Below are 57,671 nucleotides of genomic sequence, written 5' to 3' on the forward strand. Positions count from 1 at the left end.
ATGTTTGGAGAAAGGATACCTAACTCTTACACAATATAAATTTTTTTGAAATTATGGAAAATTTAGTGTATAAATAACTAAATTAAACACATAATAATTGTGTAAAGAATTCCAGTATTAGTATTTCTCAAAAATAAAAAAATATTACTGGAATTTGAAATTTCCAGTAATATAAATTATAAAAAATCTTATTTACACAAATCTATAGACATTCTCGAATTCTTCCCATACATCATTATTTAACTTAATAAAATACTTAGTACCATCTCTTCTTCTAACATATCCTTCTTCATCCATATAAATATAATGACTTTCATCCCAGTCTACTTTTCTTACCTTATATCCTTCCTTTAATTTAGTTATAGCATCTCCAAATGTCATTTTAGGTTTTTCTACCGGTAATGTTCCTTCATATTTTTCATCATAGTTTTCCTTAAAACATTCAATAGAACAAAATACTAGACCTCTATCAACTAAATGACAATAATTATATTCTAATTCAAATCCACACATACAACATTTCATAAATGCCTACCTCCTATAAATTAAATTAATCTCATAATATTATCATTTGTATACGCAAGAGATACAAAATACTATCAAAGTCTAGATTAAAAAGGTTGTTTAATAGGGTAAAAATACCATCACTAATATATATTTTATTATATGTTTTAGGACAAATGTTTGTGTACAAACTGAATTGATATATATTTATCAATGATTTCCATGTTTTTATAATGGTACATCTTATAAATTAAAATTTGATATAAAAATATATATTTTATTTATAAGGTATGATAAAATATATAATATCATTTTATATTAAAAAGAATTTTTATATTTAAAAACTAAGGAGAATAATATGAGACGAGTAGACTTAATGAGCAAAACTACGACTTTAGTTACTATGCTAAGTATTGTATACGCTCTTATAGACATGAAGATAATATTTTTGGCGCCTATATTAACAATATCTATACCTTATAGATTTATGAAATATAAAGAAGAAGGAAAGCATACTGAAAATAGAAAAATATTAAATAACTTATTTTTATTCAACTTAATTGTGTTTATAGGAGTAACAGCTATAACTAATAGGATGAGCACAGACATATTTGAGATTATAGTAAATATAATAATCACATTTATTTATTTTAAAGTATTATCTATGATAGATAAGAAAAGGGAAACATTATATAATAATCCTCAAATGGTATATGATAAAATAAATGAAAAGATAAATGCATTAGAGATGATGTATGAACAAACTGAAGAAGGTATGAGAAATGCTGAAACAGAAAAGGCTAGAAATTCAATGGAAGCAAAGTTAAATGCCATAAGATATAAAATAGATGAATTAAAAAGACAATCAGAGCTTATTAAAGCTCAAATAGAATCTAAAAATAACAATAAAAATATGAACTAATAAAAATTTTAGAATCTTTATCTATAAAATGAGGAGTATCTTATAAGATACTCCTCATTTTATAGGTAAAGAATTTAAACTTAAATTGTTTTTAGGTGCAAATATTGAAGTTATATTATCAGAAATGTATTGATATCTTATAAATGGTTGATTAGATATATTTTTATCCATTATAGGTTTGCTCCAATTCATTCCATAATCACATGATTTACAAATGTACAAATCAAAGTATTCAACCCACTGTATATATATAGTAGAATTTTCTTTTATTATACTTGGAAATAAGCACATAACATCTTTACTTATAATAGACTCTTGATTTATTTTCAAAAAATTATTTTCTAAACTGATATTGACATATTTGCAATAATATTTGTTATCGTGGTTTTCTGAAAATACTATATGATAGTTACTGTTTTCATCTTGTAAAACAGATAAATATATTTTATTCTTATTTGATTTAGTAATTTGAATAGGCTTAGACCAAGAACGAGAATTTAAATTAAAGGTAGATACAAATAATTCTTCAAATTTATCGACTAGCTTAAAGTAAAATATAATAGGTCTGTTATTTGAGTAGGCTACAACGAAGTTACTAAGAATATTATAGTCTATAAAATCTATTGTATTTTTTACATAAATATTATCATCTTCATATATATGAATTAGATTTGCTAAAAGAGGTATACTTTTGTTTATTGAGTAATATATAGTATGTTTTATATTAGATATGTGTTTTGTATATGGAAACTTTACTATAAAGTTTTTATAATCATATTTTATCATAGTATGTTTATCGATATTATCTTCTTCTATATTTAAGTTTAATATTTTTCCTTTTTTATCATTGATGATTCCATAGATATTGTCTTTTTCATTTGTATCTAGCCATATATCTACAAAGGAATAGTCCCCAGTAAATAAAATTTTAGGTAGTAAAATATCATTTTTATTATTTATTTTAGTTAATACTATATCTTTATCTATGTCAAAGTAATATAAGTCGTTGTTATTTTTTTTTATTACTATATTTGTTTTATCTATAAAAGACATAACTATCCTCCTAAAAATCTTTATACTAATATTTATATTAAAATATGCAAATTTATACATATATTAGTAAAAATTATTAAATAGAGAATCTAAATTAGTAACATGTATCTTATAAAATCATATATTTTATTAAGAAGAGAATATAATCTTTTCAAAATAAATACAGGAGAGGATAGAAGGCATGAGTGAAATAAAAGACAATAAAGATATAGAAGAAGTTAAAGAGTCTGAGGCGAGATACAATAAACCTTGTAAACCAGACAATTTATGCTGCACATGCAAAGATGGCCCAACGGTTGTAAAAAATGAAAGCCAATGTAAAGAACAATGTTGCAAACCAAAAACTGTTAGATGTCCAGATATAAGAGAAGCAAAATGCATACCTGCATTAATAGATAGAATATATGACTATGTACATTTAGATAATGAACAAACAAGATGTGCTAAAGATAAAACATTTGAAATAATATGGGCAGGTACTAATGATAGAGCTAATTTAATAGGAAAAGATATATGTATAAAAACTATAACTTTGAAATATGATTGCCTAGGAATAGATGCGGCAGAGATACCAACTGAAATAGGTCTTAATCAGACTATAACACTAGTAAGTGATCTATGTTCAGCATGTAGAACTTCTGGATGTGAAAATATATATACTGAATATAGTGGAAGTATAACTTGTGGTGAAGGAACTGGTTGTTGTGAAAATGGTAGGGCTAGAAAAATATGTCAAGCAGATATAACTCCAGATTCTTGTAATTTGTATATTATAGTAGATGGTACTGCAGGATGTATACCTTTTAGAGCTCAATATCTTGTAGATGGCTTAACTGATAGTGTGATGGGATTAGGATTTAAAGATGTTGATTTCTTTGGTCAAGTATGTTTACCAGATGATAGAAGGAAAGTAAATTTAAGATCAATGTTTGATGTTTGTGTATCAGTACCATGTGTAGCACCTAAATCTACTATAGAATTAAACGAAAGTGCAGGCGAATATGAATTTACAGCTAATATATTTGCATCACTTTTAGTAACTGAAAAATTATACGTAGTAGTTAAAGATGAAGTTGCAGTTTATACAACACCTAACACATTAGTAGCTACTAATGGAGGGTTTACATCAAACTGTGAAGCATAATGATAATATGTAGGTATAAGGCTCATTAAAAAATGAGCCTTATATTTATGTAATAAAATAGCATTAATAAACATATATATAATGAGGATAATTTTAGCTATAAAAGTTAGTTGTAAAGGAGTGTGTATAAATGCAGAGAAATTACAATAATAGATCAATAGAAAAGATACTTAATACTATTAAAGAATTAGTAGATATATCTTCAAATAAGGAGAAAATTTCTGTTGATTTAGAAATTACAACTACAGATGGATACACTAATAAAATACAAATAAATAAAGAGAATAATAGCAACTTAGCAATTAAAAAGAACATAATAATGAATGATAACGTAGCAATATCAATGGATAATATAACTAAAGTTAAGATATTAAATAACAATGACAATCCTAATTTTAAGAAATTATTAATAAAAGAGATACAAGATAGTACTATAGATGAAGAAAATAACTATAGATATGATCCTAATACTGGATATTCTAGAGCTTTTTCAAATAAACTAAAAGACAAAAATATTGAGGATTACATAAGACGAAATTATAAAGATATAAAAAACATAAATTATTATGCAATAAAAAATGACAACCAAATAAATAGTATAGAAAATATAAAAAGTGAAGAGGTTCTAAAATATAATACAGATTTAGATGTAAATACTAAAAAATCATTAGAAAATATAGAGTTAGGTAAAAATAAAAAAAGCGTAGTAGAAAATATAACAAGTGAAAAAAAGAATGTAGTAAAAGATGTAAAAATAGAAAAGAAAAAAGTATTAACTTCTAATTGCGAAGAGGTTGAAGTTTCAAGACCTATAAAAACTAATAAAATAGGTGTATTGTCTAATATTAATACAAAAAATTGTAATGTAGTTACAAATCAATCAAAAACAAAGGTTGTAAAGGAATTAAATCCAAATAAATCAACATCAGTTATAGATGTAAAGCCTACTTATGTAGATAATGTAATAAAAAATATAGATATAAATCAACAAATAATAAAGCCAAAGACTGTAGAATTAATGATTATAGGACCTATGAATAATTATTTAAATAATGAAGAAATAAAAGATAAGCCTTTAAGAATGGATCCAACAGGGGATGGTTTTATAGGAGTTGTATTAGATGATGGAACATTTGAACCGCTTAAAGTAAGTTTAGAAACATTTACTATAATTCCTAATGAAGCTAAAAATATATTAGCTAATATTGAAAGTGAAAATATAGAAAATAAGGTAATTAATAATATTAATATAGAAAAAGATGAATTTGTAAACTCAATAAATGTTGCCTATGATAATAGTGTATCAAAATATAAAGAGGAATATATAAAACCACTAAATGATATTTTAAAAACAACAAAAACAATTGTAAATAATATAATTAATGAAGAAGATACTATTTCGGTAGTTACAAAGCAAGGAAGCGAATATATAAACAATATAAAAGATATTAAACATGATATTGTGTCAAATATATCAGGGATAGAAACTACTGAAGTTATTGAATCTATAGATATCTTAAAAGATTATGGAGAAGTTGTAGATGATGTTAAATTAAATAAAGATTGTGTAAATGCCGTAAATGACATATATGTTACAGAACAGAAATTTGCAAGTTGCATTAATGAAAAGATAAAAGGAAATTTAGAGTTTGTAAGAAACGGAATTATGTTGATTAACGATGATGGAGAATTAACTATCTATTCTACAAATAAAATAAGTTCTATAAATAAGTAATTAAAAATATTATAATAAGGGCATCATAAATATTTGATGTCTTTTTTTGTTATAAATAAATAGTTATATGTACATAATTTTAATAAAAATAGGAGGTGTATATTATGGCGCATATAACGGCTAAAAATGCTTATAAAAGCCTAGAAGAAAGAATAAATAAATTTCCACAAGGAGCTCCTCCTTCGAAAACTTTGTATCAAATTTTAAGTATATTATTTACAGAAGAAGAAGCAAGGTTAGTAGCTAAGCTTCCTATAAAAGCTTTTAGGTTAAAAAATGCAGCAAATATTTGGAATGTAAGTCAAAGTGAAGCATATAAAATATTAGATAATTTAGCTAAAAAAGCTTTGATACTTGATTTAGAAGATAATAAGGGGAAAAAATACATATTACCTCCTCCAATGGCTGGTTTTTTTGAGTTTTCAATGATGAGAACTAGACAGGACATAGATCAAAAACTTTTAGCAGAGCTTTATTATCAATATATAAATGAAGAAGAAGATTTTATAAAAGAACTATTCTATTCAACAGATACTAAGCTAGGAAGAGTATATGTTCAAGAAGAAGTATTAACTAATGAAAATGAAGTTACAATACTAGACTATGAAAGAGCAACGCATATAATAGAAGAATCAAAACATATCGGTATAAGTATGTGTTACTGTAGACATAGAATGAGTCACGTAGGAAAATCATGTGATGCTCCTATGGATATATGTATGACTTTTAACAATACAGCAAACTCTTTAATAAATAATAATTTTGCAAGAAGAGTAGATGCATCGGAGTGTAAAGAACTTCTTCACCAGGCTTATGAACACAACTTAGTTCAATGTGGAGAAAATGTAAGAAGTGGAGTAACATTTATATGTAATTGTTGCGGATGTTGTTGTGAAGCATTAGTAGCAGCAAAACGATTTGGAAATATGAATCCAGTTCAGACAACTAGTTTTATACCACAGATAAATTATGACTCTTGTATAAACTGTGGTAAGTGTATAAAGGTTTGTCCAATAGATGCTATAAGTAAATCAGTTGAAAATAACAAAGAAGTTGTAAAAATCGATGATGATAGATGTTTAGGGTGTGGAGTGTGCGTTAGAAATTGCCATAAAAAAAGCATTACACTTAGAAAACGTAAGGAAAAAATAATAACACCAGCAAATTCTGTTCATAGAGCAGTATTAATGGCTATTGAAAAAGGTCAGCTACAAAATCTTATATTTGATAATGAAGCTTTAACTAGCCATAGAGCTATGGGTGCAGTTTTATCTAGTATATTAAGTTTAGAACCAGCTAAAAGAGCCTTAGCTAATGAACAATTAAAGTCAACATATTTAGATAGACTACTTAGTATAAAAAAACCTGAACGAAAAAAGTCAAATTAATTGAAATGATATGATATTATAATAATATGAAAATATGTTAAGGTGGGAGAATATTTATGGATAAGTATGTAGCTTGGGTAAATGAAACTAAAATAAAAAATACAATAAAATCATTAGAAAATAATAATATGAAGGGTTATATTGCAAATAATAAAGATGAACTTATTAAAATAATAGATGAACTTACAAATGAAGGGGATACTGTTAGTTGTGGAGGATCTATGACATTATTTGAAGCAGGTGTTATAGATTATTTAAGAAGTAAAAGATTTAATTTTCTAGATAGATATGAAGAAAATCTAACTAAGGATGATTTAAAAGAGTTATACAGAAAGACTTTTAGTGCAGATGTATTTTTTACTAGTACTAATGCTATAACAGAAGATGGAGAATTATATAATGTAGATGGAAATGGAAATAGGGTAGCAGCCATGCTTTATGGACCAGACAAAGTTATAGTAGTAGTTGGAGTTAATAAAATAGTAAAAAATATCAATGAAGCTGTAGAGCGTAATAAAAGTATGTGTGCTCCTGCTAATGCTAAAAGACTAGATACTAATACACCATGTAAAATAAAAGGATATTGTATGGATTGTAGTAGTACAGATAGAATATGCTGTGAGTATACAGTTATAAAAAGACAAAGAACTGCAAATAGAATTCATGTAATATTTTTAAATGAAAATCTTGGTTATTAATAAAATAAAGGATATACTAAAATAAAGGTATATCCTTTTATACATCTAATATATATCATAAAGGTTAAGTTTTAAGGAGGTTTCATGAGAAAAGCAAAACTTATATACAACCCAAATTCAGGTGAAAAATCCATAGTAAATAGTTTAGATTTTATAATAAGTATATATCAAAAAAATAACATTACACTTATACCATATAGAATAGACAAAAATGAGTGTATAGATAAAGCCTTTTTAGATATAGATGATACATATGAGCATTTAATAATAGCAGGTGGAGATGGAACAATAGATATAATAATAAATGCTATGAAAAATTTAAATATAAACCTACCAGTTGGAATACTTCCTGTTGGTACAGCTAATGATTTTGCGCACTCTCTTGGATTAGAATTTGATATAAAAAAAGCAGTAGATAATATTATAAATTCTAATCCAAGAAATTTTGATATAGGAAAAATAAATGATAAGTATTTTATAAATGTAGCAAGTGCAGGTATGTTTACGGATGTATCTCAAAAAATAAATCCTGATTTTAAAAATTATATGGGAAAAGTAGCATATTATATAGCTGGGATAGAGGAAACGCTTCATCTTAGAGCGTTTAATATAAAAGTAAAATCTGATGAAGTAGAGTATAAAGGAAATATGTATCTTATGTTAGTTTTTAATGGAAAAACTGCAGGTAATTTAAATTTAGCATATAAAGCAAAACTAGATGATGGATATTTAGATGTAATTATTTTTAAAGATATGCCAATTCCAAAATCTATACCAGTATTTATAAATGTATTAAAGGGAGAACATTTAGATAATTTAAATGAGGATGATATATTATACTTTAAAACTAAGGAAATATATATTGAATGTGAGGATGGATTAACTACAGATATTGATGGTGAAAAGGGTCCAGATTTTCCATTAGATATAAAATGTATAGAAGGTGGATTAGAAATATTAGGTGTGGATTATAGTTAAATTAAATAAAAGAAAAAACCTACTAAAATATTAATTAGTAGGTTTTTATATATTAAATATTATTTTCCAGGTTTGAAAGAGCTCTTTAATGGTACAACTCTATTAAATACTAATTTATCATCTGTAGTATATTTTGTATCAACAGAGAAGAATCCATTTCTTACAAATTGGAACTTATCTAATGGTTTTGCATCTTTTATTTGAGTAGGCTCAGCAAATCCTTGTAATATTTCCATAGAGTTTGGATTTATTTGCTCTAAGAAGTGCTTTCCTTCATTTTCTGGAGCATCATCAAGTATTAATGGCTCATATAATCTAAATTCACAAGGAATAGCAGTATTTGCTTCTACCCAGTGTATAGTAGATTTTACTTTACGTCCTGTAAATCCTGAACCACTCTTAGTTTCTGGGTCGTAAGTACAATGTACTTCAACTACATTTCCGTCTTCATCTTTTATAACATCAGTACACTTAACAAAGTAAGCTCCCTTTAAACGAACTTCATTTCCTGGGAATAATCTGAAGTATTTCTTAATAGGTTCTTCCATAAAGTCTTCTTGTTCGATATATAATTCTCTACCAAATGGTACTAATCTAGTTCCTTTAGTTTCATCTTTTGCATTATTTTCAAGTTCAATCATTTCTGTTTGACCTTCTGGGTAGTTAGTTATAACTAACTTAAGTGGATTTAAAATACCCATAGCAAGAGGAGCTTTAGTTTGTAAGTCTTCTCTTACGAAGAAATCAAGCATTTGACTATCAACTTTTGAATCAGCTTTAGATACACCAATTTCTGAACAGAACTTACGTATAGCATCAGCAGTATATCCTCTACGTCTAAATCCTGATATAGTAGGCATACGAGGGTCATCCCATCCATCAGTAACTCCTTCATCAACAAGTTGCTTTAATTTTCTCTTACTCATAACAGTGTTTGTAAGGTTAAGTCTAGCAAACTCTATTTGTCTTGGAGTAGCTTCCATTTCACACTCTCTAACAACCCAATCATATAAAGGTCTTTGGTCTTCGAATTCTAAAGTACATATAGAGTGAGTTATTTTTTCTATAGCATCTTCTAGTGGATGAGCAAATGCATACATTGGGTATATACACCACTTATCTCCAGTATTGTGATGAGTAGAATGAGCGATTCTATATATTACAGGGTCTCTAAAGTTTATGTTAGGAGAAGACATATCTATTTTAGCTCTAAGTACTTTTTCTCCATCTTTAAATTCTCCGTTTTTCATTTTTTCAAATAGTTCTAAGTTTTCTTCAACCGATCTATTTCTGTAAGGACTTTCTTTACCTGGTTCAGTTAAAGTACCACGATATTCTCTCATTTCTTCAGAAGTTAAGTCACATACATAAGCTTTACCTTTTTTTATTAAAAGAACAGCTCTATTGTACATTTCTTCAAAGTAGTCAGATGCAAAGTATAGGTTGTCCCAATCAAATCCTAACCATTTAACATCTTCTTTTATAGAATTTACGTATTCTACATCTTCTTTTAATGGGTTTGTATCATCAAATCTTAAATTAACTTTTCCGTTAAATTCTTTCGCAAGTCCAAAATTTAAGCATATACTTTTGGCATGTCCGATATGTAAGTAACCATTTGGTTCAGGTGGAAAACGAGTTATAATGCTATCATGTTTTCCTGTTTCTAAATCATTTATAACAATGTTTTTTATAAAGTTAGATGAATTAGTTTCATTTGACATTATATAATACCTCTCAATTTATTAAATTTCTATATAGTACATAAAGGGTACTATAATACATATTATTAATTTTAATCTAAGATTAATAAAAAATAAAGACATAATTACTCTATATTAATAAGAAAATAGTTAACAAACACTATATTTAAGATTATTGTACAAATTTTAAAAAAATATGACTGTAAAATGAAAAAGGAAATAATATTTTAGGAAATAAATACCATTTACAACAAACGGTAACATTATTATAATAGAAAGTCAGTATAAATATATAATGGTTTAGAAAATATTAAAATAAAAAATAATATCATAATTATAGACTTACAAATAGAAATTAATAATCTATTTAATTTATGAATAAATACAACATAAATAAATAGGTTGTAATTTTATATATAATATGATATAATGAATTAGTTGTACTAAAAATCAAAGAGGGGGGAAGACTATGAAGAAGATATATATAGTTACTACATTTACAGGTACGCTTTTATCTTGCTTAATTAGAAATATAAGTAAAACCCCATACGCACATGTATCTATAGCTTTAAATGAATATTTAAGGCCTATGTATTCTTTTGGAAGATTAAATCCTAAAACACCAATATTTGCAGGATTTGTAGAAGAAAATATAAATGAAGGGTTATACGCTATAAGAACTAATACTATGTGTAGAGTGTACTCATTAATGGTAACAGAAAGACAGTATGAAAAGTTAAAAGAGAATATAGATAATGTTAGTATTAATAGAAAACAATATGTATATGATGTAAAAGCTCTTGTATACTTATCTGTAAATAAACCTAGAAAAAAAGACTATAAATATGTATGTTCTCACTTTGTGGCAGATATGCTAAAAAGAAGTGAGATAAATATATTAGATAAAGAGCCTCATCAAGTTAGGCCAAATGATTTTTATGATTTAAATGAGTTAGAGTTAGAATATGAAGGATTACTATCTAATTATTATGAAAAGGATAAAGTTCATAATATTGGAGACGTTGTAAAAATATAAAATAAACACCTCTTAAATACTTAAGGGGTGTTTATTTTTTTACAAAATATGTATATAATAGTAATAATAACTAATTGTGGGTGAAAGGAGTACAAAATGAAAAGATTCATACAGAGCTATGCAGTAGCAGCTATTATAGTAGCTATATATGCTTTTATTAAATTGCCAGTATTAAGACTAGATTTCTTATCTTTTATTTCAGTTTTAATAATATTCTTTGGGATAGCTGGGATATTAGATATGATGCTAGATAGAGGCGAGCATACATCTAAATTAGCAAAATATAACTTTGGAATAGCTATTGTATTAATAATTTTTAATATAGTAGCACCATTTATAACTTCATCACCAATATTACATGCAAAAGCATACAGAAACTTAATAGGTGAAGTTAAAGAAAGTAAATTTACAAAAGATGTAAGTCCTGTAAGTGTATCAGATATTCGTTTAGTTGACGAAGATATGGCTATGAGACTTGGAGATAAAAAAATTGGTGAAGATCCAGCCCTTGGAAGTGTTGCTAAACTTGGACAGTTTCATATACAAAATGTAAATGGAGAATTATACTGGGTTGCACCACTTGTACATAGAGATATAATAAAATGGATAACATCACTTGATGGTACTGATGGATATGTAATGGTATCGGCAAGTAATCCTCAAGATGTTAGATTAGTTCAAGAGATAGATAAAAAGCCGGTAAAAATAGTTTATCAACCAGAAGCATACTTCTTACAAGACCTTCATAGACATATGTATTTAAAAGGAATTGTAAATGCAGGTATGACAGATTTTACATTTGAAATAGATGATGATGGTAATCCATATTGGGTAACTACTTTATATGAACATAAAGTAGGATATAGTGGAGCAAATGCTATAGGAGTAGCTACTGTTAATGCATCAACTGGAGAAACTAAAAGATATTCTATAAAAGATGCTCCAAAATGGATTGATAGAATACAACCTGAATCATTTGTTGTAGATCAGATAAATGACTGGGGATTATATGTTAAAGGATTCTTAAACTCAGTTATATCGGAAGAAGGAGTACTTGTTGCAACAGAAGGTACATCTTTAGTATATGGAACTGATGGAAAAGCATATTGGTATACTGGAATAACTTCAGCAGGTGGAGATGAATCAACTATTGGATTTATGTTAGTTGATACACGTACTAAAGAAGCTAAGCTTTATAAACAGCCTGGAGCTACAGAAACAGCAGCAATGACTTCAGCTGAAGGTAAAGTACAAGAGAAAAACTATCAAGCTACTTTCCCTGTAATGTATAACATACTTGGAAAACCAACATATGTAATGTCATTAAAGGATAAAGCAGGTCTTGTTAAAATGGTTTCATTTGTATCAGTTGAAGATTATAGTGTATTAGGTCTTGGTGAAAACAAAGAAGAAGCTTTAAGAAACTATAGAGAAGCATTAGCATCAAAAGGTAATTCTATAAAGCTTGAAAATGATGAAACACAGCAAACTATAGAAGGTACTATAACAAGAATAAATCAAGATGTTCAAAGTGGTAATACATTCTATTATTTAACAATAGATACTGATACTTCAAGAATATTTAATGCAATGTCTAAAGTATCATCAGAGCTTCCTTTAACTCAAGTTGGAGATAAAGTTAAGTTATCTTATCAAAAAGAAGCAAAGGGATTAGTTGATATAAATGAATTTGATAATTTAAATATTTTAAATGTTGAAGTAGATACAACTAAACAATAATTAATTAAAAATCGCATTTTATATGCGATTTTTTTGTGTTTAAAGTTATTTATAGTATTAAAAAGTGTTTATAAATTTTAAGTGTAAGTAATATCAATATACTTATATTAACACAAAAAAGATTTTGAAATACTTAGCCAACGCAGTAGCTTAAGTGAAGCTAATTTTTTTATCAAAACTGTAAATTTTAAAGGACTAGTTTAATATATTGATACTATAACCAATAAATAATAACTTCGAGGAGATTTTGACATGATGGTAGGAGTAGAAAAAGAGATATTAATACTAGTTAGCAAGATTAGATGTATAACAGAATCACAAGTTGGAAAGTTTTTTGGGACAAGAAAAAGATATGCTAGAAAACCATTTAAAAAGACATTGAGAAAGATGTGTAATGAGTATACTTTAAGAAAATATCCTTGCAATCTAAATTACTCCGGGTATAGGGAGAATACTTATATATACTATTTAAATGGAAGTAAAATGTATAAAGGCAAAGAGCTACTTAAAGTAGTACTTGGTTCAGAGTTAGCCATAAAGCTTGAAACTGGAGGATATAAAGTAAGACGTTTTTATAGAAATGTTAAAGTAGATAACTTAACATATGATTTATTTGTAGAGTATGTGGACAATTATAATGATATAAAACAAATCTTAGTTGATATAAACTTAGATGAAAATTTCAATATATTTAAGTATGATAAGATTGAAGAAAAAATAGAAAAATCAACTATACCATTCTTTGAAGTTCCTAAAATATTAGTAGTAACTAAAAATAACAAAGATATAAAAGTCCCAGATAAATTAGATTTAGATATAGACTTTGTTGATATAAACTTAAGTAAACTTTTTAAGGTAATATAAGTTTCACTTTTAAATAGATAGGTAAAATTTCTAAAATAATAAAATCTATAATTATTCTTATAATAATAATTATAGATTTTATTATTTTAAAGATTAATTTAAGAACTAACTTAAAATGAGATTTGCTTTATAGATTTTATAACATAAATATTAAAAAAATGTAAATTATAATATTAATATTTAAATAAAATCTATGTGAGGTGAGTATATGGGAGAGATGAACACAGCTGCAATAAGTGCTAATGAACTAGTGCTTATAATGTCGTCTATCGGTGTACTTGGAGTAATAGGAGGATGGATTGGAGAAAAATTAAATATACCAGATGTTGTAATATATTTAATTTTAGGAGTATTATTTGGTCCTGTATTTTTAAATCTGGTAAATATAGATTCATTTCCTGTAGTAAATGAAATAATATTAACTTTTGGATCTGCTTTTATATTATATGAAGGTGGTAGAGAGATAAAGTTTAAGGTATTAAATGAAGTTAAAGTAAGTGTAGGATTACTTGCTTCTTTAGGCGTGTTTATTACTGCAGCAATAGTTGGCTTAACTACTTATTATGTATTTAAGTTACCACCAGGTCCAAGTTTATTATTAGGTGCAACTATAGCATCTACTGACCCAGCAGCCCTTATACCAGTATTTAAAAAAATACCTATTAAAAATAGATTAAAGCAAACTGTAATTAGTGAATCTGCATTTAATGATGCATTTGGAGCAATATTATTTACATCTATACTTACAAGTATAACTTTAAGTAAAAGTAGTGGATTATTATCAATATCATTAGAATTAATATTTATGATACTTATTGGTGTTTTAGTTGGTACAATAGTAGCTTTGATAGGTGTATCTTTATCATCAGATAAAAGGTATGGGATATTTCATGACTATGCTCCTATAATATCTATAGTTATAGTTGTATTTGCATATGAAATATCAGAAAGACTAGGTGGAAGTGGATATATGTCTGTATTCGTTTCTGGCCTTGTAGCAGGGAATAAGAAAAAATTTGGTCTATGGGTACCTGATGAAAATTATGTAGCAGGACTTCATTTTAGAGAAAATATTGCAACTTTAGCAAGAATGTCTATATTTATAATATTAGGAACTCATTTAGACTTAAATAGCTTATTAAAATATGGATTAAAATCAGTAATAATAGTCCTGGTACTTATGTTTGTAGCTAGACCAATAGTAGTGTTAGTTTGTACATTATTTGATAGAAAAGCATCTTGGTCTAAAAATGAAAAATTATTTATGATGTGGGTAAGAGAGACTGGTGTAATACCTGCAGCACTTTCTGGTATTATAGTATCTACAAAAGTACCTGGATATGAAGTTATTTCATCAGTTGTGTTTATGACCATAATAATAACTCTTTTAGTACAAGCTAGTACTACTAAGATAGTTGCACAAAAGTTGGATGTATTAGAAGATGAAAATATAGGTTAGAGTATTTGTTTAAAATTTAATTTTATTATAAAGAATATAGACTTATTACTATTTTAAAATATTACTTAAAATTAAAAATGAGTATCTGTAAAATTACTTCTACAGATACTCATTTTTAGATTTAAGATAAAAAATAATGATTATATTATTTTTTTACGCTTAAGGATATTATAATATTTAAAAAAATGTGGATAACTTCTGAATGTAAGTAATATCAATCAACTGGTTTTGAGCGTAAAAAAGATTTTGAGCAACGGACGAAGTCGTTGGCGACATGAGCGAAGCGAATTTTTTATTATCACTAACAGTAATTTAAAATATACTAAGTTGACATTTTTACTTAAATAATTACATTAATATATAGTTAAATAATATTAATTTTACAGGGAATATTAAATATACTATAATAATTAAGGAGTTTATCTAAAAAACTACATTTTTCTCCATTAAACTAAAAAATATGATAAAATTTATATATGGAGGTATTTTATGAAATATAAGAATATATTAATAATTATGATTATAACAATACTTTTTACAGGATGTTCAGCATTTAAAAAAGATGAATTGCTTAATGAAGGTAAGTTAGCTTTAGAAAAACATGAATATACAAAAGCACAAGAACTTTTATCTCAGGCTTTAACTGCAGATAGCACAAATGAAAATGCAAGAAGTATGTATATACAAGCTGTAAAAATGAAAGATGCAGCTGAATATGAAGAAAAGAAAAATTATGATAAGGCTATAGCATGTTTAGAGGCTATAGAAAATTTAAAAGGTGGTTCATCAGATATAAAAAATGAAGCATCTAAAAAGAAAAAAGAGCTTATAAAGTTAAATGAAGAATATAAAAAAGCACAAGAAGAAAGAAAAGAAAATGCAAAAGATGCATCAAGTCAAGGTCAGTATAAATTAGAACAAGATGCAATAAAGGAAAACCAAAAACAAGAAGCAATAAAAGAGGAAGAAGAACAAGCAACTCAAGAGGAAGAAAATAATCAACAAAATAATCAATCAGGAAATACTCAAGATGGTACTAGTCAAGAAAATACTGGGGATGTAATTCAAACTCCAAGTAATCAACAAAGTCAACCTGGACAAGTTCATCAACCACAACAACAGCCACAAGTGTAAAATTTAATTAGTTTAATATATAAAAATAGTGCATCTATTAAAAGATGCACTATTTTTTATATCGTATTAATTTTCAATGTATTTTTCAAGGAAACTATTAACTGTTGACCAGTAAAGCTTAGGATTAACTAAATCTGAGTTAGCATGTTCTCCACCCTCTATAGTTAGCTTTTCTTTTTCTGAATTAGTTGCATTATACAGTTCATCCATCATATAATATGGAACAAAATCATCCTTATCTCCATGAAGATATAATATTGGAGTTGTTGATTTTTTTACTTGATTTATAGCTGAAGCATCATTTAAGCAATATCCAGCTCTTATATGTGTAACAACATCTGAAAAATTCATAATAGGAAAGGCTGGTAAATTAAATAATTGCTTAAGTTGATAGCTAAATTCATCATAAACTGATGTATATCCACAATCAGCAACAATAGCCTTTACATTAGATGGTAGCTTTTCTCCAGATACCATTAAAACAGTAGCAGATCCCATAGACGTTCCATGAAGAGCTATTTCAGAGTTTGGATTATTTTTAACTATATAATTAATCCAACCAATTATATCAAGTCTATCATGCCATCCCATACCAATATAGTTTCCTTCACTAGTTCCGTGACTTCTTAAATCTGGAACTAATACATTATATCCCATATTGTATAAATGCTTAGCTTTAGAACTTAATAATTTTCCTTCACTTGTATATCCATGTACTACAATAGCCCATTTATCAGTTTTATTTTCATTTTTTACTTCGTATGCATGTAATTTTAAATTGTCAGATGAAGTTATATATGTATCTATATAATTAGAATCTTTTATAAGCCAGTTAACATCAGCTTCTACCTCTAGAGAAGTATCATCATCATCGTCGCCAAAAATCATATCCTTTGAAGTGAAAGGATTTAGTGCTAGGTTATAAAAATAGTTACCTACTAATCCACCTACACCTAAAATTACTACTAATAGTAATATAGAAATCGTTAGTATTATTTTTTTCTTTTTGTTCATGGTCAATCTCCTATTTGATGTATATTATATTACTATAATAATAGCTAAACAAAAATATTGCAAGTCAATTAATTCGACTATCGAAGTACTATAAAAAATATCTATCAATATTGATAGATATTTTTACGTACAAGTAAATTATGATATAAAATTTTTTGTTGATAACTTATAAATATAAGTAATATCAATAACTTTAGAAACGTAAAAAATGATATTTTGAGCAACGGATGTGACCGAAGCGGTAGCGAGTGTAATATCGTTGGCGACATGAAGTGTTTCGCCGACACGTAGCTCAAGCGTAGCGAATTTTTTATTTAGAATATAAGAAGTTATCTTTGTATTCTTATATGAATTTTATTTTGAACATATTTATCTATTGAAAACTTTATAATAGCGGCTATAGGAACAGATAAAAATACTCCAATTATTCCAAATAATGAGCCTCCTATTAATACTGCAGATATTATCCAAAGAGGGCTAAGCCCAACTTGATCACCCATAATCTTAGGTCCAATTAAGTTTCCATCTAATTGTTGGAGTATAAGTAGAAATAAAGCTACCCATAATGATTTTATTGGGCTGTAAACTAAGGTCATAACAATAGGGAATACTGCACCTATAAATGGTCCGAAATATGGTATTATATTTGTTAAAAATATTATAAATGATAAAAATAATGCATTATTAATTTTTAGTATAAATTGAAATCCAATAAAAGCTAAACAACCTACGATTAAAGAGTCAATAAGTTTTCCAATAATATAATGATAGAAAATATTATGAGATACTTTAAAAAATTCAATTATGTTGTTAGCTTTATTTATAGGAAAACAAGCATATAATATTTTTTTACATCCAAGTCCTATTTTTTCTTTATCGTATAGCATGTATATAGATAAAATAATTCCCATTATTATATCAAATAACAATGATGTTATACTAAATATATATATAAATAAATCTGAAGATACTTTAGAAAATAAATCTAATAGCCTTGTTAATATACTATTTAAATTGTTTTGAAGATGAGGTATAACACTTTCTAATACCTGAGACTGAGATAGATGTTTATTTAAAAATATATTTAACATATTTATAAGGTTTGGGATTTCATTTATTAATGTATTTAAAGTATCTATTATAGCTGGTATTAATAGCTTAAATCCGACACTTAATACAAAAGTTATCAATATATATGAAATAAATATGTTAATAAGTCTATGAGATTTAAATTTTCTTTCTAAAAACATTATCATAGGATTTAAAAGCAATGTTAAAAGTATTCCAATTAAAAATGGACTAAAAAAAGACATTAATCCATTAATACTATCTAATATTTGTCTTGGAGAGTCGATAGCTTTGTACAGTATTATAGAAATAAATGCTATAAGTATGTAGTATTTTATATTGTCCTTTGAAATCATAATAAACTCCTCCTTAGATAATGTTAAAAATTTCTACTAAATATATTTTATGCAAATATAAAAAATTAAGTATCACTATAAAATAATTTACTTAAGAGACTTTTATAATAAGAATATTAACAATATATCTTTTTTTTAGTACATTTAATAGATAAACTATTTTTAGAAGAGTTAATTTGAGTAAATAGTAAATTAAATATTTTAATTTTTACTTATATAGATTATATTATAATAATGAAATAAAAATTGATTTGCTAGAAGTGTTAAATAAACATTTTAGTGTTGATATAATATATAGTCATTAAAGATGATTATATTAAAACTATAAGAGAAAGGTGAAATTATGAGAATAAATAAATATATAGCATCTTGTGGTGTGGCATCAAGAAGAAAAGCAGAAGAAATAATACTAGATAGTAGAGTTACTGTAAATGGAAAGTTAGTTACAGAGCTTGCTTTTAATATAGATGAGGAAAAAGATATAGTTGAAATTGATGGAGAACAAATAGGTGTAGAAAAAAATAATGTTTATATTGTTTTAAACAAACCAGAAGGTTATATAACAACTGTTAAAGATCAATTTGACAGACCAAGTGTACTTGATTTAGTAAAAGATATAGATGAAAGAGTATACCCTATAGGAAGACTAGATTATGAAACTAGTGGTTTATTAATACTTACTAATGATGGTGATTTAACTTATAAATTAACTCATCCAAAACATGAAGTTGATAAAACTTACATGGCTATAGTTAAAGGTGTACCAAATGCACAAGAAATTAAAAACTTTGAAGAAGGTTTATATATAGAAGACTACAAAACAGCTCCTGCTAAAATAAAAGTAGTTAAAATAAATGAAGAAAAGAACTACTCAATATGTCAAATAAAAATACATGAAGGTAGAAATAGACAAGTAAGAAAAATGTGTAGAGCTATAAATCACCCAGTACTTAGACTTAGAAGAGCAGCTATGGGGAAAATAGTATTAAAAGATTTAGAAGTAGGTAAGTACAGACATTTAACTAAAGAAGAAGTGGCTTATTTAAAAAGTATAAAGTAGAGGTAAAGTATGAAATTAGGAAAGTGTTTAACTAAGATTACAGATATAAATAAATTATATTTAGAAAAAGTTATAAATAAAGGTGATATAGTAGTTGATGCTACTATGGGAAATGGATACGATACAAAGTATTTAGCAGAGAAGGTTGGAGAAGAAGGATTTGTATATAGCTTTGATATACAAGAAACTGCTCTTAAATCTACTAAAAAAAGATTAGATAAAGAAAACTTAAGCGATAGAGTTAAGTTAATACTTGATGGTCATGAAAATATGGACAAGTATGTTGAAGGAGAAGTAAGTTGTGTTTTATTTAATTTAGGATATCTTCCAAGAGCTGACCATAATATAATAACTAAACCTGAAACTACTATTAAGGCCATTAAACATTCTTTAAATTTATTAAAACCTCATGGAGTTATAAGTATAGCAATATATACAGGGCATGAAGGTGGAATGGAAGAGAAAAATAGTGTTTATGAATTTGTAAAAAATCTTGATCAAAATGAATTTAACGTATTAGAATCTGGATTTATAAATCAAATAAATAATCCACCACAACTTGTTTTAATAGAGAAGAAAAAAGAATATATAAAATAAATTAGTAAATGTATTGGAAGTTATTGATATTTTTAATATATAATTATACAATGTTTGTATAGTACTTTATACTAGGTAAACATAACACAAAATAAAAAGATATTAAAAGGCATTTTAAAATATATATTTATGAGATATAAATCTCATTAAGGTATTTTGAAATGCCTTTTTATAATACTTTGGAATTGGTTATATAAAAGGAATATTTATTTATAATAAAACATAATAATAGTTACGATATATAAAATGTTTATTAAATTAAAATGTTAAGGAGATGAGAAAGTGATAACTGTTGTAAAGAATGGGAGAGTTATAGATCCGTATAATAACATAGACTCAAAACTAAATATAGTTATAAAGGATGGAAAAATACTAGAACTAACACCCTATGAAATTAGTGGAGAAAAAAATATAGATGCAACAGGATTAATCGTATGCCCAGGATTTATAGATATACACATGCATGAAGATATGTATCATAATGAAGAAGATTATCTAGATGAATGGATTGCAAAATCAATGCTTAACATGGGAGTTACAACTTGTATAGGGGGAAATTGCGGAATAAACTTAACAGAACCTCTAACATATTTAGATGCAGTGGACAGATTAAAGTTACCAGTAAATATTGGACTTATGGCAGGTCACACTAATATTAGAGAATGTGTTGTAGAAAATAGTGATAAATATAATCCTATTCAAACTGATGATATAAAAAAAATAATGTACACAGCAAGAGAGTACTTAGAAGGTGGGTGCTTTGGAATATCCTATGGGATAAGATATGTACCTGGAATTACAGAACTTGAACTTATAGAAGTATCAAAGGCATGTAAGCCTGAAAATAAAATTATAAATGCACATGTTAGAGATGATGCAAAGAATATAATATGGGCAACTAAAGAATTTATAAAGGTAGGTATGAAGCTTGATATACCAATTCAAAATTCACACATAGGTAGCATGGGTGGATATGGACAAATGAAAGAATTATTAAGACTTCTTGATTCAGTTAAGTCTAGTGGTTTAGATATAACTAGTGATTGTTATCCATATTATGCTTTTAGTACACGTATAGGTGAAACCACTTATGATGATGGATTTTTAGAAAGATATAATATAGATTATGACTCAATAGAAATAAGTGAGGGAAAATATAAGGGGCAAAGATGCACAAAGAATATATTTGATGAACTTAGAAAAAATTCTCCAGATACTATAACAGTTGGTCATGTTATGAATGAAAAAGATATAGATATGGCTATACTTCACCCTAATGTTATGATAGCAAGTGATGGATTTTTACACAATGAACAAGGTCATCCAAGGGCAGCAGGAACTTTCCCAAGACTTATAGATAAGTATGTTAAAACTGGGAAGTTAAGTTTATATGATGCAATAAATAAAATGACTACAATGCAAGCTAAAAAGCTTGGTCTTAGTAATAAAGGAAATTTATCTAAGGGAAGCGACGCTGATATTACTATTTTTTCTTATGATGAGATAAAAGACAATGCAACTTTTGATAATCCAATTAAAAAGCCTGATGGAATTAAATATGTTTTAATTAAAGGTAGCGTTGCTCTAAAAGATGGAGAAATAGTAAATGGAAAACTTGGAACTTCTGTAAGAAGATAAATTTATTAAAAATAGAACTTTCATATTTAGAAAGTTCTATTTTTTTGTAAGAAAATCGTAAGAATTTAGTTAATAATTATGTAAGAAATTTATCTTATTATAAATATATAGTAAAAGTTGATAAGCAATATAAACTATAAATTATAAAAGGATGTGATTTTCGTGTATAATACAGTGAGAAGTAATTTATAAAAGGGGTAGATACAATGTATAACATATTAGTAGTCGATGATGATAAGGAAATAGTTGAATCAATTGAAATATATTTAAAAAATGAAGGGTTCAATATATTTAAAGCTTACAATGGTATAGAAGCTTTAGAAATTTTAGTAGAAAAGGAAATCCATTTAATATTAATGGATATAATGATGCCTAAATTAGATGGAATAAAGGCAACCATAAAAATAAGAGAAGAAAAAAACATACCAATAATATTAGTATCAGCAAAAAGTGAAGATACAGATAAAATAATAGGGTTAAATATAGGTGCAGACGATTATATAACAAAACCATTTAATTTATTAGAACTTATAGCAAGGGTAAAATCAAACTTAAGAAGATATGTTACTTTAGGCAATTATGATAATAATTTTAATAAAGATATATTAAAAAGTGGTGGACTTGAGCTTAATATATCAACAAAGGAAGTAAAAGTTGATGGAGAAATTGTAAAAATAACTCCAATAGAATTTAAAATATTAAAGCTATTATTATCTAACAAAGGCAGAGTATTTTCTATAGATGAGATATACGAAAAAGTATGGAATGAAGAAAGTTTTAATGTTGAAAATACTGTAGCAGTACATATTAGAAGGATAAGGGAAAAAATAGAGATTAATCCGAAAGAACCAAGGTATTTGAAGGTAGTGTGGGGAGTTGGATATAAAATTGAAAAATTATAATGGGAAAATATTAAAAAATAAAAGCCTTATATTTAATTGTATTTTTATTCTAGCTATGTTTATGATTACTCAAGTTTTAGGAGTAATGATATGTCTTAAATTAATAAATACAACTAATATCAATAGTTTCAGAAACGTAAAAAATGACATTTTGAGCAACGGATGTGACCGAAGCGGTAGCGAGTGTCATATCGTTGGCGACATGAAGTAGTTCGCCGACACGTCGCTCAAGCGTAGCGAATTTTTTATTGTGTAAGGTTTTACTGTTTAATTAAAAAGGAGAGCGTATGAAGGAAAATAAAAAGTTAAAATTTAGTTTTTTAATCGTGGCAATGATATCTTTGTCATTATTATTAGCAATGATACCAACTACTTTTAATTTTATTACTACTAATAGTAGAGGTGTTATGACAAGTTATATGCATGAGGATAAAAAGCTTATAGAAGATGATTTTTACAAAAGTAAAGCTTTTGATGAAGCCTTAATTAGACCGTTATTATATTGGACAAGTACATCTGTAATAGATGAAAATGATAATAGAAATTATGAAAAAGACTATTTAGAAAATAAAAAGGAATCTGCAAAAAAACAATTATCATATGTAAAAAATATAAAGTATATAGCTATAAATAAAGATACTAATGAAGTTTACTCTAATACAGATTATAAAAGTATAGAAGATTTTAAGAAAAATATAAAAGGGAAATGTGATGTATATGTATCATCTAATGACTATAACACAAGTTATACAAAAGAAATTAAAAATAAAACATATGAAAAAGCAAATGTAAATAAAGAACTAGGAGATGTTTTAGTTTATAATTTAAAAGATTTTGATGTATGCATATCAATTAATAAAAACTTTGAAAATTATAGTGGTTATTATGATAAGGTTTCAGAGATAAAAATTGATTTTGATAGTGAGGTATTTTATTTTAAAATTATAATAGTATCTTCTATAATATCTTTAATATTATTTATAGTTTCAATATCTATATACAAAAAAATGAAATGTGAAGTTTTAGATAGAAATAGTTTTTACTTAAAGTTTTACAAAACAATACCTTTAGAGATTTATATTATAGTAGGTATACTTTTACTATATAGTCTAATTGGAATTATAAAAACAGGTTATTCTGTTTATTATTACTACAATGTATTAGATCATCTAGTATATACTTTTATATGTATATTTGGATTATTTACAATATATTACATTTTAAGAAAAGAATTAAAAAGCTTTGATAAACCTATAGAAATATTAAAAACTAGTTTAATAGTTAGAGTATTAATATTAGGAAAGAAAATCTTTAAAGATACTAATAAAGTAACAAAATCAGTTCCATTAGCTAAAAGAATTATAATTTTAGCAATGCTAAGTGTAGGAGTTGGTACAATAGGTTGGTTTATAGGATTTTTATTCGGAAGTACTTTATTATTATTTTTATTTGGACCAATACTTAGTTTAACTATTGTTGTACTATATGTTTATTACTTAATTAAAAAGCTAGCATACTTAAGTTATATAATGGAAGGGACTGAGCGTATAAAAGGTGGCGACATACATTATAAACTAGATATTATAGATGATGATAACTTTAGCAATTTAGCAGAAAATATAAACAATATAGGAGAAGGTCTTGATAAGGCAATATATAATCAGTTAAAAAGTGAAAGATTAAAATCAGAACTTATAACTAATGTAAGCCATGACTTAAAGACACCTTTAACTTCTATAATTAATTATATAGAGTTAATAAAAAAAGAAGAAGATATAAAACCTGAACATATTAAAGATTATGTAAATGTGCTAGATTCAAAGTCTAAAAGATTAAAGGTATTAATAGAAGATTTATTTGAAGCTAGTAAGGCAAGTAGTGGTAATTTAGAGCTTAATATGGAAAAAATAGATATAACTCAACTTTTAAGACAAGCTATAGGTGAGATGGAAGAAAAGTTATCAAAAGCTAATTTAGATTTAAAGTTAAGAGTACCAGAAGAAAAGACTTATATAATGGCAGATGGAAAAAAATTATATAGAGTTCTTGAAAACTTATTAAGCAATATATCAAAATATTCACTTAACAATACTAGAGTATATATTGATATAATTGAAGAGGATGATAAGGTAAAACTGACGATGAAAAATATATCATCTTATGAATTAAATTTTGACCCTGAAGAAATTATGGAAAGATTTAAAAGAGCCGATGAGTCTAGAAATACTGAAGGTAGTGGGTTAGGTCTTGCTATTGCAAGAGACTTAGTAAATGCTCAAGGTGGTAGATTTGAGATAGATATAGATGGAGATTTATTTAAGTCAGTTGTAGAATTTAATTTAATAGATTAAATATGTAAAAGCTATGAAATTAGAATAAACTTGATTTCATAGCTTTTTATATTTTTATAATTTAGAAAATAAGGAAGATAAAATGTAGATGAAAAGCAGATATAAGTATTATGAGCTATAGAATAAAAGGATAATAGTGGTTTGGAAAATAAAGTAAATTTATCAAAAGAATATATTTATAAATATAGAATATTAAAGAATCTATAAATATATAGTTAGAAAATGTTTTCAAAAAATAAAAAATATTTCACAGAATATATTAAAATTTATGTAAAAGATGATATAATATTAATAGTAAGAATAAAATTTTTGTAATATACAGAAAATTTAAAAATTAATTATAGATTTATTTAATCGAAGGAGAAATCATGAAAGATTCGAAGCAAGAAATAAAAGATAGCAAATATTTAATATCACATATACAATCACAATATACAAGATTTAGTAAAGGACAAAAACTTATAGCTCAATATATATTAAAAAATTACGATAAAGTTGCATTTATGACAGCTTGTAAGTTAGGAGAAGCAGTAGGAGTTAGTGAATCTACTGTTGTAAGATTTGCAAATGCATTAGGATATTCTGGATATCCTAAACTTCAAGATGCTCTTCAAGAAGTTATAAAAAATAAATTAACAACAGTTCAAAGAGTTGATATGGTAAAAGAATTTAATGATGATTCTGCAATACTTAAAAAAATAGTAAAAAGTGATATGGATAACATAAAAGACACTTTAGAGGAAATTGATGAAAAAGCTTTTGAAGAAGCAGCAAATAGAATATTAAAAGCAAAGCGAATTTATATAGTAGGAATGAGAAGTTCATTTACAATAGCTCAGTACTTAGGATTTTATCTAGGTATAATATTAGATAGTGTTCATGTTATAAGAACAGATATGGGAGATGCTTTTGAACAAGTTGTAAAGATAAATGAGGATGATGTTTTAATAGCTATAAGTTTCCCTAGATACTCTAAGAAATCATACCAAATAGTAAGTTATGCTAAAGAAAAAGGAGCTCATATAGTATCTTTAACAGATAGTCCCTTTGCACCAGTTGCATCTTTTACAGATAATTTATTATTAGTTAAGAGTAATATGGTATCATTTGTTGACTCTTTAGTTCCAGCTTTAAGTATAGCAAATGCACTTATAGTATCAGTTGGGATGAAAGAAAAAGAAGATATAAAACAACACTTTGATGATTTAGAAGCTATTTGGGAAAAATATTCTGTTTATGATAAATAGTTAGTATAAATTGAATAATAAACTTTAAAAGGAGTATACACAAATAATATTTTGTGATACTCCTTTTATATATAATTAACTGTATAAATTAATTTAATGATATTATATTTATATAAGGGAAATTTAAAGAGGTGAAATATGAATAAGACAATAGGAATACTTGCACATGTAGACTGTGGGAAAACCACATTTTGTGAACAACTTCTTTATCATACAAATGCAATAAGAAAAAGAGGTAGAGTTGATAATAAAGATACATTTTTAGATAATCATGATATAGAAAAACAAAGAGGGATAACAATATTTTCAGAACAAGCAACATTTAAATATAATGAATCTAATTATTATTTAATAGACACACCAGGACATATAGATTTCTCTCCAGATATGGAAAGATCTATTAGCATAATGGATTATGCTGTAATTATAATAAGTGCAATAGAAAAAGTTCAATCACATACTAAGACAGTTTTTAGATTACTTAGAAAGTATAATGTTCCTACTATATTTTTTGTAAATAAAATAGATAGAGAAGGAGCTAACTTAGATGAAGTTATAAGTGATATAAAAAATAGTTTAACTAGTGATGTTATAAATATAAGTAATAATTTAAATTTAGATTTAGAAAATATTTTAAATGAAGATATTATAGAATTTATAGCTGAAAGAGATGATTATTTATTTGAACGATATTTAGAAGAAGATTATGATAAAGATTTATGGATAGATAGTATAAAAAAAATGGTAAAAGAATCTAAGATTTATCCATTAATGTATGGTTCAGCACTACAAGATATTGGAATAAATGAATTTATTAAAAGATTAGATTACTTAACTCATACAAATTATAACAAAGAAGATGACTTTATAGGTAAAGTATATAAGGTTAAATATGATGATAATAAAAATAGAGTTACATATATAAAAGCTTTACAAGGGAGCATTAAGGTTAAAGATGAAGTAAATTATAGCCAGGGAAATAATGTAAATGAAAAGATAAATGAAATAAGGATATATAACTCTAACAAATATACATCTGTAAATGAAGTTTACGCAGGAGAAGTTTTTGCTGTATGTGGATTAAGTGAAGCAAAAATTGGTGATTTTGTATTAAGTCCTAATATACCAAAAGTTAATTTAGATAAATTAAAAGTAAAAAATAATCTAGAAATGGTTCCAACACTAAAATCTAAGGTTATATTTGATAATAGTTTAAATATAAGAGAGGTATTAGGAGACTTTAATATATTAAATAATGAAGAACCAGCATTAAATGTAGTTTGGGATGAAACATTAAAGGAAATACATATTCATGCTATGGGAAAAATACAACTTGAAATATTAAAGGCTATAGTGAAAAATAGATTTAATATTGATGTTGAATTTGGTCCATGTGAAATACTTTATAAAGAAACAATAGAAAGTGAAACAATTGGATATGGTCATTTTGAACCATTAGGTCATTATGCTGAAGTACATTTAAGGATTACTCCAAGTGATAGAAATAGTGGGATAAGTTTTGATAGTACTGCCCATGTTGATGATTTAATTTTAGGTCATCAAAATTTAGTTAAGACTCATATATTTGAAAAGAATCATAAGGGAATATTAGGAGGGTATCCTTTAACTGATGTAAATATAACATTACTTACAGGTAGAGCTCATAATAAACATACTAGTGGTGGAGACTTTAGAGAAGCTACTTTTAGAGCTTTAAGACAAGGTCTTGAAAATACTAAAAACATATTACTTGAGCCTTATTATAAATTTAGTATAGAAATAGATATTGATTATGTTGGAAGAGTTATGTCTGATATTTCTAAAATGAGTGGTGAATTTGAACCTCCTATTATTAATGAGAATTTAGCTATAGTAAATGGAAGAGGTCCAGTAGCTACATTTATGGATTATTCTCTTGAAATTGTATCTTTTAGTAAGGGAACAGGTTCTATTAGTTACATATTTGATGGATATGATATATGTCATAATACTGAATATGTATTAGAAAAAAGAAATTATGATAAAGATAGTGATATAGAGTATACTTCTAATTCTATATTTTGTTCTAAGGGACAAGCATATGTTGTAAAAGGAAATGAAGCAAAAAATCATATGCATTGTCTAGATAAATAGTATTATAAAACATTAATTTTAGGAGATAAATATGAACAAAAGAAAATATATAATGTTTACTATGATTATTATAGGTGCATTATCTATATTTGAATGGGGAATTAGTTTTTCATCTATATTTTTAATAGTATCTATGACACTTGTATATATAGTTTTTACTATGAAAGATTTATGTAGTAAAAATAAATATTTAAAGATGATTTATAATATATACAAAGTTATAATAATTATATTTGTATCTTCATTTGTATTATTAGAAGGGTTGATACTTTTCAATATAAATGAAACAAAAGATGTAGATAAAGTAGATAATATAGATACAATGATAGTTCTTGGGGCTAAGGTAAATGGCACTGAAGTTTCTAATACATTAAAATTAAGACTTGATAAGGCTACAGAGTATTACAACAAACATAAATCTGTAAATATAATAGTATCTGGAGGTCAAGGTAATGATGAAAATATTACTGAGGCTTTAGCAATGAAAAATTATTTGGTATCTAATGGAGTTAATATAAATAATATTATAGAAGAAAATAAAGCTACTACTACATTAGAAAATATTATATATAGTAAAAAAATACTAGATGATATGAATAATAAAGGAAAGGTACTTATAGTGACTAGTGATTATCACTTATTTAGAGGAAGACTTATTGCTAGTATTTTAGGTATAGAAAATGAAGGTCTTTGTTCTATTAGTTCAATATCGGGGAGACTATATTATATGATACGAGAATATCCAACTAGTATTATAGATTTAGTTAAAAGTATAGAATATGCTTATTTATAAAAACATATAATATTAAATTTTTTCATATTATTTATAGATATTATTTTAATTTATAGGAGTAATAATATGAAAAGAGATGAAAAATATTTTAAGGGGTGTATACTAGGTGGAGCTATAGGCGATGCTTTAGGTCGCCCTATTGAGTTAAAAAAGCTTAAAGAGATTAAAGCTACATATGGAAGTAAAGGAATAAATAATTTAACTCTAAATGATAAAGGAATTGCAGAAATAACTGATGATACCCAAATGACTTTATTTACTGCAGAAGGAATATTAAGAGCAAATTGTAAAAATGGAAGATGCTATATACCAGCTGTAGTATACAATGCATATTTAAGATGGTACTCTACACAAAGAAATATAGATACAAGGGGATATGATGAGTGCACATATAATAGCTATCTATTAAAATATGATGAGTTATATGAAGATAGAGGTGCAGGAAATACTTGTTTAACTTCATTAAGCAAAGAGGAAATTGGAAGTATAAAAAATCCTATAAATAACAGTAAAGGATGCGGTGGAGTTATGAGAGTAGCACCAATAGGCCTTGTTTATAACAAGAAAGAAGCATTTAGATTAGGTTGTGATTGTGCAGCATTAACCCATGGACATCCAAGTGGATATATTAGTGGGGGAATGTTATCTTGTATAATATCATGTATTATTGAAGGAATGGAAATTGATGAAGCTATAAATTGTGCTATAACATTTTCAAAAGATATGGATGGATATTGTGAGTGTGTAGAGACAATAGAAAAAGCAGTTAAACTTTCTAAAGATGACTTAGTAGATACAGATGCTATAAGAATGATTGGTGAAGGATGGACTTCAGATGAGGTATTAGCTATAGCTATTTATAGTAGTTTAAAATATAAGGATGACTTTAAAAAAGCATTAATTTGTTCAGTTAACCATGATGGGGATAGTGATAGTACTGGAGCTATTTGCGGTAATATTTTAGGTGCATACTTGGGTATTGATAATATACCTAAATAATGGATTGATGTAATTGAGCTTAAAGATTTATTAGAGAATATTTCAATTGATTTATTAACTGGATATGAAGAAAGTGAAGAGTGGTTTGAGAAGTATCTTGAAAACTAAGTAGAAATATGGCGAATTACAATAATTTACAATAGGTTATGGATATGATAATATAAATATATGTTGTTGTGTGTTTATTAGCTCTAATGGTAAATAGAGTTAACTCTTCCTAAAGTATAGATTTATAACTTTAGGATGGTCATCAATCTCCAAAAAAAGTGTGTTTAATTGTGCGATAAGAAGAAGGTATAGAAATATGCCTTCTTTTTATTTTATAATATATAATCACAGGATAATTAAAAAAGCATATTTTAGTATAAGTGAAATAAAAAATATTTTAAGAGGTGATATAATGAGTTGTTGTTCATATACGATAGGAACTATTGTAGATATAAGTGATATTATGAATCAGCCCTATAAATTTATAACAATAGGTAAAGTACCAGGTGATATATATACTTATACTAGGTTAGTACACAGCGAAGAAACTATAATATTAGATCATGAATACAATGAAATAGGTATTGAGGATTTAAAGGTAGGGGATACTATTGTTGCATTTCATTCTAATGCAATGACAATGAGTATACCGCCTCAAACGTCAGTATTTATTATAGAGGTAAAATAAAACTGTAGGTAAGTTTGTATTTATACAAACCTACTTACAGTTTATTATTTCTCTTTTTCATCTATAAAACTTTTTAAATTTACTATGTATTATACTAAATCGCTAGCAACTTCAAATGCAAAATTTTTAGATTCCTCAATTAAATTTCCATCTTCAAGTCTTAATATTCTATCACAAATAGCTAAGGCACCCGGTCTGTGAGTTATAATAATACAAGTTGGTTTGTGTTCTAAATTTTTAATAGATTTTAAAACATTAATCTCAGTTTTTGCATCAAGAGCAGAAGTTGCCTCATCTAGTATAAGAATAGGGCGAGTTCTTAAGAAAGACCTAGCAATTGATATTCTTTGAGCCTGACCTTCAGATAAACCAAAGCCTTTTTCACCTAAAACTGTATCAAACTTATCATCAAGTTCACTTATAAAATCAAAGGCATAAGCATTAATACAAGCTTTTTTAATTTCTTCATAAGTAGCATCAATATTTCCATAAGTTATATTTTCTTTTACAGTACCTGAAAATAAAGTATTGCCTTGAGGAATGTAAGATATAAGGTTTCTATGGTCTTTAGTAATTTTCTCAGAAATATTATCTGTACTAATAGATAAGCTACCTTCATTTGGACTTAAAAGAGAAAGTAATAACTTAATCATAGTAGTTTTACCTTGACCAGAAGGTCCAACTAAAGCAATAGTTTCACCAGGATTTATAGTACATGATACATTTTTTAAAACAGGACTATCTTCTTTGTATCCAAAAGTAACATTATTAAACTCTATTGAAGGGTAGCTATAACTATCTATATCTAATAAACCACTTCCTTCCTCTAAGGCCATTTCCTCTAACTCCATAAGACGTTCACATGCTGCAAGAGTAGTGATAATAGGAGAATAACACCCTGCAAGACTTGATAAAGGAGATCTTACTTTATTAAATAATTGAAGAAGGGCTGTCATAGTACCAAAAGTAATAGCACCACTAACAAGATTTAATGCACCCCATGCAAATACAATAAAATAAAGTCCTGAAGAACCTATAGAAAAGGCTATACCAACTAAAGAGCTAAATAAAGTTTGTTTAAACAAAAGTTTAAATTTTTCAGATTGTAACTTAGTTAAATTAGATATAGTTCTTTTTTCAGCACAGAATGTCTTAACTATCATAAGGTTTTGTATAGATTCTTGAACAAAGGAATTATACTTTATGCTTTGATCTTGAATGTCTTTGTAAAACTTTTTGATTCTTGTTCCTAAAAGCTTATTCATAATAAGAAGCATTGGAAAAACTAAAACAGTGAAAACTGCAATAAATGGATTAATACTAAGTAATGTAAAAAATGAAATAATCAAAGTTATACTAGAATATATCATTGATGGAACAGTGCCACATATAAAACCATTTATAGTAGAAGTATCACTAGTTATTCTAGTTAAAAGTCCAACACTGTGATATTTTGAATTTGCCATGTACTCACTATAAGTAACATGAGAGAAAAACTTTTTTTGAAGCTCATTATATATTTTGTTATTAGTGTAAGTTGATAAAAGAGAGTTTATAGTACCAAAGACTAAGTTAAATATTATTATAGCTACCATAACAGTAAGCCATTTAATAACAATATTAACTTGGCCACTAGTTGCAGCATCTATAAGGTTTTTTGAAATCATAGTATTATAAACACCAACAGCAGATGTAATAGAGCCTATTATTACACTTATAATAAGAGTTGGGTAAGCTGGTTTTCCTTGAGAGAAAATCCATTTAAGTTTTTTTAAAGTTTCTTTCATTTGATTCACCTAAATTCTAATATAATTAATCTAAATAATAAAAAATTTTAAGTAATAATATATTTAAACTAAGTCAATATTAACACCTATTATAAAATTTATATATAAATTAAGAGTATAAAAGATATTACACAAAGGTATAAGAGGTTTAAATATGACTAATTTAAAAAGATTAATTTAATAGATAAATATAAAAATTTAATAAGAAAGTATTGTAATAAAAATAGCTATGTAATCATAGCTATTTTTTATATACATTACTCAATAGTAGTAGAAAAGTATAATAGTCAATACTCTACCATAAGTATTACTAAAATAATACCCATGATATATATATATCGAGAGGAACAAATAATACAATAATTAATAAATATTTAGAAATTTTCTTAAAAGTATAAACGAAAGAGGTGAACAAAATGGAAGAAAGTATAGATTTAAGAGAGTACTTTACTATTATAAAAAAGCGATTTTGGATTATTATACTCACAACAGCAATATCAGTTGGAATATCAGTGATAATGGTTAATCTTAATAAAATACAACGTTATAAAGCTCAAACAACGTTGATAGTAAATGTTGAAAATTATGAAAATCAATCAATGCTTACAGGTTATCAAATCTCAGAAGGAGAAAAACTAGCAAGCTTGTATGGGGAGATTATTAAATCTAGATCAGTACTAAAGCCTGTAATAGAAAAATTGAATTTAGAAATGAGCCCTCAACAGTTAGCTGGTATGATAAATGTATCTCAAGTTGAAGAGACGCATATAATGAACTTATCAGTTACAGATACAGATCCAGACAGGGCAAAGGACATTGCAAACACAATACCAGGAGTATTTACTGAGGAAGTAAAAAGAACTATAAAAGCAAATGGTGTGGAAGTATTAGATGAATCATTAGGAGGATATCCAATAGCATCAAATAATTCAAGGAAAGTAGCAATTGCTGGTGTACTTGGAGTTATGATAGGAGTATTTATAATATTTTTAATAGAGTATTTAGATAACAAGGTAAAGACACCACAAGATATGGAAAAATACTTTAACATACCAGTATTAGGGGTTATACCAAATGAAAATAAGTAAATAAGGGGGATACAATGAAAAAAATAATAACTATAAGTAATCCCAAATCCCCTATATCAGAATCTTATAGAGGGATAAGAACGAGCATACAGTTTTCAAATTTAGATAAAAACATAAAAGTTATAAATGTAACTAGTAGCAAACAGGGAGAAGGGAAAACAACTATATTATCAAATTTAGCAACAACATTTGCAAATTTAGAAAAAAAGGTTTTAATACTAGATGGAGACTTAAGAAATCCAACTATTCATAAAATATTTGAACTATCAAATGTTTGTGGACTTACTGATGTACTTTTAGAAGAGAAGAGTTTTGAAGAATGTGTACACTGCACAGATACAAAAAATTTACATATATTAACTTGTGGAACAATACCTCCAAACCCATCTGAATTATTAGCATCTAACAAGATGACTGAGTTTATAAATAAGTTAAAAGAAAACTATGACTATGTATTTATAGACACACCACCAATAGGAGTTGTTACAGATGCTGGAATAATATCAACTTATAGTGATGGATGTGTATTTGTCGTTGGTGCTAAGGAAGTTGAAATTGAAATGGTTAAAATTTCAATAGAGAGATTAGAAAATGTGGGAGCAAATATATTAGGAAGTATACTTAATAAGTTTGAAGTAAGTAAAAATAGCTCAAATTACTATAATAACTATTATAAGGAAGATAATACACATAAAAAATTAAGATTTAAAATAAGACAAAAAAGAAACAAAGAAGAATAATTAGTATATAAATTATTTCAAAGGAGGGAGCGTTAATGGATATAGATACTATAGACCCTCAACGAGAAAACTTACTAAATAAAGTGTTAAGTACATATAAAGTAAGGCAGTTTATATTATGGTCAATAGATATGTGTAGTGTATTATTATCATTGCTTATTATAAGTAAATTAACAACGATAACAACTATAGAAGAAAATAATATTACCATAGTATTTTTTATATATGCAGTATTTCATACACTATCGTTTACATTATTCAAATGTTACTCAAGTATATGGAGATATGCTAGAGAAGAAGAAATGATATCAATAATAGTTGCATCTATTATATATGTACTACCAGTTTACTTAATAATCAAAATGGTGGGGCTAAATTACTCATTATTATTTTATATTGTAAACAGTATATTAATAATTTGTTTTACTGGGGGGCTAAGATTAACTTATAGAACTTGTAGAAGAATAAAAACTAGGCTAAAAGTAAAATCAGGAGATACTAAAGTCCTTATTATAGGTGGAGGTAGTGGTGGAGAAAGGGTGGTTAATGAACTAAAAGAAAATCCACAACTAGGAAAAGTACCTATAGGAATTATTGATGATGATATAAATAAAATCGGAAGAAGAATACATAATGTAAAAATACTAGGAGATACCTCTCAGATAAAACAAATAGTAGAAAATAACAATATAGATGAAATAATATTTGCTATATCAAATATAAACAAATCAAGAAAATCCCGAATTATAAATATTTGTAAAGAAACAAAATGCAAACTAAAAACAATACCAGGAATCTATGAAATTATAGATGGTAAGGTAGATATAAAAAAAATTAGAGATGTCGAAATAGAAGATTTACTTGGAAGAGAGCCTATAAAGGTTAATCTTAATGAAATAAGTGAGTATATAACAGATAAGGTTATATTAGTTACTGGTGGTGGAGGAAGTATAGGAAGTGAGCTGTGCAGGCAAATAGCAAGCTTTAATCCAAAACACCTAATTATACTAGATAACTATGAAAACAATGCTTATGCAATACAACAAGAGTTAAAGCGAAAGTATAAAAATGATCTTAACTTAAGTACAATAATTGCATCAGTAAGAGAAGATGTTAGGTTAGAAGAAATATTTAAGATGTATAGACCAGAAGTTGTATTTCATGCAGCAGCTCACAAGCATGTTCCATTAATGGAAGATAGTCCAAGTGAAGCTATAAAAAATAATATATTTGGGACATTAAATGTTGCAAAGTTATCAGATAAGTATAAGGTAAAAAGGTTTGTACTTATATCAACAGATAAAGCAGTTAATCCAACTAATATTATGGGAGCTACAAAAAGAGCTGCTGAAATGATTATACAGATGATGAATAATAAAAGCAAAAGTGAGTTTGTTGCAGTTAGATTTGGTAATGTTCTTGGAAGTAATGGTAGTGTAATTCCTTTATTTAAAAAGCAAATAGAGGAAGGTGGACCAGTTACAATAACTCATCCAGAGATTATTAGGTACTTTATGACAATACCAGAAGCTGTACAGCTTGTAATACAGGCAGGTGCTATGGCTAAAGGTGGAGAAATATTTGTACTTGATATGGGAGAGCCTGTTAAAATAGTTGATTTAGCTAAAAACCTTATAACTTTAAGTGGGCTTGAGCCTGATGTTGATATTAAGATAGAATACACTGGTCTTAGACCGGGTGAGAAGCTTTATGAGGAGTTACTTATGAGTGAAGAGGGGCTTTCTAAGACTTATAATGAAAAAATATTTATTGGAAGACAAATAGATATAGATGGAAATAAAGTAGAGAAGCATTTACAAATGCTTAAGAGGGTGGTTGATATTGAGGAAGTTGACCTTATTGAAAGCTTGATGAGGGAGTTTGTACCAACATATATAAGACCAGAGGATGTAAATGGAAGGGAGAATATAGATGAAGTTGCAATCTCTAATTAAAAGAAGCATTGATATACTTGGATCTGGAATTGGACTTATAGTGATTTCTCCTATCCTTTTAATAGTAGGCTTAGCTATCAAATTTAAATTAGGTTCACCAATATTTTTTACTCAAGATAGATTAGGTAAAGATGGTAAAGTATTTAAAATGATAAAGTTTAGAACAATGTCAAATAAAACTGATAAGTTTGGAAATCTACTTTCAGATGAAGAAAGGATGACTTCATTTGGAAAAATTCTTAGAAGTACTAGTATAGATGAACTTCCAGAACTTATAAATGTATTTAAAGGTGAAATGAGCTTAGTAGGACCAAGACCACTATTAGTTGAGTATAAGGATTTATATTCCAAAGAACAATTTAGGCGTCATGAAGTGAGACCGGGTATTACAGGATGGGCACAAGTAAATGGAAGAAATTCATTATCATGGTCAGATAGGTTTAATTTAGATGTTGAATATGTGGATAGATACAACTTTTTTATGGATGTAAAGATACTGTTTATGACAGTAGGAAAAGTAATAAAAAGAGATGGAATAAGTCAAGATGGAAACGCTACAATGGAAAAGTTTAACGGTAATAACTAATAATAGAGGGGATAGTACTTGATGAAAAATATAAACGTACTCATATTAAGTGCAGGTAGAAGAGTAGAACTTGTAAATTGTTTTAAAGATGCTAGAGATACCTTAAGTATAAAAGGAAATGTAGTTGCTTGCGATTTAAGTAGTACAGCACCTGCAATATATCATGCAGATAAACATTATTTAGTTCCTAGAATATTAGATGAAAATTATATACCAGAAATAATTGAAATATGTAAAAGAGAGGATATACATTTAGTAGTTCCTACAATAGATACAGAATTATATAAACTCGCGGAAGCTAAAGATCTTATAGAATCAAATACTAATGCGAAGGTTCTTATTTCAGATATAACTGTTATAAAAATATGTAGAGATAAATATAATACACAGGAATTCTTCGAAGAAAATGGATTTGGAATGCCAAGGATTATAGATAAGGAAGCAATAAAAAATAAAGATTACAAGTTCCCGTTATTTATAAAACCTCTTAATGGTAGCTCAAGTATAAATACATTCAAGGTTAATAATGAAAAAGAGTTAGAATTCTTCTTAGAATATGTGCCAGAACCAATAGTACAAGAATTTATGGAAGGGGAAGAATATACAATAGATGCATTTGTTGATTTTAATCATAATCCTATAACTATAGTTCCGAGGCAAAGATTAGCGACTAGAGGAGGAGAAGTTCTAAAAGGTATTGTTAAGAAAGATAGAGATATTATAGAAATAGTAAAATGTGTAATTGAAGAATTGAAACCAATAGGACATATAACATTACAGTGTATGAAAACAAATGAAGGAATAAAGTTTATAGAGATAAATCCTAGATTTGGTGGAGGTGCACCAATTAGTATAAAAGCAGGAGCTAATTCACCAATGAATCTATATAGATTATTACTAGGAGAAAATTTAGAATACAATGAAGAATATGAAGACGGTTTGCTAGCATCAAGACATGATTGGGCTGTGTTTATAAATTCCAATGGAGATCTAGTGTAGATGATAAAGGCTATAGTATTTGATTTAGACGATACACTTATATCTGAAAGAGAGTATATAAGAAGTGGATTTAAAGTAGTGTCAGAGAAGATAGGTAAAGAATATAAGTTAGATATAAATCATGTTAATGAACTTATGCATAATTTATTTAATGAAAGTTCTAAAAATGTATTTAATAGAGCACTAGATAAATTAAATATACAATATGATTTAAATTATATAAAAGAGCTTATAAATACTTATAGAGAACATATGCCAGATATAAGGCTTTATGATGATGCTAAAGAAATATTAGAATACTTATATTCTACAGATTTGAAGTTAGGTATTATAACGGATGGATATAAAATAACTCAAAGAAATAAACTTAAAGTTTTAAATATTGAAAAAAATTTTGAGTGTATTGTAGTAACTGATGAATTAGGAAGAGAGTATTGGAAACCACATAGAAAGTCATATGATCTTGTAAAGGAAACACTAGGTGTAGAATTCAATGAAATGGTATATATAGGAGACAATGTTAGTAAAGATTTTGTAACTGCAAACAAACTTGGTATAAATACAATCCTAATCAATAGAGAGAATGGTATTTATTCAAGTATTTATAAAGAAGATGAATATAACGCAAAAAATGAGATAAACAATTTAAAGGAGATATTAGAATTATTAAATATAAATAAAGTTTTGGGGGAGAAATATTGAAAAAAAGAATATACCTTGCTTCACCACATATGGGTGGAGATGAGATTAAATATATAAATGAAGCATTTGATACAAATTGGGTAGCCCCTCTTGGACCAAATGTAAATAACTTTGAAAAAGAAATATGTAAATATACAGAAGCTAAGTATGCGACAGCTCTAGTTAGTGGTACTAGTGCAATACATTTAGCACTTAAATGTTTAAGCGTAGGAGAAGGTGATGTTGTATTTTGTTCAACATTAACATTTGCTGCAACTTGTAACCCTATAATATACCAAGGAGCAGAGCCTGTATTTATAGATTCAGACTATGAAACTTGGAACATGTGTCCAATAGCACTACAAAAAGCATTTGATGATGCTACAAAGAATAATAAAATGCCAAAGGCAGTTATAGTAGTGAATTTATATGGTCAAAGTGCAGACTATGATAAGTTAAAAGTTATATGTGACAAATATAATGTTCCTATAATTGAAGATGCAGCAGAATCTTTAGGATCTACTTATAAAGGAAAGCAAACTGGAACTATAGGTGATATAGGGATATATTCTTTTAATGGAAATAAGATAATAACTACATCTGGTGGTGGTATGATGGTTTCTAATAATGAAGAATATACGAAAAAAGCATTATTCTGGGCAACTCAAGCAAGAGAGAATGAGAGACATTATGAGCACAAGGAAATTGGGTTTAATTACAGAATGAGCAATGTTGTAGCAGGTATAGGCAGAGGTCAGATTAAGGTTTTAGATGAGAGGATAGCTAAGAAAAAAGATATATTTAAAATTTACAAAGAGGCTTTTAAAGATATTGATGATATAGAGATGATGAATATATGTGATTTTGGTGAACCAAATTATTGGTTATCAGTAGCTACTATAAAGGAAGGTTGTAAGATCAAGCCACTTGATATAATTTTAGCTTTAGAAAAAGAAAATATAGAGTCAAGACCTGTATGGAAGCCAATGCATTTACAACCATTTTTTAAAGGTTATAAGTTTTTTAGTTCGTTAGAAGATGGTAGTGTATCAGAGGATTTATTTAATAGAGGGATATGTTTACCTAGTGATACTAAGATGAATGAAGATGATATACAAACTATATTAGATATAATAGTGAATATATTGGAATCTAAACAAATGGAGATTACATATGAATAAAAAAGGTAAAATAATTCAAGTCTCAGCAATAGATGCAACTATGGATAAGTTATTAAGACGATTGAATGAATTATCAATAGAAGAAGGATATGATGTAATCGGTGTCTGCTCACAAGGAAGTAAAACAGACTCTTTAAAAAAAGAAGGTTTTAATATAAAAAATATAAATATAGATAGAAGAATAAGTCCTTTATCAAACTTAAAATCTATATATGAAATGTATAAATTTTTAAAAAAAGAAAAGCCAGACATAGTACATGTCCATACACCTATAGCAGCAGTCTTAGGAAGAATAGCAGCAAAGTTTGCAAAAGTACCTAATATAATATACACAGCACATGGTTTTTACTTTCACGAAAATATGAAACCATTAGTGTATAAAATATTTTTAAATATAGAAAAATTTATAGCAAGATGGGCAACAGATTTTATATTTACACAAAGTGAAGAAGATGCACAAACTGCATTAAAAAATAAATTTATTGATACAGATAAAATAATTGCTATAGGCAATGGAGTAGATGTTTGTGGCAAATTTAATCCTAGAAACATAAATAAAGATGAAATAAATGATTTATATAAAGAACTAGGATTAAAAAAAGGAGATAAGATAGTTTCTTTTATAGGAAGACTAGTAAAAGAAAAAGGTATATTTGATTTATTAGATTCTTATAAATATATAAGAAATGATGTAAAATTCCTAATAATAGGTGACATAGCTCAAGGAGATAGAGATATTGAAACAATAGAAAAAATAAATAGATATAAAGAAAATAAAAACATAATATTTACTGGAAATAGAACTGATATACACAACCTACTTTATATATCTGATATATTTTGTTTACCTTCATATAGAGAAGGGATGCCTAGATCTATAATAGAGGCTATGGCTATAGAATGTGCTGTAATAGCAACAAATATAAGAGGATCAAGAGAAGAGGTAATAAATGGAAAAACAGGATATTTAGTAAATCTTAATTCTCCAAAAGAAATAGCTAATAAAATTGATGAAATATTTAATAATGAATCATTATTAAATAGTATGAAACTAGAAGGTAGAAAAAGGGCAGAACAAATATATGATGAAGATGTAGTTGTTAGAAAGCAACTAGATGTATTTAAATCTTTACTTAATATAAAAAATTAATATTATAAGGGGAATATTTTATAATGTATAAAAATTTATATGAGAGAATAGTAGAAAAAAAAGAAAACATATCGGTTATAGGTTTAGGATATGTAGGAATGCCACTTGCAATATCTTTTGCAAAAAAAGCTAATGTAATAGGATTTGATGTAAATAAAGAAAAAGTAGAATTATACAATAAGGGAATAGATGCAACAAATGAAGTTGGAAATAAAGCATTAGAAGAAACAACGGCTTTAATGACTTGTGATGAAACTAAATTAAGAGAATGTAAGTTTCATATAGTTGCAGTACCAACACCAACTAATGATGATAAAACTCCAGATTTAAGACCAGTTATAGGAGCAAGTAAAACATTAGGAAGAAATTTAACTAAGGGATCTATAGTAGTATATGAATCAACAGTATATCCAGGTGTAACTGAGGATATATGTATACCAGTACTTGAAGAAGAATCAGGACTTAAATGTGGTATAGATTTTAAAATAGGATATTCTCCAGAAAGAATAAATCCAGGAGATAAATTACATAGATTAGAAACTATAGTAAAAGTAGTATCTGGTATGGATGAAGAATCATTAGATATAATAGCAAAAACGTATGAATTAGTTATAGATGCAGGTGTTCATAGAGCTGAAAGTATAAAAGTAGCAGAAGCTGCTAAGGTTATAGAAAACTCTCAAAGAGATATAAATATAGCCTTTGTAAATGAGCTATCTATAATATTTAATAAAATGGGAATTGATACAAAAGCAGTATTAGAAGCAGCAGGAACTAAGTGGAATTTCTTAAAATTCTCACCAGGATTAGTTGGAGGTCATTGTATAGGAGTTGACCCATATTATTTAACTCATAAAGCAGAGCAACTTGGATATCATTCACAAGTTATATTATCAGGTAGAAGAATAAATGATGGAATGGGGAAACATATTGCAGAAAGTACAATTAAAAACTTAATCAAATCAAATAAGCAAGTCAAAGGAGCTAATGTAGCAGTATTAGGAATTACATTCAAAGAAAATTGTCCAGATGTTAGAAATTCTAAAGTTATAGATATAATAAATGAATTAAATGAATATGGAGTAAATGTATCTGTAACAGACCCAATAGCGGAAGAAAAAGAAGTAAAAGAAGAATATGGAATAGATTTAATAAAATATGAAGATATAAAAGATATGGATGCTGTAATAGTTGCAGTCGGTCATAAGGAATACTTGGAATTAGGATTAGATGATATAAAGGATTTATACTCAACAGATATATCAACTACAAATAGTGGAGAAATATTAGAAGAAATTGCAGTAGATTTTGAAGATAGTGGGTTAGTACTAGTTGATGTAAAAGGAATATTTAATAAAGAAGAAGCAAAATCAAATGGATATTTATATTGGAGGTTATAAAATGGGGTACAAAGATATAAATTTTCCAAAAGGAACTAAGTTTTTAGTAACAGGTGGAGCTGGGTTTATCGGCTCTAACCTTGTTGAAGTTTTATTAGAAAAAGGGTGCTTTGTAAGAGTATTAGATAATTTATCTATAGGAAAAAAAGAAAATATAGAAGAATTTATGAATCATGAAAATTTTGAGTTTATTGAAGGAGATATAAGAAATATAGAAACTTGCCAAGAGGTATGCAAAGATATGGAATATGTACTTCATCAAGCAGCTTGGGGATCTGTTCCTAGGTCAATAGAGATGCCTTTACTATATGAAGAAATAAATATAAAAGGAACATTAAATATGTTAGAAGCTGCTAGGCAAAATAAAGTTAAAAAGTTTGTATATGCATCAAGTTCTTCTGTATATGGAGATGAACCTAATTTACCTAAAATAGAGGGAAGAGAAGGGAATATACTTTCACCATATGCTCTTACTAAAAAAGTAAATGAAGAATATGCAAAATTATACACTAAATTATATGGTTTAGATACTTATGGACTAAGATATTTCAATGTATTTGGAAGACGTCAAAATCCAGATGGAGCATATGCAGCTGTTATACCTAAATTTATAAATCAACTTCTAAATAATGAAGTTCCTACAATAAATGGAGATGGAAAACAGTCAAGAGATTTTACATATATAGAAAATGTAATAGAAGCGAATTTAAAGGCTTGTTTATCACCTCATGAATCGGCAGGGCAATCATATAATATTGCTTATGGAGGAAGAGAGTATTTAATAGATATTTATTACGCGCTTACTAAGTCATTAGAAAAAGATATTGAACCTAATTTTGGACCAGATAGAGCTGGTGATATCAAACATTCAAATGCTGATATTAGTAAAGCTAAATCACTGTTAGGTTATAGTCCAGAGTATAGTTTTGAAGATGGAATTAAATTATTTATAGAGTGGTATAAGGAGAATTTATAATATGACTCATATTCGAGGGAGAGATAAATTTAATAAGATAAAACCAATAATTAGTGTACTAATAAATATAAGTAGATTAATTCCTAAAAAAGCACGTAAAAAATTATTTGAGTTATTTAGAAATAAAAAAGGAAATATAGGGCTACTTATTAGATATATATTACTTACAACAATTACAAAACAATGTGGAGAAAATGTATCAATACATCCAGGAGTATATCTATTTGGATTAGATAAATTATCTATAGGTAATAATGTATCAATACATCCGATGAGTTATATTGATGCAAGTGGAGGAATAGAAATAGGAAATGATGTATCTATTGCACATGGAGTTAGTATTTTATCTACTTCACATAGATATGATGAAATAAATATACCTATAAAAGATCAAGGAATTGATTCTAAAAAGACAATTATAGAGGATAATGTATGGGTTGGTGCAAAAGCTTCAATATTATATGGAAATATAGTAAAAAAAGGTAGTATTATTGCTGCTAATACTGTAGTTACAAAAAATATTGACTGTAATGTTATTGTTGGAGGAGTACCAGCTCGTACAATAATTGAAAGGAAATAGAAATGAGAGTATTAGTAATTACACGTAGTAGTTGGAGTAATGATAATAACATAGGAAATACAATGACTAATTTATTTTCAGGATTTAAAGATACTGAATTTACAAATATATATTTTAGAGAACAAATTTCTAATAATGATATTGCTAGCAAAACTTTTCATATAACAGAACAACAGATAGTATCAGCCTTTATTAAAGGGACTGAAGTTGGAAAGCAAGTGAAAGAATATAAAGAAGAAAAAAATATAGATGAATCTTTAGAAAGTAAAATATATAGAAATACAGCTATTAAAAGTAATAACTTTATGTTGATGATAAGAGAATTAATGTGGACATTAGGAAATTGGAAAAATTCTAGACTAGATGAATTTTTAGATGAATATAAGCCAGATATTATATTTATGCCAGTATTTGGATGTTATTACCCACATAAAGTTTTATCTTATATAAAAAATAAGACAAAAGCAAAGGTTGTATTATTCCATGCAGATGATAATTATACGCTGAAACAATTTTCTCTTTCACCATTATATTGGATGTATAGAATAGGATTAAGAAGATGGGTAAAAAAATCTGTTCAGATTTCAGATATTAATTATTGTATTTCTGAGCTACAAAGAATTGAGTATGAAAAATGTTTTAAAACTAAATGTAAAATTTTATATAAAGGAGGAGATTTTGAAGCAGACCCTTATATAAAAAATAATACTCAAGAAGTGATAAAATTAGTTTTTACAGGTAATATTAGCTCGGGAAGATGGAAAACTTTAGCGAATATAGGAGAAGCTTTAAATAAAATTAATAGAGAAAAAATAAAAGCACAATTAGTAATTTATTCTCATACTCCTATGACAAAAAGAATGAAAAAGGCACTGGATATTGGAAATAGTATTATATTAATGGGAGGAGTACCTGCAAGTGAAATACAAGATATTCAACAAAATGCAGATATTTTAGTTCATGTAGAATCATTTGATTTAAAAGAAAGATTACAAGTAAGGCTTTCTTTCTCAACAAAGATTGTAGATTATTTTTCATCAGGGAAATGTATTTTTGCTGTTGGAAATAAAGATGTTGAATCTATTAATTATTTAATTAAAAATGATAGCGCAATTGTTGCAACAAATAAATCAGAAATATTTTATCAGTTAAAAAAAATAATAGATAATCCTATACTAATAAATGAATACTCCAAAAAATCATGGGAATGTGGAGTAAGGAATCATCAGATAAATAAAATACAAAAAGAATTATATGAAGATTTAAGAATATTATGTGAGTAGGTGGAAGTTTGAAAGTTTTGCAAATTAATGCAGTAAATATTATTAGAAGTACTGGTAGAACTACAAAAGAAATACATGATTACTTAAAAAAATACGGTCATGAGAGTATTGTTGCTTACTCTGAAGGACCAGATTGTGAAAATACTTATAAAATAGGATCAACTATTGAAAAAAAGATACATGGATTACTTTCTAGGCTTTTAGGGTTACAAGGTTATTTTTCTAAAATAGGAACCAAAAACTTAATTAATTATATTGTTCAAGAAAAGCCTGATGTTGTAAGATTAGGTAATCTACACAGCGATTATATAAATATTCCTATGGTATTGAAGTTTTTAGCTAAGGATGATATACCCACTGTACTTACATTAGATGATTGCTTCTTTTTTACTGGAAAGTGTTGTCATTATACAGCTGATAATTGCTATAAGTGGAAAATAGGATGTAAGAATTGTATAAGAGTCCATAAGGATAATAATAGTTGGTTTCTAGACAGAACTAAAAAAATGTGGAAAGATAAAAAAAATCTATATGACAATATTCCAAGATTAGCTGTTGTAGGGGTTTCAGAATGGATAACAAGAGAAGCTAAAGAATCTATATTATCTTCAGCTAAATATATAAAAACAATATATAATTGGATTGATACTGATTTATTTAAACCTATTAATACAATAGAATTAAGAAAAAAATTATTTTTACAAAATAAATTTATAATACTAGGTGTAGCGAGTGGTTGGAGTAATAGTAAAGGATTAAATTATTTTATTGAGCTTTCTAAGTGTATAGATGATAATCATAGCATAATTTTAGTAGGAAATATTCCAAAATCTATAGAGTTACCTAATAATATTATACATATACAAGAAACTAATAATGTACAAGAATTAGTACAATATTATTCTATGGCAGATGTATTTTTACAGCTTTCTCTTGAAGAAACTTTTGGAAAAGTAACAGCAGAAGCTTTATCATGTGGAACACCTGTAATTGTATTTGACTCAACTGCTAATCCAGAACTTGTAGGTTATAAGTGTGGCTATGTAGCAAATAAAAGTTCTTTAAAAGATGTAGTCAAATACATAGAGTGTATAAAGTTTAATACAAAAGAATATTATTCTAATTCGTGTAGAGAATTTGCTTTAAATAACTTTAATAAAGAAGATAGAATATCAGATTATATTAATTTATTTGAAAATCTTATAAATGTAAGGGAGTAGTATGAGTACTTATTTAATTAATATTATTCTTATATTATCGTGGGCTGTAGTTTTACTTAATAATAACACAAGTAAAAGAAATAAAAAAATATTCTGTATAATAGTAATAATTCAATGGATTTTAATATCTGGTCTAAGGCATATTAGTGTAGGTGCAGATACGTATGCATATATGGTTAATAGATTTAATAAAACAATAAATAGTTCATGGCAAGAATTATTTACAAATTTTCATAATATTGTGTTTTTGGGAGGAGAAGGTAAAGATCCAGGTTACCCAATATTAGAAAAAATATTTCAAATATTTTCTGATAACTATCAATTATTTTTAATATTTATTGCAATGGTATTTAAAATTCCTATGGGAAAGTTTATATATAAGTATTCAAAATTACCATGTGTTAGTTTTATAATTTACTCTTGTCTTTTTTATAGCTTTTTTTCTATAACAGGCCATAGACAGACAATAGCAGCTGGTATCGCTCTTTTTTTAGGATATGAACTTATTAAGGAACGAAAATTTTGGAAATTTATATTATTAATTGTTTTTGCTTCAACGATTCATAAATCGATTATTTGTTTAATACCATTTTACTTTATAGCAAATAAAAAAATAACATGGAGATATTCTTTATCTATGTTATCTAGTTTTATATTAATATTTATATTTAAAAATAAAGTTATGAAGTCATTAGCTTTCTTTGCTGGATATGAGAATTATAGTGAACAATTTCAAGGTGCAGGAACATGGACATTTACATTTATTTTTATTATGGTTATTCTAGTTGCATTATGGCAAGCACCTAAGATTTTAAAGGAAAATAATAAAGATATTACAATATGGTATAATGCAATATTTATGGCATTATTATTTATACCACTTACATATGTAGACCCTAGTGCAATGAGAATTGTACAATATTTTTCTATTTTTATTATGGTATTGATTCCAGAAATTATTAAGAGTTTTAATATAAAAACGCAACCAATTGTATATTATACAGGAATATCTCTAATAGTACTATTATTTATAAAAGGTAATCCACAATACTTATTTTTCTGGCAGGGGTGAGTTTAAATGAATAAAGAAATTAAATATATAGGATTTTATGACTTAGTAGACAGTAAAATTCAAAGAAGTAGCTGTTTAGCAGCAGTAAATAAGATGAATTACATAGCTAATGCTATAACACGTTCTGGAATGAAAGTACAGATAGTTTCACCAGCTTGGTTTGTCGATAAAAGCGCACCTAATACACAAAAGCAAACTATACATATTAATGAAGATATTACATTGGTTTTAGCTCCAAGCTTTTCTACTAAAAATAAATTAACAAATAAGCTTAAATATTATTTTTCACAACTATGGATGTTTTTTTGGTTAATAAATAATGTTCAAAAAGATGAAGAAATAATAGCTTATCATTCATTAGCACTAATAAGACCATTGTATTGGGCTAAAAAAATAAAAAAATTTAATCTAATATATGAAGTTGAAGAAATATACACAGATGTAATTAATTATGGGAAGTTAAAAAGGAGATCTGAATTTAAGATGATTAATTATGCAGATAAATATATTTTTTCTACAGAATTATTAAATGAAAAAATAAATAAAGATGGTAAACCATATACCATAATTTATGGAACTTATAAAGCAGAAAAGGATAGAAATGTAAAATTTAATGATGATAAAATTCATGTTGTTTATGCAGGAACTTTTGATCCAAGAAAAGGTGGATCAACAGCAGCAGCAGCAGGGGAATATCTAGATGAAAAGTATCATATACATATAATTGGTTTTGGTAGTGAAGATGAAAAAACAGCTTTACAAAATTTAATTAAAGAAGTTTCTAAAAAGACAAAGTGTACAGTTACATATGACGGATTGTATAACGGTGAGGAATATATAAAATTTTTACAAAAGTGTGATATTGGTTTAAGTACTCAAACACCTAATGCAGAGTATAATGATACATCATTTCCATCAAAAGTGCTTTCATATATGGCAAATGGGCTTAGGGTTGTATCAATAAGAATAAAAGCTATAGAAAAAGCAAAGATTAGTAAATTACTATATTACTATGATAAAGATTGTCCAAATGAAATTGCAAAGGCTATAAAAAGCATTGATTATAATGGTGATTATGATAGTAGAGTTATAATAAAAGCACTAGATACAGAATTTACACAAGACTTAAAACATCTGTTGGAGGTTTAGTATGTATTATGTAATAGATAGAATAAAAGAAAAATTTTTAAGGTTTTATAGAAAAAAGGTGTTTTTATCTAGAATAAAAAGTAATCAAAAAGATACTAAAATTATAGGGTCAGGAATTCTTGTAAATGCATCTAATGTTAAAATTGGAAAGAATGTAACAATTTATCCAAATGTAATGTTTTGGGGAGATGGTGAAATTATTATTGGAGACAATGTTGATATTGGTAAAGATACAATTATTTTTTCTAAGAAAAGAGTGATTATAGGCAATAATGTTTCTATTGCAGCGCAGTGTTATATTATAGATAGTAATCATGGAACTAAGAAAGATATACTTATCAAAAATCAACCACTTGAGTATGATGAAAATGGTATTGTAATAGGTAATGATGTGTGGATAGCAGCAGGATGTAAAATAATAAAAGGAGCTCAAATCAATGATGGAGCTGTTATAGGTGCTATGAGTTTAGTTAATAGTGAAATTAAAAATAATAGTATTGCAGTTGGAATACCTGCTAAAGTAATAAAGGAGAGAGAGTAAATGAGTAAACATCAATACAAAATAGATATACCAGTACTTTTAATATTTTTTTCTAGAGATGAACAATTTAAACAAGTTTTTGAACAAGTAAAAAAAGCTCGTCCAAGTAAATTATATCTTTATCAAGATGGACCCAGAGATAATAGACCAGATGATATAATCGGAATAAATAAATGCAGAAAAATAGCAGAAGATATAGATTGGGAATGTGAAGTTCATAAATACTATCAAAATAAAAATTTTGGTTGTGACCCATCTGGGTACATTGCTCATAAGTGGATGTTTGAAAATGAAGAAATGGGTATTGTTTTAGAAGATGATGTTGTTCCTTCTCAATCATTTTTTCCATTTTGTAAAGAACTTTTAGAGAAATATAAAGATGATGAACGAATAAATATAATTTGTGGCATGAATAATACTGGGGTATCAAAACATATCTCTGCTGACTACTTATTTACTAAAAAAGGATCTATTTGGGGATGGGCATCATGGAAACGTGTAATAGATACATGGGATGAAACATATTCATGGTTAGATAATGAAAAATCAGTACAACTAATAAGAAATCAATTTTATAGTGAAGAAGAGTTTAAATGTTATATTAAAACAAGTAAATCTCATAGAAATTCTGGAAGAGCTCATTTTGAATCAATATTAGCTGCATCGTTATATTTAAATTCAAGGATAAATATTGTTCCAAAATATAATATGATTTCCAATATAGGTATAGCGTCTGAGAGTACTCATTCTGTTGATAATATTAATAAACTACCTAAAAGAGTTCAAAAGTTGTTCTTTATGAAAACTTATAAATTTGATTTTCCTTTAAAACATCCTGTAAATATTATAAGGGATTATAAGTTTGAAAAATTAATGACTCCTACAAAAATTCAAAGATATTATGATAGAGTAGAAGGTATTATACGTAAAATTAGATATGGAGGATTTAAAGAAATTTATAACAGTTTTAATAGGAAAATTATGAGGTATAGAAAATGTTGAAAATGAAAAAATACAGTAAAACCAAACCAAATTCAGAAAGTGTAAGCGAGATTAAGTTAGGTGTTATAATTTCTTATCTTACTATAATATTTAACATTTTATCGGGTTTAATATATACACCTTGGATGGTTAGACAAATTGGACACTCTGATTATGGATTATATACTTTATCGGCATCGTTTATAAGTATGTTTGCTGTAGATTTTGGACTTGGATCAGCTGTGTCTAGATTTATTTCTAAATATAGAGCTCAGGGTGAACAAAAGAAAATTAGTGAATTTTTAGGTATAACTTATAAAATTTATTTGGTAATAGCTATTAGTATTTTTACTGTTCTATGCATAATGTTCTTCTATATAGATAATATTTATATTCAATTAACACCAAGTGAAATAGAAAAATTTAAAGTGATTTATTGCATTTCAGGATTGTTTACAGTTATTTCATTTCCATTTATGACACTAAATGGGATTATTATATCTCATGAAAAATTTATTTTTCAAAAAAGTTTAGATTTACTGCATAAAATATTAATTATAGTGCTGATGGCAATTTCATTACTTTACGGATATGGATTGTATTCTTTAGTGTTAGTAAATGCTTTTGTTGGGATTTTATTAATTATAATAAAATTGATGTATATAAAAAAATATATACCGCAAAAAGTAGATTTTGGATGTAAAAATAAAAAAATAGTGAAACAGATATTTTCCTTTTCTATTTGGACTACAATAATTTTAATTATGCAACGATTTATTTTAAATATTACACCATCTATCTTAGCGATTACTTCAGGAACCGAAGAAATTGCTATATTTTCTGTAGCTATGACAATTGAAGGTTATACTTTTACATTTTCAACAGCACTATCAGGGTTATTTTTACCAAAGGTAACTCAAATGGTTTATAAAGATAATACAGAAAGTTTAAATGATATTGAAGATTTAATGATTAAAGTTGGAAGAATACAATTAATAATCATTGGAGCGATAGTTACTATCTTTATTACTCAAGGCAACGAATTTATAACATTGTGGATGGGAAAATCATTTAAAGATTCATATATAGTTTCTATATTGCTTATTTTAAATTCTGTAATTATAGTAACTCAAGAAATTGCAAACACGATGTTAATTGCAGTTAATAAAATAAAGTATGAAGCATTAAGTGTTAGTATAACTGCTATAATAAGTATTTTACTATCATTTACTTTATCTAAGTATGGGGGTGCAATAGGATCAGCTACAGCAATTTTTATTGGTAATTTCGTTGGAAGGGTTGTCGTTAGGAATATTGTATATAAGAAAGTATTAGGTCTTAATATAAAAAGATTTTTTAAAGAATGTCATTTAAAAATGTCTATACCATTAATACTAACATTAGTCATAGGATTTGTACTTTCACAATTTATAGTAGCAAATAATTTATTTATATTTGCGTGTAAAGTTGTTATATTAGGATTATTCTATATTTTATTAATGTGGTTGTTTTCATTTAATGAATCAGAGAAAAAATCATTATTACAGCCTTGCAATTTAATAATTAATAAATTACAAAAATAAAGGGGGAGCAAGTTAATGTTTAAAGATAAAGTACTTTTAATAACAGGTGGAACAGGATCGTTTGGTAATGCTGTACTAGATAGATTTTTAAATACCGATATAAAAGAAATAAGAATATTTAGTAGAGACGAAAAAAAGCAAGAAGATATGAGAAGAACTTACAGAAACGATAAACTTAAGTTCTATATAGGAGATGTAAGAGACTATAATAGTATAAACTATGCACTAAAAGGAGTAGACTATGTATTCCATGCAGCAGCACTAAAACAAGTTCCATCATGTGAATTTTATCCAATACAAGCAGTACAAACAAATGTACTTGGTACAGAAAATGTATTAAATGCTTGTATAAACAATAAAGTAAAAAAAGTAGTGTGTTTAAGTACAGACAAAGCAGCATACCCTATAAATGCTATGGGTATATCAAAAGCAATGATGGAAAAGGTTGCTATAGCAAAATCAAGACAAGTAAATCCTGACGATACATTAATAAGTATAACAAGATACGGAAATGTAATGGCATCAAGAGGTTCTGTTATACCACTATTTGTTGAGCAAATGAAAAGAGGAGAAGATATAACAGTAACAGATCCAAACATGACAAGATTTATGATGAGTTTACCAGATGCAGTTGAATTAGTTTTATATGCTTTTGAAAATGCAAGACAAGGAGATTTATTTATACAAAAAGCACCAGCTGCAACTATAGAAACTTTAGCACAAGCAGTAAGAGAAATATTTGACTGTAAAGATACTGGAGTTAAAACTATAGGTACTAGACATGGTGAAAAATTATATGAAACGTTAGCTACAAGAGAAGAGTTAGCTAAATCAGAAGATTGTGGTGATTATTATAGAATATGTGCAGATAATAGGGACTTAAATTATGATAATTACTTTAGTGATGGAAAAGAAAAAACATCTACATTAGAGGATTATCATTCGCATAATACAATACGATTAAATGTAGAGGAAATGAAAGAATTATTATTAAAATTAGACTATATAAAAGAAGAATTAGCAATCTTTGAAGAAGAAAGACAGTTAAAAGAAATAGCAGCATCTAAATAATACTTAAATTTTAATAGTGGGGATAAAATATGAAAAAAATACTAGTAACAGGGGCAAATGGATTTGTAGGTAAAAATGCTGTAGTAGCCTTAAGACATAGTGATGAATACGAAGTAATTACAATAGATAAGGAAAATAGCGAAGAGGAATTAAAAGAAGGTATACTAAGAGCAGATTTTATAGTTCACTTAGCAGGAGTCAATAGACCAAAGGAAAATAAAGAATTTTATGAAGGCAATGGACAATTAACAGAAAAAATAACTAATTACTTAAAAGAGCATAAGAAAAATACTCCAATCCTAATAACATCATCAACTCATGCAACTCTCAATAATGATTATGGAAAAAGTAAAAAACAATCAGAAGAAGCACTAATAAAATATAGTGATGAATGCAATTCAAAAGTTTACATATTCAGATTACCAAATGTGTTTGGAAAATGGTGCAGACCTAATTATAATTCAGCAGTAACAACATTTTGTTACAACATAGCACATGATAAAGAAGTATGGGTAAACGACCCATCTATAGAATTAAATTTAGTATACATAGATGATGTAGTAGCAGCAATAATTGATTGTATAAAAGAAGAAAATATAATAAACCTTAAAAATATAGAGGAAGAACTTGCAATAACTACAACAAAAGCAACTAGTATACAAATTGATAAATATTTTTATGAAATACCTAAAGTATATAAAAGAAGTTTAGGTAATATAGTTGATACGTTAAAAATGTTTAGAAATATGAGAAATAGCTTATTAATACCAGATTTAAGTGATAGCTTTAATAAAGCATTGTATTCAACATACTTGACATATTTAGAAGAAGATGATTTCTCATATTACTTAGATAAAAAAGAAGATAGCAGGGGATGGCTAGCTGAACTTGTTAAATCACCACAGTTTGGTCAAATGTTTGTGTCAAAAACACATCCAGGAATAACTAGAGGAAATCATTGGCATCATACTAAAACTGAAAAGTTTATTGTTGTCCAAGGAAAAGCAAATATAAGATTTAGAAAAATAGATGAAGATAAAGTTATTGAGTATATAGTAGATGGTGAAAAACCACAAGTACTTGATATACCCCCAGGATATACTCATTCTATAGAAAATATAGGGGAAGAAGAAGTTATAACACTTTTCTGGTCAAATGAAATGTTTAATCCAGAAAAGCCTGATACTTATTTTTTAGAGGTGGAGAGATAATGAAGAAGTTAAAGCTAATGACTATAGTTGGTACTAGACCAGAGATAATAAGACTTTCTGAAACTATAAAAAAATGTGATAAATACTTTGACCATGTGTTAGTACATACAGGACAAAATTGGGATTATACATTAAATCAAGTATTCTTTGAAGATTTAGAATTAAGAGAGCCAGACTATTACTTAGATACAGTTGGAAAAGATTTAGGTGAAACTATGGGAAATATAATTGCTAAATCTTATGAAGTAATACAAAAAGAACAACCAGATGCATTATTAGTATTAGGAGATACAAACTCTGCAATGTCTGCAATATCTGCTAAAAGGCTTAAGTGTCCAATATTCCATATGGAAGCAGGAAATAGATGTTGGGACTGGAATGTATCTGAAATGATAAATAGAAAGATAGTTGACCATATAGCAGATATAAATTTACCATATACAGAACATTCAAGAAGATATTTAATATCTGAAGGAATAGATGGAAAAACAATATTTGTTACAGGATCTCCAATGCAAGAAGTATTACAAGCACATATGGATAAGATTAAGCAAAGTGATGTATTAGAGAGGTTAAACCTTGAAAAAGGAAAATATATATTAGTTTCTGCTCATAGAGAAGAAAACATAGATAATGAAGAAAACTTTATTAGTTTAATGAACTCTATAAATAATATAGCTGAAAAATACCAAATGCCAGTTATATATTCTACTCATCCAAGAAGTAAGAAGTTTATAGAGCAAAGAGAGTTTAAGTTTCATCCATTAGTTCAAAGTATGAAACCATTTGGGTTTATGGATTATAATCAACTTCAAATGAATAGTTATTGTGTTTTATCTGACAGTGGTACTTTATCAGAGGAAAGTGCAATGCTTAATTTCCCAGGGGTACTTATAAGGACTTCTACGGAAAGACCAGAGGTGCTTGATAAGGGTACTGTTGTTATTGGTGGGATAAAAGGTAATGATGTTGAGCAGGCTATGGAGCTTGCTGTAAATATGTATAAAAATAATGAAGAAGTAATACTTGCAGATGATTATTTAGATACAAATGTATCAGTTAAGGTTGTAAAATTAATACAAAGTTATTCTAAAATTGTTAATATAACAACTTGGAACAAGTAGAGAAATTATTACTCATGTGTTAGCTTTAATTATAGGTTATATCATGAGTATTTTATTTGGAGGAGTTAAATTGGAATATATAAAGTTGATGTTTTTATCTATGGTTCCAATCATAGAGCTAAGAGGAGCTATACCATTAGGTATAGCTATGAATCTAAATCCCATATACATATATATAACTTGTTTAATTGGTTCAAGTATTATAGCAGTACCAGTAGTATTAGTTTTTAGACAATTAATAGAGTACTTAAGGCATAGAAAGTACTTTAATATAATAATAAGATGGATAGATAAAAAAATAGAAGGTAGAGCTAAAAAGCTTAAAGCTGTAAGTATAATAGGTATAATACTATTTGTTGGAATACCACTTCCTACTACTGGATCATGGAGTGCATCAGCACTTGCATCAATATTTAAGATGAGAATAAAAGATGCATTAATTGGCGTATTTATAGGAAATGCAATAGCTGGAATAATAATGTTAGCTATATCTATGCATTTAGCAGAAGGTATATCTTTTGGTAGTTTATTAATAATTGGTTTAGGCATAATTATAGGAGTAATTTTATATTATAAGAGTAAAAAGAATAGATTAAATAAAGAGAGTCAACTAGAGGAAAAATATATAAATTAGACTAGAGTATTATAAACATACTATAACATATCAATATGATAATAGTTAAATTATCAGTAAAATTATATAAAATTTATATAATCAAAGAAAGGTATAAGGGTATGAATAAAACTCAGGATTATTTAGTAAAATTATTAGATAGTGCTATTCATGGAAATAAAATAAACTTCAATATAGATGAAAATATACAGTGGGATAAACTTTTAGATGAAGCTAGAGCTCATAAAGTTGAATCTTTAGTTTATTCAGCAATAGATAGAAAATCATTAGAACATATAGATAATAAAAAATTATTAGATTTATGGAAAAGAGAGACTTTTTTATCAGGTGTAAATCAATTAAATCATATAAATAATGTTTCAGAATTTTTAGCTGAATTCAATAAAGAAAATATACAAGTAATTGTACTTAAGGGTATAGTAATAAGAAACTTATATCCAAAACCGGAATTAAGAACTATGTGCGATGCAGATATATTAGTCAAGAATAAAGATGACTTGAATAGAGTAAAAAATGTACTTTTAAATCTAGGATATAAAGAAAGTGTATCATCAGATAAAGATTTATGTTTTAGAAGAGGTATTACATATGTAGAGGTTCATTGGAGTATTGCAAATGAGAAAAACTTTTTAAATATAGAAAAATTTGAAGAGGAAATTTGGAAAAATTCTGTAACTGTTAAGGTTGGAAATGCAAGTGCATTGTCAATGTGTGACGAAGATTTAATACTACATTTATGTATGCATATGGCAGCACACATAAAGTATAGTGGATTTGGTATTAGACAACTTTGTGATTTTGTTTTAATTGTAGAAGAAAAAGGAGATTTAATAGATTGGAGTATATTTAAACGTAAGTTGGAAAGACATGGAATATACAAGTTTATTATTAGTATATTTGAAATTTGTAATAAACTATTTGGGCTAAAAATTCCTTATGAACTAAAATCAGAAAATCTTATGAATAATAAATTTATAGATTTATTGATAGATGAGATATTTTTAAGTGGAGTTCATGGAAAAAGAAATAAAATTTTACAAATTTCAAATGCTATTTCACATGCTAATATAGAAGAAAAAAGAAATTGTATTCATTTTTTTAAAAAATTATATTTTCCATCTATTAATACTCTGTCAGATAAGTATATGTATGCAAAACGATACAAAATTTTACTACCAATAGCATGGATTCATAGATTGTTTATTGGGGGATTAAATTATAAGGAGAGTATAAGTGATAAATTAAAAATTGCTATATTTGGAGCTAGTATTTCGAGAAGAAGGAATAAATTGATAAGTTGGTTAGAATTATAAATAAAGGGCATATAAGCTTAATTTAAAGCTTTAATATGCCCTTTATTTATAATCTTAGCAATTAAAATACCTATATATCCACCTAAAGTGTTTAGCCATAAATCATCTATCTCACAAAATCTATAAGGAATAAATCCTTGTATAAACTCAATAGACAATGTTAATAAAAATATT

The 57,671-nt window shown here is 26.7% G+C and carries 51 protein-coding genes (1 of these 51 only partly in view); 44 read left to right on the plus strand and 7 right to left on the minus strand.

Features of this window, described 5'->3' with window-relative positions; translation table 11 throughout:
• Nucleotides 1-192: 192 nt before the first annotated feature.
• Nucleotides 193-525 carry a Thoeris anti-defense Tad2 family protein gene (locus tag BN7997_RS06290; protein WP_071119994.1) on the minus strand — a complete coding sequence of 111 codons (333 nt, stop codon included), beginning with the start codon at nucleotides 523-525 and terminating at the stop codon, nucleotides 193-195.
• A gap of 337 nt (nucleotides 526-862) precedes the next feature.
• On the opposite strand from BN7997_RS06290, the gene BN7997_RS06295 reads away from it, so the two are divergent.
• Nucleotides 863-1,426 carry a hypothetical protein gene (locus tag BN7997_RS06295; RefSeq protein WP_071119995.1) on the plus strand — a complete coding sequence of 188 codons (564 nt, stop codon included), beginning with the start codon at nucleotides 863-865 and terminating at the stop codon, nucleotides 1,424-1,426.
• Nucleotides 1,427-1,480: 54 nt separating this feature from the next.
• Here the strand turns inward: BN7997_RS06295 and BN7997_RS06300 are convergent, their stop codons facing one another.
• A complete protein-coding gene (locus BN7997_RS06300) occupies nucleotides 1,481-2,479 on the minus strand; it encodes a hypothetical protein (protein ID WP_071119996.1) in 999 nt (332 codons plus the stop codon).
• A 181-nt stretch (nucleotides 2,480-2,660) separates the two neighbouring features.
• Between BN7997_RS06300 and BN7997_RS06305 the strand changes: the two genes are divergently transcribed.
• From BN7997_RS06305 to BN7997_RS06325, 5 genes are all read left to right on the plus strand, one after another.
• On the plus strand, nucleotides 2,661-3,623 hold the full coding sequence (locus tag BN7997_RS06305) for a hypothetical protein (protein WP_071119997.1): 963 nt from the start codon (nucleotides 2,661-2,663) through the stop codon (nucleotides 3,621-3,623).
• A gap of 130 nt (nucleotides 3,624-3,753) precedes the next feature.
• Complete coding sequence (locus tag BN7997_RS06310) at nucleotides 3,754-5,358, plus strand: hypothetical protein (protein WP_071119998.1); 1,605 nt, start codon at nucleotides 3,754-3,756, stop codon at nucleotides 5,356-5,358.
• 104 nt (nucleotides 5,359-5,462) lie between these two features.
• Nucleotides 5,463-6,746 carry a 4Fe-4S dicluster domain-containing protein gene (locus tag BN7997_RS06315; RefSeq protein ID WP_071119999.1) on the plus strand — a complete coding sequence of 428 codons (1,284 nt, stop codon included), beginning with the start codon at nucleotides 5,463-5,465 and terminating at the stop codon, nucleotides 6,744-6,746.
• Between the two features lie 56 nt (nucleotides 6,747-6,802).
• On the plus strand, nucleotides 6,803-7,444 hold the full coding sequence (locus tag BN7997_RS06320) for a lactate utilization protein (RefSeq protein ID WP_071120000.1): 642 nt from the start codon (nucleotides 6,803-6,805) through the stop codon (nucleotides 7,442-7,444).
• 84 nt (nucleotides 7,445-7,528) lie between these two features.
• The gene (locus BN7997_RS06325) at nucleotides 7,529-8,422 is read left to right on the plus strand and encodes a YegS/Rv2252/BmrU family lipid kinase (RefSeq protein WP_071120001.1); all 894 of its coding nucleotides are present in this window, start codon (nucleotides 7,529-7,531) and stop codon (nucleotides 8,420-8,422) included.
• Between the two features lie 59 nt (nucleotides 8,423-8,481).
• Here BN7997_RS06325 and BN7997_RS06330 read toward each other — a convergent pair whose 3' ends face one another.
• On the minus strand, nucleotides 8,482-10,146 hold the full coding sequence (locus BN7997_RS06330; RefSeq protein ID WP_071120002.1) for a glutamine--tRNA ligase/YqeY domain fusion protein: 1,665 nt from the start codon (nucleotides 10,144-10,146) through the stop codon (nucleotides 8,482-8,484).
• 448 nt (nucleotides 10,147-10,594) lie between these two features.
• Between BN7997_RS06330 and BN7997_RS06335 the strand changes: the two genes are divergently transcribed.
• From BN7997_RS06335 to BN7997_RS06355, 5 genes are all read left to right on the plus strand, one after another.
• Nucleotides 10,595-11,161, plus strand: coding sequence for a hypothetical protein (locus BN7997_RS06335; RefSeq protein ID WP_071120003.1), 567 nt, complete (start codon nucleotides 10,595-10,597; stop codon nucleotides 11,159-11,161).
• Nucleotides 11,162-11,257: 96 nt separating this feature from the next.
• Nucleotides 11,258-12,901, plus strand: a complete 1,644-nt coding sequence (locus BN7997_RS06340) for a hypothetical protein (RefSeq protein ID WP_071120004.1) — start codon at nucleotides 11,258-11,260, stop codon at nucleotides 12,899-12,901.
• A 252-nt stretch (nucleotides 12,902-13,153) separates the two neighbouring features.
• Entirely contained in the window at nucleotides 13,154-13,765 is a 612-nt protein-coding gene (locus BN7997_RS06345) for a hypothetical protein (RefSeq protein WP_242873392.1), read from the plus strand.
• Between the two features lie 208 nt (nucleotides 13,766-13,973).
• Nucleotides 13,974-15,224 (plus strand): cation:proton antiporter, encoded by a 1,251-nt coding sequence (locus tag BN7997_RS06350; RefSeq protein ID WP_071120005.1) that lies wholly within the window; start codon nucleotides 13,974-13,976, stop codon nucleotides 15,222-15,224.
• Between the two features lie 489 nt (nucleotides 15,225-15,713).
• Nucleotides 15,714-16,358, plus strand: a complete 645-nt coding sequence (locus tag BN7997_RS06355) for a tetratricopeptide repeat protein (protein WP_071120006.1) — start codon at nucleotides 15,714-15,716, stop codon at nucleotides 16,356-16,358.
• 66 nt (nucleotides 16,359-16,424) lie between these two features.
• Here BN7997_RS06355 and BN7997_RS06360 read toward each other — a convergent pair whose 3' ends face one another.
• A complete protein-coding gene (locus tag BN7997_RS06360; protein WP_071120007.1) occupies nucleotides 16,425-17,372 on the minus strand; it encodes an alpha/beta hydrolase in 948 nt (315 codons plus the stop codon).
• 329 nt (nucleotides 17,373-17,701) lie between these two features.
• The gene (locus BN7997_RS06365; protein WP_071120008.1) at nucleotides 17,702-18,796 is read right to left on the minus strand and encodes an AI-2E family transporter; all 1,095 of its coding nucleotides are present in this window, start codon (nucleotides 18,794-18,796) and stop codon (nucleotides 17,702-17,704) included.
• Nucleotides 18,797-19,139: 343 nt separating this feature from the next.
• On the opposite strand from BN7997_RS06365, the gene BN7997_RS06370 reads away from it, so the two are divergent.
• The 10 genes from BN7997_RS06370 to BN7997_RS06420 all read left to right on the plus strand — a co-directional run bounded on the left by BN7997_RS06370 (nucleotide 19,140) and on the right by BN7997_RS06420 (nucleotide 31,192).
• Nucleotides 19,140-19,856, plus strand: coding sequence for a pseudouridine synthase (locus tag BN7997_RS06370; RefSeq protein WP_071120009.1), 717 nt, complete (start codon nucleotides 19,140-19,142; stop codon nucleotides 19,854-19,856).
• Between the two features lie 9 nt (nucleotides 19,857-19,865).
• The gene (locus tag BN7997_RS06375) at nucleotides 19,866-20,453 is read left to right on the plus strand and encodes a tRNA 5-(aminomethyl)-2-thiouridylate-methyltransferase MnmM (RefSeq protein ID WP_071120010.1); all 588 of its coding nucleotides are present in this window, start codon (nucleotides 19,866-19,868) and stop codon (nucleotides 20,451-20,453) included.
• Nucleotides 20,454-20,735: 282 nt separating this feature from the next.
• Nucleotides 20,736-22,091, plus strand: coding sequence for an amidohydrolase family protein (locus tag BN7997_RS06380; RefSeq protein WP_071120011.1), 1,356 nt, complete (start codon nucleotides 20,736-20,738; stop codon nucleotides 22,089-22,091).
• Nucleotides 22,092-22,297: 206 nt separating this feature from the next.
• Nucleotides 22,298-22,993, plus strand: coding sequence for a response regulator transcription factor (locus BN7997_RS06385; protein WP_071120012.1), 696 nt, complete (start codon nucleotides 22,298-22,300; stop codon nucleotides 22,991-22,993).
• Between the two features lie 287 nt (nucleotides 22,994-23,280).
• Nucleotides 23,281-25,344 (plus strand): sensor histidine kinase, encoded by a 2,064-nt coding sequence (locus BN7997_RS06395; RefSeq protein WP_071120014.1) that lies wholly within the window; start codon nucleotides 23,281-23,283, stop codon nucleotides 25,342-25,344.
• Between the two features lie 368 nt (nucleotides 25,345-25,712).
• Nucleotides 25,713-26,591, plus strand: coding sequence for a MurR/RpiR family transcriptional regulator (locus tag BN7997_RS06400; RefSeq protein WP_071120015.1), 879 nt, complete (start codon nucleotides 25,713-25,715; stop codon nucleotides 26,589-26,591).
• 138 nt (nucleotides 26,592-26,729) lie between these two features.
• Nucleotides 26,730-28,724 carry a GTP-binding protein gene (locus BN7997_RS06405; RefSeq protein WP_071120016.1) on the plus strand — a complete coding sequence of 665 codons (1,995 nt, stop codon included), beginning with the start codon at nucleotides 26,730-26,732 and terminating at the stop codon, nucleotides 28,722-28,724.
• A 31-nt stretch (nucleotides 28,725-28,755) separates the two neighbouring features.
• Nucleotides 28,756-29,517, plus strand: coding sequence for a YdcF family protein (locus tag BN7997_RS06410; protein WP_083335024.1), 762 nt, complete (start codon nucleotides 28,756-28,758; stop codon nucleotides 29,515-29,517).
• A 66-nt stretch (nucleotides 29,518-29,583) separates the two neighbouring features.
• Complete coding sequence (locus tag BN7997_RS06415; protein WP_207645583.1) at nucleotides 29,584-30,516, plus strand: ADP-ribosylglycohydrolase family protein; 933 nt, start codon at nucleotides 29,584-29,586, stop codon at nucleotides 30,514-30,516.
• A 400-nt stretch (nucleotides 30,517-30,916) separates the two neighbouring features.
• The gene (locus BN7997_RS06420; protein ID WP_143023183.1) at nucleotides 30,917-31,192 is read left to right on the plus strand and encodes a hypothetical protein; all 276 of its coding nucleotides are present in this window, start codon (nucleotides 30,917-30,919) and stop codon (nucleotides 31,190-31,192) included.
• 89 nt (nucleotides 31,193-31,281) lie between these two features.
• Here BN7997_RS06420 and BN7997_RS06425 read toward each other — a convergent pair whose 3' ends face one another.
• Nucleotides 31,282-32,979 (minus strand): ABC transporter ATP-binding protein, encoded by a 1,698-nt coding sequence (locus BN7997_RS06425; protein WP_071120018.1) that lies wholly within the window; start codon nucleotides 32,977-32,979, stop codon nucleotides 31,282-31,284.
• 416 nt (nucleotides 32,980-33,395) lie between these two features.
• Between BN7997_RS06425 and BN7997_RS06430 the strand changes: the two genes are divergently transcribed.
• From BN7997_RS06430 to BN7997_RS06540, 23 genes are all read left to right on the plus strand, one after another.
• Nucleotides 33,396-34,067 carry a YveK family protein gene (locus tag BN7997_RS06430; RefSeq protein WP_071120019.1) on the plus strand — a complete coding sequence of 224 codons (672 nt, stop codon included), beginning with the start codon at nucleotides 33,396-33,398 and terminating at the stop codon, nucleotides 34,065-34,067.
• Nucleotides 34,068-34,081: 14 nt separating this feature from the next.
• On the plus strand, nucleotides 34,082-34,807 hold the full coding sequence (locus tag BN7997_RS06435; protein ID WP_071120020.1) for a CpsD/CapB family tyrosine-protein kinase: 726 nt from the start codon (nucleotides 34,082-34,084) through the stop codon (nucleotides 34,805-34,807).
• Between the two features lie 35 nt (nucleotides 34,808-34,842).
• A complete protein-coding gene (locus BN7997_RS06440) occupies nucleotides 34,843-36,762 on the plus strand; it encodes a polysaccharide biosynthesis protein (protein WP_083335025.1) in 1,920 nt (639 codons plus the stop codon).
• Nucleotides 36,740-37,348: a sugar transferase gene (locus BN7997_RS06445; RefSeq protein WP_071120021.1), complete on the plus strand. Its 609-nt coding sequence runs from the start codon at nucleotides 36,740-36,742 to the stop codon at nucleotides 37,346-37,348. The genes BN7997_RS06440 and BN7997_RS06445 overlap by 23 nt, the downstream gene beginning before the upstream one ends.
• A gap of 21 nt (nucleotides 37,349-37,369) precedes the next feature.
• Nucleotides 37,370-38,347, plus strand: a complete 978-nt coding sequence (locus BN7997_RS06450) for an ATP-grasp domain-containing protein (protein WP_071120022.1) — start codon at nucleotides 37,370-37,372, stop codon at nucleotides 38,345-38,347.
• On the plus strand, nucleotides 38,348-39,049 hold the full coding sequence (locus tag BN7997_RS06455; RefSeq protein WP_071120023.1) for an HAD family hydrolase: 702 nt from the start codon (nucleotides 38,348-38,350) through the stop codon (nucleotides 39,047-39,049).
• Nucleotides 39,046-40,209: a DegT/DnrJ/EryC1/StrS family aminotransferase gene (locus tag BN7997_RS06460; RefSeq protein WP_195906801.1), complete on the plus strand. Its 1,164-nt coding sequence runs from the start codon at nucleotides 39,046-39,048 to the stop codon at nucleotides 40,207-40,209. Before BN7997_RS06455 ends, BN7997_RS06460 begins: the two co-directional genes overlap by 4 nt.
• On the plus strand, nucleotides 40,202-41,359 hold the full coding sequence (locus BN7997_RS06465) for a glycosyltransferase family 4 protein (protein WP_071120025.1): 1,158 nt from the start codon (nucleotides 40,202-40,204) through the stop codon (nucleotides 41,357-41,359). The genes BN7997_RS06460 and BN7997_RS06465 overlap by 8 nt, the downstream gene beginning before the upstream one ends.
• A 23-nt stretch (nucleotides 41,360-41,382) precedes the next feature.
• Complete coding sequence (locus BN7997_RS06470) at nucleotides 41,383-42,759, plus strand: nucleotide sugar dehydrogenase (RefSeq protein WP_071120026.1); 1,377 nt, start codon at nucleotides 41,383-41,385, stop codon at nucleotides 42,757-42,759.
• 1 nt (nucleotide 42,760) lies between these two features.
• A complete protein-coding gene (locus BN7997_RS06475; RefSeq protein ID WP_071120027.1) occupies nucleotides 42,761-43,735 on the plus strand; it encodes an SDR family oxidoreductase in 975 nt (324 codons plus the stop codon).
• A gap of 1 nt (nucleotide 43,736) precedes the next feature.
• Nucleotides 43,737-44,315: an acyltransferase gene (locus BN7997_RS06480; RefSeq protein ID WP_071120028.1), complete on the plus strand. Its 579-nt coding sequence runs from the start codon at nucleotides 43,737-43,739 to the stop codon at nucleotides 44,313-44,315.
• Between the two features lie 2 nt (nucleotides 44,316-44,317).
• Nucleotides 44,318-45,598 (plus strand): glycosyltransferase, encoded by a 1,281-nt coding sequence (locus BN7997_RS06485; protein WP_071120029.1) that lies wholly within the window; start codon nucleotides 44,318-44,320, stop codon nucleotides 45,596-45,598.
• Between the two features lie 8 nt (nucleotides 45,599-45,606).
• Nucleotides 45,607-46,818: a glycosyltransferase gene (locus tag BN7997_RS06490; RefSeq protein WP_071120030.1), complete on the plus strand. Its 1,212-nt coding sequence runs from the start codon at nucleotides 45,607-45,609 to the stop codon at nucleotides 46,816-46,818.
• A gap of 1 nt (nucleotide 46,819) precedes the next feature.
• A complete protein-coding gene (locus BN7997_RS06495) occupies nucleotides 46,820-47,890 on the plus strand; it encodes an EpsG family protein (RefSeq protein WP_071120031.1) in 1,071 nt (356 codons plus the stop codon).
• Between the two features lie 6 nt (nucleotides 47,891-47,896).
• Nucleotides 47,897-49,039, plus strand: coding sequence for a glycosyltransferase (locus BN7997_RS06500; RefSeq protein ID WP_071120032.1), 1,143 nt, complete (start codon nucleotides 47,897-47,899; stop codon nucleotides 49,037-49,039).
• 1 nt (nucleotide 49,040) lies between these two features.
• The gene (locus BN7997_RS06505; protein ID WP_071120033.1) at nucleotides 49,041-49,580 is read left to right on the plus strand and encodes an acyltransferase; all 540 of its coding nucleotides are present in this window, start codon (nucleotides 49,041-49,043) and stop codon (nucleotides 49,578-49,580) included.
• Nucleotides 49,581-50,582 (plus strand): hypothetical protein, encoded by a 1,002-nt coding sequence (locus BN7997_RS06510; RefSeq protein WP_071120034.1) that lies wholly within the window; start codon nucleotides 49,581-49,583, stop codon nucleotides 50,580-50,582.
• Complete coding sequence (locus BN7997_RS06515) at nucleotides 50,576-52,144, plus strand: oligosaccharide flippase family protein (RefSeq protein WP_083335026.1); 1,569 nt, start codon at nucleotides 50,576-50,578, stop codon at nucleotides 52,142-52,144. The genes BN7997_RS06510 and BN7997_RS06515 overlap by 7 nt, the downstream gene beginning before the upstream one ends.
• 15 nt (nucleotides 52,145-52,159) lie before the next feature.
• Nucleotides 52,160-53,215 (plus strand): polysaccharide biosynthesis protein, encoded by a 1,056-nt coding sequence (locus BN7997_RS06520; RefSeq protein WP_071120035.1) that lies wholly within the window; start codon nucleotides 52,160-52,162, stop codon nucleotides 53,213-53,215.
• A 29-nt stretch (nucleotides 53,216-53,244) separates the two neighbouring features.
• Nucleotides 53,245-54,426, plus strand: a complete 1,182-nt coding sequence (locus BN7997_RS06525) for a polysaccharide biosynthesis C-terminal domain-containing protein (RefSeq protein ID WP_071120036.1) — start codon at nucleotides 53,245-53,247, stop codon at nucleotides 54,424-54,426.
• Nucleotides 54,426-55,550 (plus strand): non-hydrolyzing UDP-N-acetylglucosamine 2-epimerase, encoded by a 1,125-nt coding sequence (wecB, locus tag BN7997_RS06530; RefSeq protein WP_071120037.1) that lies wholly within the window; start codon nucleotides 54,426-54,428, stop codon nucleotides 55,548-55,550. Before BN7997_RS06525 ends, wecB begins: the two co-directional genes overlap by 1 nt.
• Before the next feature lie 70 nt (nucleotides 55,551-55,620).
• Complete coding sequence (locus BN7997_RS06535) at nucleotides 55,621-56,184, plus strand: COG2426 family protein (RefSeq protein WP_071120038.1); 564 nt, start codon at nucleotides 55,621-55,623, stop codon at nucleotides 56,182-56,184.
• 101 nt (nucleotides 56,185-56,285) lie between these two features.
• Nucleotides 56,286-57,497 carry a nucleotidyltransferase domain-containing protein gene (locus tag BN7997_RS06540; protein WP_071121381.1) on the plus strand — a complete coding sequence of 404 codons (1,212 nt, stop codon included), beginning with the start codon at nucleotides 56,286-56,288 and terminating at the stop codon, nucleotides 57,495-57,497.
• 17 nt (nucleotides 57,498-57,514) lie between these two features.
• On the opposite strand, the gene BN7997_RS06545 is transcribed toward BN7997_RS06540, so the two are convergent.
• A protein-coding gene (locus BN7997_RS06545; RefSeq protein WP_071120039.1) for a VanZ family protein crosses the window boundary here: on the minus strand, nucleotides 57,515-57,671 show its 3' end. Its footprint extends 359 nt past the window's final position; the window shows 157 of its 516 coding nt (coding positions 360-516); the start codon falls outside the window, past its right edge; the stop codon is at nucleotides 57,515-57,517.

Source organism: Romboutsia timonensis, from assembly GCF_900106845.1.
Lineage (GTDB): Bacteria > Bacillota > Clostridia > Peptostreptococcales > Peptostreptococcaceae > Romboutsia > Romboutsia timonensis.

What these genes read in the sequence shown, in the direction of transcription:
- BN7997_RS06435 (WP_071120020.1), top strand. Translation starts at nt 34,082, where the DNA reads ATGAAAAAAATAATAACTATAAGTAATCCCAAATCCCCTATATCAGAA.
- BN7997_RS06370 (WP_071120009.1), top strand. Translation starts at nt 19,140, where the DNA reads ATGAGAATAAATAAATATATAGCATCTTGTGGTGTGGCATCAAGAAGA.
- BN7997_RS06515 (WP_083335026.1), top strand. Translation starts at nt 50,576, where the DNA reads ATGTTGAAAATGAAAAAATACAGTAAAACCAAACCAAATTCAGAAAGT.
- BN7997_RS06335 (WP_071120003.1), top strand. Translation starts at nt 10,595, where the DNA reads ATGAAGAAGATATATATAGTTACTACATTTACAGGTACGCTTTTATCT.
- BN7997_RS06445 (WP_071120021.1), top strand. Translation starts at nt 36,740, where the DNA reads ATGAAGTTGCAATCTCTAATTAAAAGAAGCATTGATATACTTGGATCT.
- BN7997_RS06410 (WP_083335024.1), top strand. Translation starts at nt 28,756, where the DNA reads ATGAACAAAAGAAAATATATAATGTTTACTATGATTATTATAGGTGCA.
- wecB (WP_071120037.1), top strand. Translation starts at nt 54,426, where the DNA reads ATGAAGAAGTTAAAGCTAATGACTATAGTTGGTACTAGACCAGAGATA.
- BN7997_RS06525 (WP_071120036.1), top strand. Translation starts at nt 53,245, where the DNA reads ATGAAAAAAATACTAGTAACAGGGGCAAATGGATTTGTAGGTAAAAAT.
- BN7997_RS06470 (WP_071120026.1), top strand. Translation starts at nt 41,383, where the DNA reads ATGTATAAAAATTTATATGAGAGAATAGTAGAAAAAAAAGAAAACATA.
- BN7997_RS06310 (WP_071119998.1), top strand. Translation starts at nt 3,754, where the DNA reads ATGCAGAGAAATTACAATAATAGATCAATAGAAAAGATACTTAATACT.
- BN7997_RS06320 (WP_071120000.1), top strand. Translation starts at nt 6,803, where the DNA reads ATGGATAAGTATGTAGCTTGGGTAAATGAAACTAAAATAAAAAATACA.
- BN7997_RS06350 (WP_071120005.1), top strand. Translation starts at nt 13,974, where the DNA reads ATGGGAGAGATGAACACAGCTGCAATAAGTGCTAATGAACTAGTGCTT.
- BN7997_RS06345 (WP_242873392.1), top strand. Translation starts at nt 13,154, where the DNA reads ATGATGGTAGGAGTAGAAAAAGAGATATTAATACTAGTTAGCAAGATT.
- BN7997_RS06315 (WP_071119999.1), top strand. Translation starts at nt 5,463, where the DNA reads ATGGCGCATATAACGGCTAAAAATGCTTATAAAAGCCTAGAAGAAAGA.
- BN7997_RS06415 (WP_207645583.1), top strand. Translation starts at nt 29,584, where the DNA reads ATGAAAAGAGATGAAAAATATTTTAAGGGGTGTATACTAGGTGGAGCT.
- BN7997_RS06355 (WP_071120006.1), top strand. Translation starts at nt 15,714, where the DNA reads ATGAAATATAAGAATATATTAATAATTATGATTATAACAATACTTTTT.
- BN7997_RS06405 (WP_071120016.1), top strand. Translation starts at nt 26,730, where the DNA reads ATGAATAAGACAATAGGAATACTTGCACATGTAGACTGTGGGAAAACC.
- BN7997_RS06290 (WP_071119994.1), bottom strand. Translation starts at nt 525, where the DNA reads ATGAAATGTTGTATGTGTGGATTTGAATTAGAATATAATTATTGTCAT.
- BN7997_RS06395 (WP_071120014.1), top strand. Translation starts at nt 23,281, where the DNA reads ATGAAGGAAAATAAAAAGTTAAAATTTAGTTTTTTAATCGTGGCAATG.
- BN7997_RS06365 (WP_071120008.1), bottom strand. Translation starts at nt 18,796, where the DNA reads ATGATTTCAAAGGACAATATAAAATACTACATACTTATAGCATTTATT.
- BN7997_RS06400 (WP_071120015.1), top strand. Translation starts at nt 25,713, where the DNA reads ATGAAAGATTCGAAGCAAGAAATAAAAGATAGCAAATATTTAATATCA.
- BN7997_RS06520 (WP_071120035.1), top strand. Translation starts at nt 52,160, where the DNA reads ATGTTTAAAGATAAAGTACTTTTAATAACAGGTGGAACAGGATCGTTT.
- BN7997_RS06480 (WP_071120028.1), top strand. Translation starts at nt 43,737, where the DNA reads ATGACTCATATTCGAGGGAGAGATAAATTTAATAAGATAAAACCAATA.
- BN7997_RS06420 (WP_143023183.1), top strand. Translation starts at nt 30,917, where the DNA reads ATGAGTTGTTGTTCATATACGATAGGAACTATTGTAGATATAAGTGAT.
- BN7997_RS06450 (WP_071120022.1), top strand. Translation starts at nt 37,370, where the DNA reads ATGAAAAATATAAACGTACTCATATTAAGTGCAGGTAGAAGAGTAGAA.
- BN7997_RS06375 (WP_071120010.1), top strand. Translation starts at nt 19,866, where the DNA reads ATGAAATTAGGAAAGTGTTTAACTAAGATTACAGATATAAATAAATTA.
- BN7997_RS06340 (WP_071120004.1), top strand. Translation starts at nt 11,258, where the DNA reads ATGAAAAGATTCATACAGAGCTATGCAGTAGCAGCTATTATAGTAGCT.
- BN7997_RS06485 (WP_071120029.1), top strand. Translation starts at nt 44,318, where the DNA reads ATGAGAGTATTAGTAATTACACGTAGTAGTTGGAGTAATGATAATAAC.
- BN7997_RS06475 (WP_071120027.1), top strand. Translation starts at nt 42,761, where the DNA reads ATGGGGTACAAAGATATAAATTTTCCAAAAGGAACTAAGTTTTTAGTA.
- BN7997_RS06500 (WP_071120032.1), top strand. Translation starts at nt 47,897, where the DNA reads ATGAATAAAGAAATTAAATATATAGGATTTTATGACTTAGTAGACAGT.
- BN7997_RS06505 (WP_071120033.1), top strand. Translation starts at nt 49,041, where the DNA reads ATGTATTATGTAATAGATAGAATAAAAGAAAAATTTTTAAGGTTTTAT.
- BN7997_RS06330 (WP_071120002.1), bottom strand. Translation starts at nt 10,146, where the DNA reads ATGTCAAATGAAACTAATTCATCTAACTTTATAAAAAACATTGTTATA.
- BN7997_RS06360 (WP_071120007.1), bottom strand. Translation starts at nt 17,372, where the DNA reads ATGAACAAAAAGAAAAAAATAATACTAACGATTTCTATATTACTATTA.
- BN7997_RS06425 (WP_071120018.1), bottom strand. Translation starts at nt 32,979, where the DNA reads ATGAAAGAAACTTTAAAAAAACTTAAATGGATTTTCTCTCAAGGAAAA.
- BN7997_RS06325 (WP_071120001.1), top strand. Translation starts at nt 7,529, where the DNA reads ATGAGAAAAGCAAAACTTATATACAACCCAAATTCAGGTGAAAAATCC.
- BN7997_RS06300 (WP_071119996.1), bottom strand. Translation starts at nt 2,479, where the DNA reads ATGTCTTTTATAGATAAAACAAATATAGTAATAAAAAAAAATAACAAC.
- BN7997_RS06440 (WP_083335025.1), top strand. Translation starts at nt 34,843, where the DNA reads ATGGATATAGATACTATAGACCCTCAACGAGAAAACTTACTAAATAAA.
- BN7997_RS06295 (WP_071119995.1), top strand. Translation starts at nt 863, where the DNA reads ATGAGACGAGTAGACTTAATGAGCAAAACTACGACTTTAGTTACTATG.
- BN7997_RS06305 (WP_071119997.1), top strand. Translation starts at nt 2,661, where the DNA reads ATGAGTGAAATAAAAGACAATAAAGATATAGAAGAAGTTAAAGAGTCT.
- BN7997_RS06465 (WP_071120025.1), top strand. Translation starts at nt 40,202, where the DNA reads ATGAATAAAAAAGGTAAAATAATTCAAGTCTCAGCAATAGATGCAACT.
- BN7997_RS06540 (WP_071121381.1), top strand. Translation starts at nt 56,286, where the DNA reads ATGAATAAAACTCAGGATTATTTAGTAAAATTATTAGATAGTGCTATT.
- BN7997_RS06510 (WP_071120034.1), top strand. Translation starts at nt 49,581, where the DNA reads ATGAGTAAACATCAATACAAAATAGATATACCAGTACTTTTAATATTT.
- BN7997_RS06495 (WP_071120031.1), top strand. Translation starts at nt 46,820, where the DNA reads ATGAGTACTTATTTAATTAATATTATTCTTATATTATCGTGGGCTGTA.
- BN7997_RS06430 (WP_071120019.1), top strand. Translation starts at nt 33,396, where the DNA reads ATGGAAGAAAGTATAGATTTAAGAGAGTACTTTACTATTATAAAAAAG.
- BN7997_RS06455 (WP_071120023.1), top strand. Translation starts at nt 38,348, where the DNA reads ATGATAAAGGCTATAGTATTTGATTTAGACGATACACTTATATCTGAA.
- BN7997_RS06385 (WP_071120012.1), top strand. Translation starts at nt 22,298, where the DNA reads ATGTATAACATATTAGTAGTCGATGATGATAAGGAAATAGTTGAATCA.